63 protein-coding genes and 5 tRNA genes (1 of these 68 cut by a window edge) are annotated in these 57,232 nt (G+C 38.5%); 33 read left to right on the top strand and 35 right to left on the bottom strand.

All coding sequences use genetic code 11. From position 1 onward, the window contains the following. Positions 1–646 carry the 5' portion of a hydroxymethylglutaryl-CoA lyase gene (locus H4K35_RS05365; RefSeq protein WP_182626360.1) on the bottom strand. It extends 221 nt beyond the left edge of the window, so the window shows 646 of its 867 coding nt (coding positions 1–646); it begins with the start codon at positions 644–646; its stop codon lies off the left edge, out of view. A gap of 185 nt (positions 647–831) precedes the next feature. Between H4K35_RS05365 and H4K35_RS05360 the strand changes: the two genes are divergently transcribed. Continuing rightward, positions 832–1,590, top strand: coding sequence for an enhanced serine sensitivity protein SseB (locus H4K35_RS05360; protein WP_182626359.1), 759 nt, complete (start codon positions 832–834; stop codon positions 1,588–1,590). Further along, complete coding sequence (locus H4K35_RS05355; protein WP_182626358.1) at positions 1,591–2,268, top strand: CatA-like O-acetyltransferase; 678 nt, start codon at positions 1,591–1,593, stop codon at positions 2,266–2,268. 69 nt (positions 2,269–2,337) lie between these two features. On the opposite strand, the gene H4K35_RS05350 is transcribed toward H4K35_RS05355, so the two are convergent. The 3 genes from H4K35_RS05350 to H4K35_RS05340 are packed head-to-tail and all read right to left on the bottom strand — an operon-like array spanning position 2,338 to position 4,170. Further along, positions 2,338–2,892 (bottom strand): hypothetical protein, encoded by a 555-nt coding sequence (locus H4K35_RS05350; RefSeq protein WP_182626357.1) that lies wholly within the window; start codon positions 2,890–2,892, stop codon positions 2,338–2,340. Positions 2,893–2,904: 12 nt separating this feature from the next. Further along, positions 2,905–3,399 (bottom strand): hydrolase, encoded by a 495-nt coding sequence (locus H4K35_RS05345; RefSeq protein WP_182626356.1) that lies wholly within the window; start codon positions 3,397–3,399, stop codon positions 2,905–2,907. Between the two features lie 3 nt (positions 3,400–3,402). Beyond that, a complete protein-coding gene (locus H4K35_RS05340) occupies positions 3,403–4,170 on the bottom strand; it encodes an MBL fold metallo-hydrolase (RefSeq protein WP_182626355.1) in 768 nt (255 codons plus the stop codon). A gap of 83 nt (positions 4,171–4,253) precedes the next feature. On the opposite strand from H4K35_RS05340, the gene H4K35_RS05335 reads away from it, so the two are divergent. Continuing rightward, positions 4,254–5,699 carry a TonB-dependent receptor gene (locus H4K35_RS05335; RefSeq protein WP_182626354.1) on the top strand — a complete coding sequence of 482 codons (1,446 nt, stop codon included), beginning with the start codon at positions 4,254–4,256 and terminating at the stop codon, positions 5,697–5,699. Positions 5,700–5,751: 52 nt separating this feature from the next. Here the strand turns inward: H4K35_RS05335 and H4K35_RS05330 are convergent, their stop codons facing one another. From H4K35_RS05330 to H4K35_RS05320, 3 genes are all read right to left on the bottom strand, one after another. Beyond that, positions 5,752–6,258, bottom strand: coding sequence for an META domain-containing protein (locus H4K35_RS05330; RefSeq protein ID WP_182626353.1), 507 nt, complete (start codon positions 6,256–6,258; stop codon positions 5,752–5,754). A 98-nt stretch (positions 6,259–6,356) separates the two neighbouring features. Then, positions 6,357–6,686 carry a multidrug efflux SMR transporter gene (locus tag H4K35_RS05325; RefSeq protein ID WP_182626352.1) on the bottom strand — a complete coding sequence of 110 codons (330 nt, stop codon included), beginning with the start codon at positions 6,684–6,686 and terminating at the stop codon, positions 6,357–6,359. A gap of 79 nt (positions 6,687–6,765) precedes the next feature. Continuing rightward, on the bottom strand, positions 6,766–7,410 hold the full coding sequence (locus H4K35_RS05320; protein ID WP_182626351.1) for a response regulator: 645 nt from the start codon (positions 7,408–7,410) through the stop codon (positions 6,766–6,768). A 200-nt stretch (positions 7,411–7,610) separates the two neighbouring features. On the opposite strand from H4K35_RS05320, the gene H4K35_RS05315 reads away from it, so the two are divergent. Then, positions 7,611–7,874, top strand: a complete 264-nt coding sequence (locus tag H4K35_RS05315) for a hypothetical protein (protein ID WP_182626350.1) — start codon at positions 7,611–7,613, stop codon at positions 7,872–7,874. Between the two features lie 90 nt (positions 7,875–7,964). Further along, positions 7,965–9,959: a tetratricopeptide repeat-containing sensor histidine kinase gene (locus H4K35_RS05310; protein WP_182626349.1), complete on the top strand. Its 1,995-nt coding sequence runs from the start codon at positions 7,965–7,967 to the stop codon at positions 9,957–9,959. Positions 9,960–10,217: 258 nt separating this feature from the next. Here the strand turns inward: H4K35_RS05310 and H4K35_RS05305 are convergent, their stop codons facing one another. After that, positions 10,218–10,874: a response regulator transcription factor gene (locus H4K35_RS05305; protein ID WP_182626348.1), complete on the bottom strand. Its 657-nt coding sequence runs from the start codon at positions 10,872–10,874 to the stop codon at positions 10,218–10,220. A gap of 304 nt (positions 10,875–11,178) precedes the next feature. On the opposite strand from H4K35_RS05305, the gene H4K35_RS05300 reads away from it, so the two are divergent. The 6 genes from H4K35_RS05300 (at position 11,179) to H4K35_RS05275 (ending at position 14,225) form a co-directional block, all read left to right on the top strand. Then, complete coding sequence (locus H4K35_RS05300; protein WP_182626347.1) at positions 11,179–11,640, top strand: GyrI-like domain-containing protein; 462 nt, start codon at positions 11,179–11,181, stop codon at positions 11,638–11,640. Positions 11,641–12,042: 402 nt separating this feature from the next. Next, positions 12,043–12,834, top strand: coding sequence for a nitrilase-related carbon-nitrogen hydrolase (locus H4K35_RS05295; protein WP_182626346.1), 792 nt, complete (start codon positions 12,043–12,045; stop codon positions 12,832–12,834). 74 nt (positions 12,835–12,908) lie between these two features. Further along, entirely contained in the window at positions 12,909–13,469 is a 561-nt protein-coding gene (locus tag H4K35_RS05290; RefSeq protein WP_182626345.1) for a GNAT family N-acetyltransferase, read from the top strand. Between the two features lie 425 nt (positions 13,470–13,894). Then, positions 13,895–13,975 (top strand) — tRNA-Tyr (locus H4K35_RS05285). Positions 13,976–14,023: 48 nt separating this feature from the next. Further along, positions 14,024–14,107, top strand: a tRNA-Tyr gene (locus H4K35_RS05280). A 37-nt stretch (positions 14,108–14,144) separates the two neighbouring features. Then, positions 14,145–14,225 (top strand) — tRNA-Tyr (locus H4K35_RS05275). 97 nt (positions 14,226–14,322) lie between these two features. Here H4K35_RS05275 and H4K35_RS05270 read toward each other — a convergent pair. The 4 genes from H4K35_RS05270 to glyA (H4K35_RS05255) all read right to left on the bottom strand — a co-directional run bounded on the left by H4K35_RS05270 (position 14,323) and on the right by glyA (H4K35_RS05255) (position 18,169). Then, positions 14,323–14,392 (bottom strand) — tRNA-Cys (locus H4K35_RS05270). A 115-nt stretch (positions 14,393–14,507) separates the two neighbouring features. Then, positions 14,508–15,368 carry a pyridoxal kinase gene (pdxY, locus tag H4K35_RS05265; RefSeq protein WP_182626344.1) on the bottom strand — a complete coding sequence of 287 codons (861 nt, stop codon included), beginning with the start codon at positions 15,366–15,368 and terminating at the stop codon, positions 14,508–14,510. 41 nt (positions 15,369–15,409) lie between these two features. After that, positions 15,410–16,567, bottom strand: a complete 1,158-nt coding sequence (locus H4K35_RS05260) for a DegT/DnrJ/EryC1/StrS aminotransferase family protein (protein WP_255492370.1) — start codon at positions 16,565–16,567, stop codon at positions 15,410–15,412. Between the two features lie 300 nt (positions 16,568–16,867). After that, entirely contained in the window at positions 16,868–18,169 is a 1,302-nt protein-coding gene (gene glyA, locus H4K35_RS05255; protein ID WP_182626343.1) for a serine hydroxymethyltransferase, read from the bottom strand. Between the two features lie 248 nt (positions 18,170–18,417). Between glyA (H4K35_RS05255) and H4K35_RS05250 the strand changes: the two genes are divergently transcribed. After that, positions 18,418–18,810 carry a PH domain-containing protein gene (locus H4K35_RS05250; RefSeq protein ID WP_255492369.1) on the top strand — a complete coding sequence of 131 codons (393 nt, stop codon included), beginning with the start codon at positions 18,418–18,420 and terminating at the stop codon, positions 18,808–18,810. A gap of 174 nt (positions 18,811–18,984) precedes the next feature. Here the strand turns inward: H4K35_RS05250 and hmpA are convergent, their stop codons facing one another. From hmpA to H4K35_RS05220, 6 genes are all read right to left on the bottom strand, one after another. Further along, a complete protein-coding gene (hmpA, locus tag H4K35_RS05245; protein WP_182626341.1) occupies positions 18,985–20,184 on the bottom strand; it encodes an NO-inducible flavohemoprotein in 1,200 nt (399 codons plus the stop codon). 149 nt (positions 20,185–20,333) lie between these two features. After that, positions 20,334–20,771 carry an Rrf2 family transcriptional regulator gene (locus H4K35_RS05240; protein ID WP_182626340.1) on the bottom strand — a complete coding sequence of 146 codons (438 nt, stop codon included), beginning with the start codon at positions 20,769–20,771 and terminating at the stop codon, positions 20,334–20,336. 112 nt (positions 20,772–20,883) lie between these two features. After that, positions 20,884–21,312 (bottom strand): GNAT family N-acetyltransferase, encoded by a 429-nt coding sequence (locus tag H4K35_RS05235; protein WP_182626339.1) that lies wholly within the window; start codon positions 21,310–21,312, stop codon positions 20,884–20,886. Between the two features lie 7 nt (positions 21,313–21,319). Further along, positions 21,320–21,982 (bottom strand): hypothetical protein, encoded by a 663-nt coding sequence (locus H4K35_RS05230; protein WP_182626338.1) that lies wholly within the window; start codon positions 21,980–21,982, stop codon positions 21,320–21,322. Between the two features lie 7 nt (positions 21,983–21,989). Continuing rightward, entirely contained in the window at positions 21,990–22,967 is a 978-nt protein-coding gene (locus H4K35_RS05225) for a hypothetical protein (protein WP_182626337.1), read from the bottom strand. A gap of 260 nt (positions 22,968–23,227) precedes the next feature. Then, a complete protein-coding gene (locus H4K35_RS05220) occupies positions 23,228–24,379 on the bottom strand; it encodes an Atu1372/SO_1960 family protein (RefSeq protein ID WP_182626336.1) in 1,152 nt (383 codons plus the stop codon). 65 nt (positions 24,380–24,444) lie between these two features. On the opposite strand from H4K35_RS05220, the gene H4K35_RS05215 reads away from it, so the two are divergent. The 5 genes from H4K35_RS05215 to H4K35_RS05195 all read left to right on the top strand — a co-directional run bounded on the left by H4K35_RS05215 (position 24,445) and on the right by H4K35_RS05195 (position 28,551). After that, positions 24,445–25,242, top strand: coding sequence for an AraC family transcriptional regulator (locus H4K35_RS05215; RefSeq protein WP_182626335.1), 798 nt, complete (start codon positions 24,445–24,447; stop codon positions 25,240–25,242). A gap of 177 nt (positions 25,243–25,419) precedes the next feature. Next, the gene (locus H4K35_RS05210) at positions 25,420–25,995 is read left to right on the top strand and encodes a porin family protein (RefSeq protein WP_182626334.1); all 576 of its coding nucleotides are present in this window, start codon (positions 25,420–25,422) and stop codon (positions 25,993–25,995) included. A gap of 368 nt (positions 25,996–26,363) precedes the next feature. After that, entirely contained in the window at positions 26,364–26,816 is a 453-nt protein-coding gene (gene smpB, locus H4K35_RS05205; RefSeq protein WP_182626333.1) for an SsrA-binding protein SmpB, read from the top strand. A gap of 65 nt (positions 26,817–26,881) precedes the next feature. Then, complete coding sequence (locus H4K35_RS05200; RefSeq protein ID WP_182626332.1) at positions 26,882–28,126, top strand: PQQ-binding-like beta-propeller repeat protein; 1,245 nt, start codon at positions 26,882–26,884, stop codon at positions 28,124–28,126. Positions 28,127–28,425: 299 nt separating this feature from the next. Next, positions 28,426–28,551 carry an alpha/beta hydrolase gene (locus tag H4K35_RS05195; protein ID WP_182626331.1) on the top strand — a complete coding sequence of 42 codons (126 nt, stop codon included), beginning with the start codon at positions 28,426–28,428 and terminating at the stop codon, positions 28,549–28,551. 66 nt (positions 28,552–28,617) lie between these two features. Here H4K35_RS05195 and H4K35_RS05190 read toward each other — a convergent pair whose 3' ends face one another. Further along, entirely contained in the window at positions 28,618–28,803 is a 186-nt protein-coding gene (locus H4K35_RS05190; protein ID WP_182626330.1) for a hypothetical protein, read from the bottom strand. 123 nt (positions 28,804–28,926) lie between these two features. Between H4K35_RS05190 and H4K35_RS05185 the strand changes: the two genes are divergently transcribed. Next, positions 28,927–29,361 carry a hypothetical protein gene (locus H4K35_RS05185; RefSeq protein ID WP_182626329.1) on the top strand — a complete coding sequence of 145 codons (435 nt, stop codon included), beginning with the start codon at positions 28,927–28,929 and terminating at the stop codon, positions 29,359–29,361. A 68-nt stretch (positions 29,362–29,429) separates the two neighbouring features. Here H4K35_RS05185 and H4K35_RS05180 read toward each other — a convergent pair whose 3' ends face one another. Beyond that, positions 29,430–30,071, bottom strand: coding sequence for a protein-L-isoaspartate(D-aspartate) O-methyltransferase (locus tag H4K35_RS05180; RefSeq protein WP_182626328.1), 642 nt, complete (start codon positions 30,069–30,071; stop codon positions 29,430–29,432). 148 nt (positions 30,072–30,219) lie between these two features. Between H4K35_RS05180 and H4K35_RS05175 the strand changes: the two genes are divergently transcribed. The 8 genes from H4K35_RS05175 to H4K35_RS05140 all read left to right on the top strand — a co-directional run bounded on the left by H4K35_RS05175 (position 30,220) and on the right by H4K35_RS05140 (position 37,974). Then, positions 30,220–31,185: a Gfo/Idh/MocA family protein gene (locus tag H4K35_RS05175; RefSeq protein ID WP_182626327.1), complete on the top strand. Its 966-nt coding sequence runs from the start codon at positions 30,220–30,222 to the stop codon at positions 31,183–31,185. Between the two features lie 33 nt (positions 31,186–31,218). Then, positions 31,219–32,106, top strand: coding sequence for a 3-hydroxyacyl-CoA dehydrogenase family protein (locus H4K35_RS05170; protein WP_182626326.1), 888 nt, complete (start codon positions 31,219–31,221; stop codon positions 32,104–32,106). Positions 32,107–32,192: 86 nt separating this feature from the next. Continuing rightward, positions 32,193–33,410, top strand: a complete 1,218-nt coding sequence (locus H4K35_RS05165) for a DUF1015 domain-containing protein (protein WP_182626325.1) — start codon at positions 32,193–32,195, stop codon at positions 33,408–33,410. 11 nt (positions 33,411–33,421) lie between these two features. Then, a complete protein-coding gene (locus H4K35_RS05160; RefSeq protein ID WP_182626324.1) occupies positions 33,422–34,108 on the top strand; it encodes a YggS family pyridoxal phosphate-dependent enzyme in 687 nt (228 codons plus the stop codon). Between the two features lie 8 nt (positions 34,109–34,116). After that, the gene (locus H4K35_RS05155; RefSeq protein ID WP_182626323.1) at positions 34,117–35,466 is read left to right on the top strand and encodes an exonuclease domain-containing protein; all 1,350 of its coding nucleotides are present in this window, start codon (positions 34,117–34,119) and stop codon (positions 35,464–35,466) included. Positions 35,467–35,477: 11 nt separating this feature from the next. After that, positions 35,478–36,332 (top strand): ion transporter, encoded by an 855-nt coding sequence (locus H4K35_RS05150; protein WP_182626322.1) that lies wholly within the window; start codon positions 35,478–35,480, stop codon positions 36,330–36,332. Further along, positions 36,316–37,233, top strand: a complete 918-nt coding sequence (miaA, locus tag H4K35_RS05145; protein WP_182626321.1) for a tRNA (adenosine(37)-N6)-dimethylallyltransferase MiaA — start codon at positions 36,316–36,318, stop codon at positions 37,231–37,233. The genes H4K35_RS05150 and miaA overlap by 17 nt, the downstream gene beginning before the upstream one ends. Before the next feature lie 6 nt (positions 37,234–37,239). Then, positions 37,240–37,974, top strand: a complete 735-nt coding sequence (locus tag H4K35_RS05140; RefSeq protein WP_182626320.1) for an acyl-[acyl-carrier-protein] thioesterase — start codon at positions 37,240–37,242, stop codon at positions 37,972–37,974. Here H4K35_RS05140 and H4K35_RS05135 read toward each other — a convergent pair whose 3' ends face one another. After that, entirely contained in the window at positions 37,975–38,268 is a 294-nt protein-coding gene (locus tag H4K35_RS05135; protein WP_182626319.1) for a hypothetical protein, read from the bottom strand. A 185-nt stretch (positions 38,269–38,453) separates the two neighbouring features. Beyond that, positions 38,454–39,728, bottom strand: coding sequence for a serine hydroxymethyltransferase (gene glyA / locus H4K35_RS05130; protein WP_182626318.1), 1,275 nt, complete (start codon positions 39,726–39,728; stop codon positions 38,454–38,456). Between the two features lie 112 nt (positions 39,729–39,840). Between glyA (H4K35_RS05130) and fahA the strand changes: the two genes are divergently transcribed. The 3 genes from fahA to H4K35_RS05115 all read left to right on the top strand — a co-directional run bounded on the left by fahA (position 39,841) and on the right by H4K35_RS05115 (position 42,865). Then, the gene (gene fahA / locus H4K35_RS05125) at positions 39,841–41,127 is read left to right on the top strand and encodes a fumarylacetoacetase (RefSeq protein WP_182626317.1); all 1,287 of its coding nucleotides are present in this window, start codon (positions 39,841–39,843) and stop codon (positions 41,125–41,127) included. A gap of 183 nt (positions 41,128–41,310) precedes the next feature. Then, a complete protein-coding gene (locus tag H4K35_RS05120; protein WP_182626316.1) occupies positions 41,311–41,994 on the top strand; it encodes a cell division ATP-binding protein FtsE in 684 nt (227 codons plus the stop codon). A 7-nt stretch (positions 41,995–42,001) separates the two neighbouring features. After that, positions 42,002–42,865, top strand: a complete 864-nt coding sequence (locus H4K35_RS05115; RefSeq protein WP_182626315.1) for a glycosyltransferase family A protein — start codon at positions 42,002–42,004, stop codon at positions 42,863–42,865. On the opposite strand, the gene H4K35_RS05110 is transcribed toward H4K35_RS05115, so the two are convergent. Together H4K35_RS05110 and H4K35_RS05105 are read right to left on the bottom strand one after the other, a co-directional pair. Beyond that, positions 42,840–43,934, bottom strand: coding sequence for a glycosyltransferase (locus H4K35_RS05110; protein ID WP_182626314.1), 1,095 nt, complete (start codon positions 43,932–43,934; stop codon positions 42,840–42,842). The two genes, H4K35_RS05115 and H4K35_RS05110, sit on opposite strands and share 26 nt — an antisense overlap. Beyond that, the gene (locus H4K35_RS05105; RefSeq protein WP_182626313.1) at positions 43,916–45,067 is read right to left on the bottom strand and encodes a glycosyltransferase; all 1,152 of its coding nucleotides are present in this window, start codon (positions 45,065–45,067) and stop codon (positions 43,916–43,918) included. The genes H4K35_RS05110 and H4K35_RS05105 overlap by 19 nt, the downstream gene beginning before the upstream one ends. Before the next feature lie 71 nt (positions 45,068–45,138). Between H4K35_RS05105 and H4K35_RS05100 the strand changes: the two genes are divergently transcribed. After that, entirely contained in the window at positions 45,139–46,200 is a 1,062-nt protein-coding gene (locus H4K35_RS05100) for a glycosyltransferase (RefSeq protein ID WP_368668692.1), read from the top strand. Here the strand turns inward: H4K35_RS05100 and H4K35_RS05095 are convergent. The 8 genes from H4K35_RS05095 to H4K35_RS05060 all read right to left on the bottom strand — a co-directional run bounded on the left by H4K35_RS05095 (position 46,183) and on the right by H4K35_RS05060 (position 53,030). Continuing rightward, complete coding sequence (locus H4K35_RS05095; RefSeq protein ID WP_182626311.1) at positions 46,183–46,608, bottom strand: FdtA/QdtA family cupin domain-containing protein; 426 nt, start codon at positions 46,606–46,608, stop codon at positions 46,183–46,185. The two genes, H4K35_RS05100 and H4K35_RS05095, sit on opposite strands and share 18 nt — an antisense overlap. Then, positions 46,609–47,904 (bottom strand): O-antigen translocase, encoded by a 1,296-nt coding sequence (locus H4K35_RS05090; RefSeq protein ID WP_182626310.1) that lies wholly within the window; start codon positions 47,902–47,904, stop codon positions 46,609–46,611. Beyond that, complete coding sequence (locus H4K35_RS05085) at positions 47,904–49,001, bottom strand: DegT/DnrJ/EryC1/StrS aminotransferase family protein (RefSeq protein ID WP_182626309.1); 1,098 nt, start codon at positions 48,999–49,001, stop codon at positions 47,904–47,906. Before H4K35_RS05085 ends, H4K35_RS05090 begins: the two co-directional genes overlap by 1 nt. Before the next feature lie 256 nt (positions 49,002–49,257). Continuing rightward, a complete protein-coding gene (gene rplT, locus H4K35_RS05080; RefSeq protein ID WP_002991328.1) occupies positions 49,258–49,602 on the bottom strand; it encodes a 50S ribosomal protein L20 in 345 nt (114 codons plus the stop codon). A 116-nt stretch (positions 49,603–49,718) separates the two neighbouring features. After that, complete coding sequence (rpmI, locus tag H4K35_RS05075; RefSeq protein ID WP_002991327.1) at positions 49,719–49,916, bottom strand: 50S ribosomal protein L35; 198 nt, start codon at positions 49,914–49,916, stop codon at positions 49,719–49,721. A 57-nt stretch (positions 49,917–49,973) separates the two neighbouring features. Continuing rightward, positions 49,974–50,480: a translation initiation factor IF-3 gene (infC, locus tag H4K35_RS05070; RefSeq protein WP_002991325.1), complete on the bottom strand. Its 507-nt coding sequence runs from the start codon at positions 50,478–50,480 to the stop codon at positions 49,974–49,976. A 105-nt stretch (positions 50,481–50,585) separates the two neighbouring features. After that, positions 50,586–52,538, bottom strand: a complete 1,953-nt coding sequence (gene thrS, locus H4K35_RS05065) for a threonine--tRNA ligase (RefSeq protein ID WP_182626308.1) — start codon at positions 52,536–52,538, stop codon at positions 50,586–50,588. A gap of 117 nt (positions 52,539–52,655) precedes the next feature. Further along, positions 52,656–53,030, bottom strand: coding sequence for a helix-turn-helix domain-containing protein (locus H4K35_RS05060; RefSeq protein ID WP_255492368.1), 375 nt, complete (start codon positions 53,028–53,030; stop codon positions 52,656–52,658). Positions 53,031–53,194: 164 nt separating this feature from the next. Here H4K35_RS05060 and H4K35_RS05055 point away from each other — a divergent pair, with 164 nt between their 5' ends. Continuing rightward, positions 53,195–53,554 (top strand): DoxX family protein, encoded by a 360-nt coding sequence (locus H4K35_RS05055; RefSeq protein ID WP_182626307.1) that lies wholly within the window; start codon positions 53,195–53,197, stop codon positions 53,552–53,554. A gap of 185 nt (positions 53,555–53,739) precedes the next feature. Beyond that, positions 53,740–54,762: a quinone-dependent dihydroorotate dehydrogenase gene (locus tag H4K35_RS05050; protein WP_182626306.1), complete on the top strand. Its 1,023-nt coding sequence runs from the start codon at positions 53,740–53,742 to the stop codon at positions 54,760–54,762. Between the two features lie 40 nt (positions 54,763–54,802). On the opposite strand, the gene H4K35_RS05045 is transcribed toward H4K35_RS05050, so the two are convergent. Together H4K35_RS05045 and H4K35_RS05040 are read right to left on the bottom strand one after the other, a co-directional pair. Continuing rightward, positions 54,803–55,141, bottom strand: a complete 339-nt coding sequence (locus tag H4K35_RS05045) for a n-acetylglutamate synthase (protein ID WP_182626305.1) — start codon at positions 55,139–55,141, stop codon at positions 54,803–54,805. 24 nt (positions 55,142–55,165) lie between these two features. Then, positions 55,166–56,119, bottom strand: coding sequence for a hypothetical protein (locus H4K35_RS05040; RefSeq protein ID WP_182626304.1), 954 nt, complete (start codon positions 56,117–56,119; stop codon positions 55,166–55,168). 813 nt (positions 56,120–56,932) lie between these two features. Here H4K35_RS05040 and H4K35_RS05035 point away from each other — a divergent pair. After that, positions 56,933–57,017, top strand: a tRNA-Ser gene (locus tag H4K35_RS05035). An 84-nt stretch (positions 57,018–57,101) separates the two neighbouring features. On the opposite strand, the gene H4K35_RS05030 is transcribed toward H4K35_RS05035, so the two are convergent. Next, positions 57,102–57,232 (bottom strand): tyrosine-type recombinase/integrase (locus H4K35_RS05030; RefSeq protein WP_182626303.1); only part of this gene is annotated, 131 nt, incomplete at its 5' end.

Raw genomic sequence — 57,232 nt, 5'->3', positions numbered from 1 at the left:
CAAACCACAAATCTGGTGTGGTGTGTAAGTGCGCTCCAAATTCGATCTCAGGATAAGCAGGAATCAAATTGCTGTACAGATAATCAATTACCTCTGGTGTTGAACTTCCTACCGTATCGGATAAAGAAAGGATTTTCACCCCCATAGTTGCTAAACGCTCCGTCCACTCGCCAACGATATCCACATTCCACGGATCTCCATAGGGATTTCCAAAGCCCATAGACAAATAGGCCACTACTTCTTTATTGGTCTTTGTAGCTATATTTAGAATCTCTTGCAGCGTTACTATAGACTCCGCAATCGTTTTATGCGTATTTCGCATTTGGAAATTCTCAGAGATAGAAAATGGGAATCCCAAATACTGAATTTCTTTGTGTACGGACGCCTCTTCTGCCCCACGGGTATTAGCAATAATCGCTAACAATTTGCTTTGGGTTTTACTCAAATCGAGCTGTGCCAAAACATCAGCCGTATCAATCATTTGAGGAATCGCCTTTGCAGACACAAAACTTCCGAAATCAATGGTATCAAATCCTACACGCAATAACGCTTGTAAGTATTGTACTTTTTTTTCTGTTGGTATAAACATTTTAATGCCCTGCATAGCATCGCGCGGACATTCTATAATTTTTACTGTTGGCTTCATAGTGCTCCAAAGATAGAAGAAAGCAAGATATTCTCAAAAACAAATTATAAATTTAAAAATCACCTTCTTTTGCCTTTTTCTTTTTCTTTCTTCTTTATTAAAAACAACTGTAATCTTTAAGATTATTTTAGATAAATACAGTAGAATTAATCGTAAGTTTGAAGAGCAAAGATAAAATAGTGACCATGACTCAACCCAAACAAAAAGCGCTAAACAAAAACTTGCCCCTGGCAGACATCATAGAAAAAGCAGGAACAGACAAAGAATATCGCGCTGTTTTCTACGAAAAATTCTTAAAAAACGACATCTATGTTTTGGTAAAAAAGGAGTACAACCAAGCCAATAGTTTCAATGCCAATGCGCCTATTATCACCTTTGAGAATCAACACATCCCCGTTTTTACAGCCCCCAAACACATTTACGACCAAGGGGCTATTCAGGATGAAATGAACTATATGAAAGTCAACGGCAGAGCCTTTTTAGAACTCGCTATGGGACATCACATCATCGTCAATCCCTTTTCAAAAGTTTACAAAGAACTAGTGCCAAATGAAATAGCTGACATGTTGAATGGCTCTATCTTTAACTTTATGAAGGACGATGTGGCACACCTACACATGCAAGCCCTTATTGGAAAACCAGAAATAGAACCCACGGCCTTACTTCAAGACCTAAAGATAACCTTCGCCTCTATTCCCGCAATTGCTTCTGCTTATATTGGCTGGACCTTTAATGAACGCATTGATCAAAAACCGCATTATATCTTTGCCATTGATTGCGAAGTAAAAGATGCTGCTGGATTTAAAGAAATTGCTGATGTTATCTCAAATTTATGTAAACCTCACCTGAAAAAAGAAGACTATATCGACATTATTCGCTTAGAACCTAAGGGCAATTTTAGCGACTATTTTTACAACGAAGATCAACCGTTTTACACCAAGTAAATGAAACCAATTTTACCCGCGTTTACTCCAATTGACAGAGAAACCTGGAGTAGAACCCCCTATTACGATTACTATCGTACACAACTCAAAACAAAGTACACCATTAGTATCAAAATTGATATTACGGTCCTGCTGGCTACCTATAAGGCGAAAGGGTATAAATTCTTTCCCACTTTCCTCTATGTAATCATGCGTGCCCTGAACAATAGCGAAGCGCTTCGCACCTGCATTCACCAAGGACAATTAGGGGTTTGGAATTTTTTGTCTCCTCAATTTACACTCTTTCACGATGATGATAAAACCTTCTCCGATTTATGGAGTGACTATTACGGTGATTTTCCGTCCTTTCATCGGGCGATCACCCAAGATATCGAACAGTATAAAAACGTAAAGGGAATCAAGGTAAAATCGGGGCTACCAGCTAATTTTGTACCAATTTCTTGTGTCCCTTGGATCAGTTTCGAGAGCATCAGTCAGGATACCTCAGACGATACCGATTTCTTGAAGCCCATCATTCGCTTTGGTAAATATTATCAAGAGCAAGAACGCGTCTTGATTCCCCTGTCCGTGTATGTCAATCACGCAATCGCAGATGGGTATCACACCGCGGCGTTTTTAAATGACATCCAACACCTAGCAACTAATGTAAACAGCTGGCTAACAACAGAAAACAAATAAAAAACGGAAGTCAAACTAGTTGTTTGCTTCCGTCTTCTTATCTTGTTAAGTTCTTGCACTCCTCTCCTATTAAAAAAGGTCTCCTTCTTCCACCCCTTCAATAACCTGATCTGAATGAATCAGCTGTAAATCAATGGTTTTAGCAGCAGTAAACTTGATTTGATCTTTATATTTCAACACCATGCCGTTCTCTACGTTCAAGCTCCATCCCTCGTTCAAGTAAATGGTTTTCGTTCGGTCACTTGTCAACACAATGCTTTTCTCTTTTTGGGGTAAAAATATTTCTGCTTCTTTGCCATCCTTAGCGAAGAGCACAAAACAGCTTACTTCATTGTTTTCCAAATCATTTTCCAGATCACTCCCAGCGTTTGCATCATCATCAATTGGGTTTAATCGAAATCCAACTTCAAACACGCGAATACAATCTTCTGATAAATAGCTGTATCGATAACCCGCAGTATAAGCACAACCAAAGCCATCTTCTTCACCGACAACAGTTTTACCGCCATCTGTAACGATAGACTTATCTTGTGTTTCATTGCTTTTTCTATCTTTGAGTATAAAATCACAGGAAACTAAACTAACTGATAAGAGTATCCCTACTACTAGTCCACTTTTTCTCATCCTTAAAGCCTTTTAATGTGTTGAATACAAAACCGTTTCAATGGTTGAAAATTCAGTTGGTTTTTCAGGATTGTAAAAGTACTTAATCAACACCTCTCCGTGCAATCCTCCAGAATAAAAATCGGCTATAATCCAACGGTGATTAATAAACTGTACTTTATTAATAATACATTTCTGTCCATCCATTGCGCCATATGGCACGAGGGGATTTCCCGTATCAAGATGATTTAGCGCTAAAATTTCCTCGCGGATTTTATCCACATCTTGATCTAGTGTTTTGTAATTGAAATACTCTTGTGCATCGTCGTTATACTCCAATGAAAAATACTTCGCATCATTTAACTCTTTAGATGCCAGCTTTAAAGAATCTCGAACAATGGCTATACGCTTATGGGCTATTTCGATTTTCTTCTCTTCTGATTTCATCATGTTGCGGTTTGTATTGTACAAAAGGGCAATGACTAAAACTGAGAATACAAAAAGATAAAAAAAGACTTTATGTCTCATGATTTATGGTAGTTTTATTTGTTGTTCATCGTAAGCCAAAGATACATTTTTTGGCAATATCTTTTCCACTTCCTCGCAAAAACCTAAATCTTGTGAGATATGGATGAGATAAGCATGACAAGGATTGATTTTTTCAATAAAAGCTAGGGCTTCCTCTAAGTTAAAATGGGTAGGATGTTCTTTAATGCGCAAAGCATTAACAACCAGAACCGAACAACCTTTTATTTTCTCAATTTCTGTATCGGCTATGTATTTGGCATCGGTGATATAGACTAGATCGCCCAAGCGGAAACCAAAAATTGGCAAATCGCCATGTTGAATGGACAAGGGTACGATGGGTTTTCCTTTAATATAAAAGGTTTGATCTTCTTCGATGGTATGAGATGCAACACTAGGTGCTCCAGGATATCGATTTTCTGTGGTAAAAATATAGTCATAACGCTTTTCTAGGGCCGTAAGGACCCGGGCGGAAGCGTAAATAGGCATAGGACCATACAAAAAGGTCAACGGGCGTATTTCATCTAGTCCCGCAATGTGATCTGCGTGCTCATGGGTAAACAAAATTGCATCGAGATAGTTGCAATCTGCTTGTAGCATTTGCTGTCTAAAATCTGGACCACAATCGATCAATATGGTCAAGTCATCCCAGGTAATCAATGCGGATGTTCGCAAACGGTAATCGCGTTTATCCAAACTCTTGCCAATGGGGTGATCTATTGCTATCACTGGAACTCCTTGAGAAGTACCTGTTCCTAAAAATCGTATTTCCAAAACCTATTCCTTTTTATACAAAAGTACACTTTATCTTTTTTTTTGTTGTACATAATTTGTTACTTTGTTACAAAAGCCAATAAATGGAACATTTTGCAGAAGATCTAGTATTAGAAGGGGATCGAATCATTGAACATCAACCTGCTATTTCGGATAAGGCACTCCGTATAAACCTCAATCACGATATTTATGGAACATTTGCTGAGATCGGTGCTGGTCAAGAGACCGTGCGTCATTTCTTTCGAGCGGGTGGCTCGTCGCGAACAGTTGCCAAAGCGATGTCTGCCTACGACAAATCCTTTAGCGATGCCATTTATAGTGTAGAAGACGATGGACGATATGTTACAGAAAGCCGACTGAATAAAATGTTGGATTATGAAACCAAGAAAATCGAAGATCGAATTCCCCGTGCTGCAAATCCAACTAAAACGTTTTTCAGCTACGCCAATACAGTAGCTACGATTGACTATGCCAAAAAGAATAAAGGACATGGTTGGGTTGGAATTATATTTCAAACCGCTCCAAATGAAGCGTATAGCAAAATAATCCTTCACATTCAATTCAAAGAAACTGATTCTAAACTACAACAAGAAACCTTGGGAATTTTGGGGGTAAACCTCATCTATGGGGCGTATTACCAACACCATGATCCCAAGAAATTAATCAGCTGTTTGTACGATCACTTGGATCGCGATCAGATCGAAATTGACAGCATTAGCTTAACAGGACATTTATTTTCACATATCGACAACCGCTTGATGAGCCTGCTCTTGGTAAAAAATGGTATGACAGAAGCAGTTATGTTTGGACCTGACGGACAAAGTAGATTAGCGGCAAACGAATTGTATCGCAAAAATATTCTAGCCCTTCGCGGTAGCTTCCGACCAGTTACCCTGGTCAATATGAATATGTACCAAAAAGCCTTAGATTCTTTTGTAAAAGAAAATCAACTACAGAGACAAGATACTACCGTGATTTTTGAAATTACCCTTTCTAACCTTTTAATGGAAGGTAATTTGGATGAAAACGACTTCCTTCACCGTGCAGATTTACTCTGTTCCCTAGGACAAACCGTAATGATCTCCAACTTTCAAGAATACTACAAGCTAACAGCTTATTTCTCTAAATACACCTCGGAAAAAATCGCCCTTTCAATGGGAGTTAGTAGCCTGCTCAATATTTTTGAAGAAAAGTATTACGCCAACCTGACCGGTGGTATTTTAGAAGCCTTGGGAAAATTATTCCGCAATCAAATGAGAATATACCTCTACCCAATGAAAGATGAAACGGGCAATATTATCGACTCAACCAATCTAAAAGTGGATTTACACATCAAAGAACTATACAAATTCTTTAAGAAAAACAACCAAATTGTTGATATTACCAATTACGAATTAAAAAATCTGGACATATTCTCTCGTGATGTCTTGCGCTCGCTTCAGTGTAACGAAGCAGGATGGGAGAACAAATTGCCTCCGGGAATTGCAACGATGATCAAAGAAAATCAACTCTTTGGCTATCACAAATAAACATAAAAAAAAGCGACGTTTATAAAACGTCGCTTTTTTTTCTATTATTATCTTACTTTACTTCTTGTTCGATATCAGGATGGATTTGTTTAAACTCCATCACAACTTTATCTCCATTTTTAAAGAGCAATGCACTCTCAGTAATTTCATAGTTTGTCACTTCCGTCAAGCCTTTTGTAAATGCAGCATCTGCTACACCTTCACAGAACATACGCGTTGCGCCTAATTTATCACCAATGGAAATACCGTTGTTCTCCTTTACTTCATACGTTCCTGTCAATGCATTACATCCGTCATTGCCGTGAACCATAAGATTTCCTTCAAAACTCAACATCGGTTTTTTACCTGGAAATAGTTCCTCCAATTTTTTGTCAGCTGTTTCTTGCGTATGAATGGCAATTAACTCCCAACTACCAAATAAATTTGCTTTTGTCGTAACTGCTGTTTCAACTGCAGGTTTGTCCGTTGATTCAAGCGCTTTTTCCGTTGTTTTTTTTTCGTTACACGCCGCTAACGCCAAAACCAATACGCCTACAGTTAAAAATTTAATTTTTCTCATTTTTTCACAATTTTTAATGATATACCATTTTATTCTAATCCAAATATAAAGAGTTATTTGGAATAAATTGCAAAAGTGACTTAAAAACTAGCTTTTTACTAAGTAGCAGAGACCACTTTCAAACCGATAATTGAACCAATCAGAGTAGCAATAAAAAACAAGCGCCAAAAGGTAGAGGGATCTTTAAATACAAAAATTCCAACAAGCACAGTTCCCACTGCGCCAATTCCGGTCCATACCGCATAGGCAGTTCCCAAAGGTAACGTTTGTGTAGCCTTGATTAACAAAGCCATACTCATACATAGGGCAAAGAGAAAACCTGCATACCACCAAATTGACTCCGTTCCTTTTGTTTCATTGGCTTTTCCCAAGCAATACGTAAAACCAACTTCAAAAAAACCTCCGATAATTAATACAATCCAGTTCATTTTATTTTTTTTGCGAAAGTATAATTATAAAATCTATTTTTTTTATCCTATGATAAATATTTATCGCAAAAGATTGCTATTAGATAAAACCTTCTTCTTTAACTTTTCGGATTAATCCTCCGTTATCCAAGACGTCAAAAGTTTGTTTCAGACCCGCAATTCGCTTGTTGACGGCACTATCACTTAAACACAGCGTTTCGCTAATTTCTTTAATGCGAAACCCCTTGTCGAGCAATAGCAAGATTTGAATATTTTGCTCCTGCAACAACGCCTCTCTCTTGTAGATTTCTCTCAGTGCTTCAGTGGCGTGAACGCTGTAAAAACGCTCTCCTTCTAAAACTTTTTTAATTGCGCTTCTCAAGATTTCCTCGTTTACATCTATTTTGAGCAACAGCGCTTGTGGTACAATCTTTTTGTGTATGTCATAGAGTACCAAAACCCCTTCATGCCCGGTAATGAAAACCACACTCACTTGGGGAAATCGTTTTTTTGCTAGAGCAACAAAATCGACACCATCTTTAATTTCTTCTACCTCTTCACCTTTTCCCAAGTTATAGTCCACAATAATTAAATCTAATTGTACACAATGGTCAATTTGTGCCACACCCTCTTGGACAGAAGTAGCACTCAATAGCGTAGCCTCAGCAAATTGTTGCTGTAAAATTTGAAGATACCAGTCTACAATCATTTGGTGATCATCGATAACTAAGACAGTAAAACTCAAAATTGTTTGTTTTTTTTAACATAGTATACAGTTTTTCTGTACAAGTACAAATAAAAATATAAATATGTTTGTTAAGCAATCGAACTATTTTAGTATAAAAAACATTTTTTTATCTTTTACAAACCTTAAATATAAGTTTAAAATATTTCATTTTATTAAAAATAACGATAAATTACTATTTTTTTAAAAACAGAATCCATATGAGAAAAATTATCCTTACCTCGATTTCAGCATTTGCTTTGCTTTTGTTAGCTTCATGTTCTACAGACAACATGCCATCTGAAGGAAATGGAAGTGGCAAAGAAAGCCTTAATGTAACAATAAACAAGACAAACTCCAACAGTGAAAACGCTTCAATTGAAGTAGCAGTAGACACAGTTAAAACAGATATTAAAGTAATAAACAGTGCCTCAAAAACGTTAGAAAACGGAGATGTAGGTCAAATAAAAGACAAGAAAAAATAAATCAGATAAACAGTTTAATCCTCAATTTTCACCGATAAAATTGGGGATTAATTCTTTTTTAACTTCCTTTGTTTCTCTTAAGAAACTCGTATGAAAGTAAATTATTTACTACCGCTACTACTCATTGTTTTCTGTTTTGCCTCTTGCTCCAAAGAAGCCAACAAACAAAAACACAATGATTTATCAAATTACCTCAATCACATTGAGGAGTCTGATCGCAATCAGCGGGATAAAATAATACAACTGGATTCCATCCTACTCACCTTGGAGGATGATTTTAACTCCAAAGCGCATCGAGAACTCTTGTTTCACTTTGCTGGTGTTGCCTATAACATAAAGGCAAACGAATTGTACTTTAAAACCAGTCAAAACTTACTATCCCTTGCACAAAAAGCCAAAGACACGCATGATATAGCCAAGGCCTATTTTTATTTAGGCGACTATTATGAGGATATAGTGAAATTGGATAGTGCCTATGTATCCTATTCTTATGCTGCAAAATTCTACCAAGCAAAACAAGACACCTTACATGTAGGTATCATGCAAAAAAGCATGGCAATCATCTTATTTGAAGAAGGCTTATTTAACCAAGCGGAGGTAGAAGCTTTTGCTTCCATACAAAAGATCGCACCCTACAAGGATACTAAATTACTACTTGAAGCATATGTTACAATTGCCAGTATTCTAGACCAAAACTCACAAAGTGAAGAGGCCGTTTTATACTACAAAAAAGCGCTCGATCTTTTAAACAATTATGATTCAAAACAAAATGTGACGATTCAAAGGATTACGATCTACAACAATATAGGCTATTTGTACAACGGGCTTAAAAATTACACCGAGGCAGAACAGGCGTTATTGAATGGATTAAATCTACTGACACAAGACCTACAAAACAGTCTGTTGCACGCGATGTTATACAACAACTTGGCCCTGACTTACATCAAGACAGACAGACTTACGGAAGCGGAGCAACTAGTAAAAGACGCCTATCGCATGCGCACAAGCTTACAAACGCCCCAAGGACTCATTTCGAGTTACAGTCGTTTTGGCGAGCTTTATCTCGCCAAGAAAGATACCTTGAAAGCGGTTGAATACTGGAAAAAAGGATTCAAAACGTCGGAAAAAGTGAAAGCGCGCAATACAGCTTTGACCAATCTGCGCTATTTGAGCTTATACGATCAGCAAAATGCCAAAGAATACACCCAGCGCTACTATGAGATTAACGATAGCCTGAAAAAGTTACAAATTGAAAATCGAACAAAATTTGCCCGCATAGAATACGAAACTGCTCAATTAGAAGCGAGAAATGAACTCTTATCTCAACGCATAACCCTCTTCAGCATTCTCTCTCTATTAGCAGTGTTGTTGTCCATTCTAATCTACATTCTATTTAAACAAAAAATGATTCAAAGACGTTTGTTGTTTGAACAACAGCAACAACAAGATCGCGAATTAATTTACAAACTGATCTTACAACAAGAAGAAATTGCCAAAACTACCCTTTTGGATGAGCGAACGCGTATCAGTACTGAATTACACGACGGAATCATTAATACACTGTTCAACATCCGATTGATGCTTTCTAACGAATGTACCCCGCAAAATCGTCAACTCATTGCCTCAGAAATTGAAGGTGCACAGCAACAAATCAGACGCATCTCCCACAACCTGCAAGATCAATCACTTGCCATGGGTAACTTCACTCCTATTCTAGAAAATTTAATAGAAAAAAACACAACAACTGCACAGTCCTTTACCCTGTTAATCGCTCGTAATTTTGACTGGAATAATTTTGATTACAAAACCAAAATGAATATCTATCGCATTGTTCAAGAATCCATACAAAACATCATTAAACACGCCCAAGCCACTCGCTCGATTATCTCCATTGTAGAATCCATGTCCAGCTATCACATCAAAATTCAAGACAATGGCATAGGATTTAAAGTCAGTGAAAGCAAAAAAGGCATTGGTTTAAAAAACATTCAATTTCGCGTGAATCAAATTAATGGCGTACTAACTATTCATTCAAGTGCGAATAAAGGGACGGTATTGGAAGTTACCATTGCAAAAGCAAAATAGGGATAGGTGTCCCCACAACCAATCCCTATTTACCTAAATTAATCAATAGATATTTATTTTTACCTATTTGCGAATTACATCTTATGCTATTCAGCAAAACAATGGTACAAACACATAAACCACAAATATATTGGTATGATAATATCAAGCGCTAAAGTAGGCATAAGCCCTTATTTTTCAAAGCCTGCCCCCTTTCTTTTAACAAAAATGAAAGTTGAACATTCATTTTTCAACTGAATCAATCCTTATTTCTTAAAATTAAATGAATCCTTGGAGTTTTACTTGCTTTAAAAGCTCAGATAAGTCGTTTACATCAAACTCTTTTTTTAGGGTAGTGAGCATGCGTTGGACGGTGCTTTGACTCTTAAAGACAATTTCACAGATTTCTTGAACCTTGTATCCTTTGTCTAGCAACATCAGGATTTCTATGTATTGTTCTTGCTGCATCAATTGGCGCTTAGCCAACAAACTGAGTACATTTTTGACTCCAATACTGTAAAATACTTGCCCAATCATGCATTGACGAATCGTCTCAATCAACAACTCATCCGTCACATCGGCTTTCATCAGTAAAGCATCTGGGCGTAGTTTTTTGTGAATACTATAGATTAACAAGGCCTCTTCATGCCCTGTTATCATGATAATTTTTGCTTTTGGAAACTTTTCCTTTGCGTATAGCGCCAATTTTTGTCCATCGGAAATACGCAGTTGAACATCAAAGTTCTTCGACAAATTATAATCTATGATTAATACATCAATACTAGGTAAGTCATCGAGATACTCAATCGCTTTTGGAATCGTTTCACTAGCATAAAAAGTACTTTCTAAAAAATTTTCACGCAATAGGCGAATATAACTAGTCAAAATCATCGGGTGATCATCTATCACTAGAAATACGGGGTTATATAGATTCATAATAAGCTATGATTAGACGTACTTTTATTTTTACCAAATTTACTCTTTTTTTTCTAGAGCGCACTACTCTAGTTCCTCAAACAAATAGGTCTTCCTTACAATATAAATAATAAAAAAGATTTTTTCTGTATTTTATATAAAAAACATAACTTCAAAATTAGTAAATGATTAGTTTTTATTTTGTCATGACTATTCTTTAAGGCTACCACCTGCTCTTTTGAACGTTTTTACAGTTGTATTCCTCCTATTGACATAAGGCTGTCATATACTCCTTTTATCTTTGCAACACATTTATATTTTTAGCATGGAAATAAAACAACTAGCAGCGATTCCTATTATTGGAATTGCAGTACGAACAACCAATCAAGAAGGACAATCTGCCATAGATATTCCGCAATTGTGGGCGACCTTTCACAGCCAACAGCTCCAACATAAAATTCCGAATGCATGTACTGACACTATCTATGTAATCTACACCCACTATGAGCGTGATCATACTACGCCCTATACCGCTATTATCGGTTGTCAGGTTAGTTCATTGGACGATGTACCTGAAGGGATGGTGACACATAGTATTGCTGAAGGATCGTATATTCAACGTATTGTACGTGGTAATTTAGTGGATAATATTGTATTTAACGAATGGATCGATATTTGGAATTCCCCCAACCTCAATCGAAGCTATACATCTGATTTTGAAGTTTACAGTCCTTCCTCTCAACATCCAACACAAGCGGAAGTAGCCATTTATATTGCAACTCAGTAAAGCGAGACCAGACAGTTAAACAGCTAGCCTGTAGAATGTTTACTACACAATTACAACTGTTGCTAATTAAAAGGAGGGCGGCTAAAAAACAGGTGTTCGTCTATTTTTTAAAATTAGTGTAAACCATAAGCAAGAGGACAAACACAATACATGATCAATCGTTTTGGTGGGATTTCAGCCAGTAAATTACTAGGTAAAACAGAAAGTTACTGAGGTGAATCTCAAAACTTCATGGCTTGCTATAAAAGAGAAAAAATAAAACTGGTTTTATTCTTTTAATCCTTTGGATCTGAATCTCGCTTCTCGAAAGGCATTCTTTCAGACAAAGCTCAATTCCATACGTGAAACATGTGAAACTCTACTTATCTTTGTAACTTATAACCTTTAAAAAACGTGTATACTATGAGAGTAGGCTTTTTTCAATATGCTGTAATTTGGCGCGACATACAAGCGAATCTAGACTATATTGCAACCCGAGTAAAAGGGAAATCTTTTGACTTATTAGTACTACCTGAATTTTTTACTACGGGCTATGCCATGGACACCAAAGAAGAAATCCTTCCATTTGCAGAAGAATTAAGCAAAAGTACCACCGTTGATTTTCTTGCTACCCTCCTAGCCGAGACCGGAAATGGTTATATATCGGGAACAATCCCTGAACTACACCAAGGTGTTTTGTACAATACGTCTATTCTCGTTGGTGCAGAGGGATTGGTTGCTTCTTATCGCAAGATTCACCTACCCGATTATGAAAAACGATTCTTTGAGGCGGGTGATACGGCCATTGTATACCCTAGTAATCAAGGAAAAATAGGCCTGACGATCTGCTTCGATTGTTGGTTTCCACAGCACACTTCCATACTCAAATTACAAGCAGTGGATGTGATATGTCACTCCTCTTGTTTTGGCGGTCCTGTTACACCGACTATCATTCCTATTCGCGCATTGGAAAACCAGTGCTTTTACATTAGCTGCAATCGCATTGGAGAAGAGTACTTTGACGGAGAACTAGAATCATACCGAGGAGAGAGTCAAATTGTCAATCCCGATGGACAAATCCTAGCTAAAGCAAACAAGGAAGAAGTTTTAACCATACTCGATATTGATCTAAACCAGGTGAATCACCCTGATTTTGGGAGCTTAATCACCAAAGACTTTCAATCTGAACACGAAAAATACAACATTCAACTGTAACTAGGAGTGCGTTCAATCGAAGTCACTCCACCTTTGAATCGTCATATTATCTTTTAAATAAAAATTTGAACTTGATGTTTTTTAACGAATTTCCTACAATACAAACGGAGCGCTTACTATTGAGAGCCCTTCACTTTACGGATGCCCCAGCTTTATTCGATTACTTTTCTAGAGATGAAGTTACGGAATTCTACGACCTACCGACGTTTCAATCCGTACATGAAGCACATGAATTGTTGCTGGCTTGGCAAGAGCGCTACCAAAATAACGATTCTATCCGCTGGGCCATTACTCAAATCGAACACCCAGAACGCCTAATCGGAACTTGTGGGTTTCACAATTTTTCAACAGAAAACTTCAGAGCTGAAATTGGTTATGAATTACACCCTGACTTTTGGCAAACAGGTATGATGACTGAAGCAATTAACGCCTTGATTCCCTTTGGATTTGAGCATTTTAATCTACACCGCATTGAGGCATTTATCGATCCATCTAACCTAGCTTCACGCAAATTACTGCAAAAAGTAGGATTGAAATCTGAAGGAGTGTTGCGTGATTATTTTTATGAAAAAGAGAAATTTGTCGATGGTGAAATTTTCAGCTTGTTGAAGAGAGAATATTACCCTAATCTATAAATCGAACTAGTTCAATGGCCATGCGCGTCTGGACACTAGATAGCGCCTTTGGCCTCTTCTTTGCCGAATTTCTATGTGCATCTCTTACCTTCGACATCTGATATACCGTAGGCAAAGAACATGGATATGACTGCTTTTTTTTGGCCTTATGATACCCCTAGTAGCCAATAAACACCGACACAACGCCCTGGTTTTGGCAACGTAAGATCATCGATACATAGGCAGTTAATCCTTCATTTTACAGTATTTAATCCTTTTTAAAAAAAATAGATTGAAAAAATTTTAAAGGCTTAGATTTTTAGAACCAAAGAGTTAATGATTTTTGAAGGTACATCAAACAAAAAAAAGCGACAATTCTCTTGCAGATTAACAAAACAGCGCTATCTTTGCACCGTTCTAATACAGAACTGAGGCATACGCTGAAAGGGGAGATACTCAAGCGGCCAACGAGGACGGACTGTAAATCCGTTGGGAAACCTTCGCAGGTTCGAATCCTGCTCTCCCCACATCAAAGTTCTTATACATTATTGCTAAATTAAAATACATACCACAAAGGGGAGATACTCAAGCGGCCAACGAGGACGGACTGTAAATCCGTTGGGAAACCTTCGCAGGTTCGAATCCTGCTCTCCCCACCAAACACAAATATGCTATTTTAGTTTAACAATATAATGGGGGGAGATACTCAAGCGGCCAACGAGGACGGACTGTAAATCCGTTGGGAAACCTTCGCAGGTTCGAATCCTGCTCTCCCCACACAAAAAAAGCCTTCTAATTTATTTTAGAAGGCTTTTTTGTTTATGCCAATATTGGTTTACGGTTTACTGCACGATGCAGTAAACTATTATTTTTGAGGTTCCGACTGGATTCGAACCAATCTACTGACTATTGCGTAGTCAGGCCTCCCAATCGGCCACGGAACCGTATTAGTTTACGGTGGTTTGTTAACTGTCAACAATCAATATACAAAATATTTTATTGATTTCCAAATACATATGAGCAAACTCTCCTTCTTCCCATAATATGCTCTACTTCATTTCAATAATGCGATTGCATGGCCATAACCTCATTCATGTCCAAATGCAGCAGCAATATGTCGTTTAAATCGAATTCACTTCTTCCTTCTTTTGCGATGCGCTGCAGCGCTCTTTTAATCAAAATACTGGCTTCTTTGGCACAGTCGACATAGGAATCGTACTCTTGCAATTTATACCGCAGTAGCAAAGCAGCAAAAAGTTCACCTGTACCTGGGGGATCAACAGGCACATAGGAGGTAGTTACCCGATCATAAGATGCTGCGTGTTTGACTATAATTTGTAAGGTATCCCCCTCCTCTTCAAATCTGCATCCCGTTACTAAAATATCTTTATGTCGGAGTATATCGTGTTTTGCTATAGCTTGAATAGTTTGTTTTTCAGTGCTAATTTTTTGTTGTAAAATAGTTTCCATTTCAAACTGATTGGGCGTCAAAACATCCGCTAAAGGCAACAAATGTTGCATAATTGCTTTTGGCACTTCTTGGTTGACATATAACCCTTGCGGTTGATCTCCCATCACAGGATCACATAGATAGAGTATTGCTGGATGACTCTTCTTGATGGTTCGAATAAACGCAGCTGTTTGTTCTACTAACTCCGCTGATCCTATATAGCCCGTGATAATAGTCGCCACTTCATCGAGTATATTCAACTTTAAAATTCCATCCAATACGTCCTGAAACAAGGTTTCGGGTAATAATCCTCCTCCTACAGTTGCCAATCCATAGCGGTTGGACAGAACAACTGTTGGAACAGCAATAACATCTTGTCCAGCTAGCTGTAATACTAAAGAGGTCGTATTACTCCCCACATACCCATAAGCTACTTTACTGTGAATAATTATTGTTTTTTTCTGCATCATGACGCAAAATCACTAATGATTAAACTTCCTTTTTCTATCAATTACGCTATAGTCGTTGCTTGTTTTGCTTTGACTTCTTCGATTGCTTCTATAAATTGCGTACTAATAAACGTCAATTCCTCCTCTGTCAATTCGGTGTGAATGGGCAGCGATAAAACGCGAGACACCAAGTATTCGGTATGGGGTAGCTCGTATTCACGCTCTTGAAGTGCTTTAAACATTTCTTGTTGATGGCAAGGTACAGGATAGTAGATCATGGTTGGTATGCCACGAGCTGCCATGGCTTGATGTACAGCATCTCGATCTACTCCTTCTAAAATCAGGGTGTATTGATGATAGACGTGGTAACTATAAGCTGGTTCAAAAGGTGTTTGAATGTGCTTGTTACCCGCAAAAGCACGATTGTAGTATGCAGCTACTGCTCGTCGTTTATCGCAATACTGATCTAAATAGTTGAGTTTTACATTTAAAATTGCCGCTTGTATACTGTCTAATCGACTATTAACGCCAATAATCTCGTGATAATAACGTCGTTCTGATCCGTGGTTGCATATTTTCATCATACGCCCCGCTAAGGCATCAGAATTCGTTAGAATCACACCTGCATCGCCATAAGCACCTAAATTTTTAGAAGGAAAGAACGAAATACAACTAATTGTTCCGATGGTTCCCGTTTTTCTAATTCCTTCATCAGAAATATAATGCCCTCCAATGCTTTGAGCATTGTCTTCAATAACAGCAATTCCACGGGCATTGGCCAACTCCATAATCGGCTGCATATTCGAACATTGTCCATATAAATGCACAGGGATAATCGCTTTAGTCTTTGGGGTAATAGCCTGAGCTAAAGACGTTATATCTAGGGTAAATGTATGGGGATCCACATCTACGAATACAGGAGTTAATCCCAATAAAGCGACCACCTCCACCGTAGCAATAAACGTAAATGATGGCGTAATCACTTCGTCTCCAGGCTTTAAATCTAGTGCCATTAAGGCTATTTGTAGGGCATCGGTCCCATTTGCACAGGGAATCACGTGTTTTGCCTGGGTATAAGCCCCTAAGTTAGCAGCAAAATCCTTTACTGCCGGACCATTGATAAAAGCGGTACTGTCAATCACTTCTTTGATTGCTGCATCAATTTCGGTTTGAATGCGTTGATACTGCCTTTTTAAATCTACCATTTGAATTGTATTCATCTACTGCTGCTGTTTTATGAGTTATTCGTTCTGTCTGTTAGCAGCAAAACTGCTGTTTTAACTGTATTGACTTCTTATTTATAGGTCAAAAGTAAAAGTTATTTGGATCGTATATGTATGCCAGTTTTAAACTATTAAATAGTCCAGACTACCTCGTTCTCTTGTAGTAATTTTCATAGGTATTGATCTTTCTCCTAAAAAAATACCCCGTAGCAAAAAACTACGAGGTACCACTAGAAAAAAAATTAAATCCATACACTTCTATTTTTGGTGTATACTCACATCCATTTCCTGAGCGATTTACCTGGAAATTAATTCATGCGCAAACATGGGATAATTCTGCATCAAGTGATGGACTTCTTCTTTAATTTGGCGGTGTTTTAGGGCATTGTCTTTATTTTTCAAGACTTCATCAATGAAATTGACAATGCTATACATCTCTTTTTGTTTGAGTCCGCGGGTGGTAACAGCAGGTGTTCCAATTCGTATACCAGAAGTAACTACATTGGATTGAGTATCATAGGGGATCATATTTTTGTTGAGGGTAATTCCCGCTTGTTCCAAGACTAGCTCGGCTTCTTTTCCGGTAATTCCTTTATTACTTAAATCGACCAACATCAAATGGTTATCCGTTCCGCCTGAAACGATGGAATACCCTTTTTCTAAGAAGGCATCAGCAAGAGCGCGACTATTCTTTTGAATTTGGTGGGCATAGGAAGTAAATTCATCCGTAAGAATCTCATTGAATGCCACTGCTTTTGCTGCAATGGTATGCATAAGAGGACCTCCTTGATTACCGGGAAATACGGAAGAATCAAGAACAGAAGACATCATTCGAATTTCTCCTTTTGCCGTTTTTAATTGAAGTGGATTCTCAAAGTCCTTTCCCAAAAGGATCACGCCCCCACGAGGACCACGTAGGGTTTTATGAGTAGTTGTGGTAACGATGTGACAATGCGGTATAGGATCACTTAACAACCCCTTGGCAATAAGCCCAGCAGGATGCGCTATATCTGCCAATAAAATAGCATTGACACTATCAGCAATACCCCTAAAACGCTCGTAATCAATCGCTCTTGAATAAGCACTCGCTCCAGCAATAATCATCTTTGGTCGTTCCTTTAGGGCAATCGCTTGTATAGCATCGTAATCTAACAGATGAGTGGTAGGATCTACACCATAAAAAACAGGTTGGTATAGCTTGCCCGAAAAATTAACCGAAGAACCGTGAGTCAAATGCCCACCATGAGTTAAATCAAAACCGAGAATCTTATCCCCCGGTTGCAAACAGGATGAAAATACAGCGAAATTTGCTTGAGAACCTGAATGCGGTTGTACATTTGCATAAACCGCACCAAAGACTGATTTAATACTCTCAATCGCCATATTCTCCACTAAATCTACGTACTCACACCCCCCATAATACCGTCTTCCAGGATAACCTTCTGCATATTTATTAGTCAGAATAGATCCGTTAGCACGTAAAACCGCTTCGCTGACGAAATTCTCCGAAGCAATGAGCTCAAGTGAATCGCGTTGACGGCTTTCTTCTCGTTTGATGAGTTCAAATAAAAGTTTGTTGTTGTAGTTGTTGTTACTCATAATCATTGAATTAAGTTGTAGTTAAACAAAACAAGCGATTATACTAGATTCGCCTGTATCAATTTGAGCACAAAAGTAAAGGTAGTCTGGAGTGTTTAAATAACTCAGTTTAAGAATAGATAGTAGTCCAGTCGTATTTTTATGACCAAATCAAGACTATGGTAAACATTTTACTTCAAAATAGAATATCTTTAGCTCAATTTAGATACGACATGTAGATGAAAACAAGGTACAAAAGTAAAATTTCTATGGGTATAAAAATACTTTTCACAACTGTTGGAGTGGCTTCTTTAGTAAGTGCTTTTTTTGCTGGAACTTGGTACATTTGGTTGATCGCCATAATCGCAGTAATGATGCTTACTGATATTTACTATCAGACCTATTATGAAATTGACCCGACGCAAAACAACTTACACATAAAAGGAGGAATATGTGTCACTAAAAACATTCCCATACAAAGCATTCGCAAGATAGAAGAATCAAAAAGTACAGTCAGTGGACCGGCTTTATCTAACCAACGTTTAGAAATTTGGTATAATACTTTTGATAGCATTCTAATTTCCCCAGAACACCCTATCGCTTTCGTAGAGCAATTGCTAGCTATTAACGCTGATATTGAGTACACGCAGAAGAAAAAATAGCAAAGTTACAGCCACACTCCCTCAATTTTGTTTAGCCTCTTTTGGAAGTTTATCACCGAAACTCAACCATTCGAACTAGTCGATATTAGCCATAAGGGATCAGCAATAAAAAATGAGGCCTACTCAACTAGAAGTGCCTCATTTCTCGCTTTCAAATTATACTAATGAAAAAAATTATAGTGTCAATGATGTAGGACCAAACTCCTCAAAGAAAATGGCTGTTTTGTCTACTTTTTGTTCCACTAAATACTGATAGTGTTTTTCGATAAATCCACGCGGTCCACAAATGTAGTATTCAGCTTCTTGCGATAGAATATCATCCTCTATCTGGGCTAATTCCACCCAACCTTTGTAAGTCGCAGTGGCAGATTCTGCTGGATTATCGTAAAAGATATGTTGTTTTAGCTGTGGCGAAACTGTTGCTAATTCCTCGACGCGTTGTTTAAAGGCGTGAACTTCCACTCCTCTGCAACCGTGAATCCATTTCACTGCCGTTTCCTTTTCTTGCTCTATAATCGACTCTAACATCGACAATAAAGGGGTTTGTCCCACTCCTCCACTGATAAATACCTTGGTTTTTACTTGATTTTCTTGTAATACAAACACTCCAGAAGGAGAAGATACATCCACAAGATCACCCACTTGTACTACTTGATGCAAGCGATTGCTTATCAAACCATCAGGATGCTGACTCCCTACCTCTTTTTTAACAGAAATTCGGTAATACGTTCCATTAGGCGCACATGAAATACTGTATTGACGTGGTTGCAAAAGATTCAATTCAGGTAAGAAAAGGCGCAAACTCAGGTATTGTCCTGGTTTAAAATCTGCAATAGGACCTTGATCTGCGGGGTATAAATAAAAAGAAGTAATCTCGCTAGATTCAACTACTTTTTCCTTAACTACGAAAGGCCTCCAACCAGTCCAGCCTCCTTTTTCAGCTACTTTTTGATTGTATATATTTTGCTCGTGACCACTCATCAAATCAGCAAGTTCTTGATAAGCAACAGCCCAGGCACCTAACAAATCATCTGTTGCCAACTCTCCTAAAACTTCTTTGATTGAAGCTATTAAATGTTTACCTACAATGGCATAATGTTCTGTGCGAATATCCAAACTGGTGTGTTTATGCCCAATGGAATTAACAACTGGTAACAATACACTGGGATTTTCAATGTGCTCAGCATAAGCCAATACAGCCATTGCTAAAGCCGTTTGCTGCTTTTCATTTTGTTGATTCCCCATGTTAAACACGTGTTTTAACTCTGGATTGTGCGCAAACATACGTTGATAAAAATGCTTGGTTAGCACCACTCCATGGGCTCTTAAAATAGGAACAGTTGATTTTACGAGTTCTTTTTGTTCTGTTGTCATTTGATTTTAGTTTTAAATTATAAATTAAAAGAGGTTTTTATCCTCTATTTAGATACAACACTTGTACAAGTGCGTCTCATTAATGCAAATAAAAGATATTTCTATCCTTTATTCAAGTAAAAAGAACTAAAATTTTCTCAACTGTAATTTTATTTGTTCAGTGTAAAGTGTCCGTCGATGAGTCCTTGGTTAAATTGACCTATAGAAGTTGTTTTCAACACACAAGCGAGATTATCTCTAATCTGCTTAAAATCGTGATGTAAAGGACAAGGATTTGTTTCAGAGCAGTAACTCAAGCCCATGGCGCAGCCAACGAAAAGTTCTTTCCCTTCAACTGCTTCCACGATTTCAGCCAACGGACGATTAAAGTCTTCTTTCTCCAGATAGAATCCACCGTTGGGTCCTTTTGTCGATTGAATAAGCCCTTCTCTGCTTAGTTTTTGTAAGATTTTGGCCAAGAAGTGTTCTGGAGAATTGATTTCTTGTGCGATTTCCTTTATGCCCGACTTATGCCCTTGCTCACTTCTTTTGGCAATGTATAAAACCGCTCTTAATGCATATTCACAAGTTTTTGAAAAGATTCCCATAACTTCTTATTCTAATATTGTATTTTTTGTTCAACAAAGGTATACTATTTCTTTCGCATTCTATCACAGGTGCAACAATTGGTCGAACTGTATTAGGAATAGCGGTGTTTCATTATTTGGCTAGGTGTTTAACGAAGTATTTTGGCACTTCTTCGTACCCTTGTTTCACATAGAAGGCGTGCGCATTTTCTCTTCGGCTGTGGCAGTGTAATTCGATTCGATCACATCCCATTTGCCTAGCCAAAGCGGCAATATAGTCCTCTACCATTTTCCCGACTCCCTCGTTTCTTCGCTCTTCCTCTACGGCAAAGTAACTTATTCGCATAAAATCGCCTCGCATAGCTAGTTGTGGAATCAGGTGAAGCGCAATAAAAGCCACTACAACATCGTCCACTTCGACCACGAGTAACTTTTCTTGTGTATGTCGGCTCATTTTTGCGATTTTAGCACCGATAAAGTCCACCGTTTCTGGGTATCCCAACTGCGTCAAGAGTTCCGTGACAACCACGGCATCATCGACATTCATTTTTCTAATGTGCATCCTTTATTTATTCTTGTTCGAATGATAGTAATGTTCCATCCTTGTTAAACTCAATTGCATAGCGTGAGCGGTCGTTAGAAACCGTGCGCGGATACCAGCGAACCTTATTCTTTCTCGTAATAACATATACGGTTAAATCAGAAGAATCGCCTCCAATCTCTTCAACTTTTTGCTTGAGAGCTTCGTATACATTATTAGCGTTGACAAAGGGAATTTCATCTAAAGATACTAAGTCTTGCTCAATTTTTGCGTTTTTAGATAAAACAATTGGCTTTGGCTCCTGCCACTGCCCATTAGCGTAATAGTACTCATCAACATAGTCTGGATTATCTGGGTTTTGCACTTGGAGCAAGACGCGATAATTATCGTAAAAATGAATCGATTGATAAACGTAAATCGGTTTATTTTCAAACTGGGGCAACTGGCGAAGTGCAACTTCAACCTCGTGTAAATGCTGTTTATCTGCCGCGAATCCCCTCTCTTTTTTAGAGAAAATAGGTGGGTCAATAGCAGCCGTATTTTCTTGTTTTTCCGGCAAGTGTTGGGGTAAGTCTTCCGTTTCAATATCCTTTCCCTTTTTAGTATCTTCTATTGATTTTATAAATTCTGTACACGAACTCATCAACAAAAAAACAACCGCTAAACCAAGACTATATATACTTTTACTCATACTGTGTTTATTTTGTATTCACATCAGACTCAAACATCACCTGATTAGGAGTTTTGGGGTTGTAAAAAACAACACAATTCCGCTGTGTTTGAATGTTGCCTAGGTCGAGCAGAGAGACGACTTTCTTAACAGTTGCACGTTGGATTACACCCGTTGCGTCTGTATATTCAACCTCAAATCGAACTTCTGGTTGTTCATTGATATACGTTCCAGTTTGCTTCACCTCTTGAATAACTGCCGCTGCCCTCAGACCACTAAACTTTAACGCCAAACTTGAGCTACCTAAATTCAATTTCTTCAAAATGATAAACTTAAAAATCAAGTAGAAGATACCCGCAAAGAAAATCAAAAATCCCCCACTACTGATTAAAGGATGACTTAGGGATAAAAATCGCCAACCATAATTCGCATTTTCCAGCTGGTAGGAAAAGACGTAGTAATAGATCACCCCACTGAGCAAAAGCAACCATCCCGCAAAAAACAGCCCGTTGATTTTTCCTTGTGTTCCCTCTAGGATAACGTAGGGTTTAAGTTTAAACGTAGGATCAACCCTTAGCTGTATGTGCTTGCCTTCCTCAAATCGCCTTTCCATAGGCTTTGAATCGAAAATATCCATTTGGTGTTGTATGGGCTCTTGTTGGAGGTTCTTCAACTGCAAAACCACCGATTTAATTGCGTGATCCCGAACAGAACTAGCGCTTTTACTTGTTTGTACAATGATAGCGTCCAATCGCTTTCCTGTTTGATTAATGCGGTTGATGTTCCACTTTCTTTTAAATGTATAGCCATAGATTATACGCAGTAAAACTAGGAATATCCCACTCCATAAGACAATACTAATCCCTAGGTAAACAAGAGATTCCGTTGGATTAACCTGTTCTAAATACTGCTTGGGGTATTCACTGCTATAATAAATAACGGCAGGATGTCCAAAGATGAAATACAGGAAAAAAAACAGCCAAAAAAGGCCAAATAAATTACGCATAATGGTAGTATTTATTGATATTTTTCGCGTAAGGTGGAGGTGAATAAGTGGAGAGCGAAACTGCTGTTCCCTATCGTTGCGTTCTCCTTTCAAAAATACAATTTATTGAAAAACGAACAGCTATTTTTTTGATTTTTATCATTTCTCACTGCCATTGGGTCTAGTTCATGAAGTTTCCCTTGGGTTGTATTAACTTGTAGACTCGTTCGGTCAAGCGTTTTATATGGGTGTACTTTTTCCTAGGTAGCGAAGGCAAACAATTACTCCACCTCAAACACGGCTTGAATCGAAACACTAGATCCCAAGGGCAGTGAACTTGCACCTCCTGTGTTGCGCGTGTGCTTTCCTTTTTCGCCAAATACGGCAACGACAAGATCAGAAGCAGGATTCATTAAGGCAGCGTGTTGAGTATACGTATCAACCGTATTAAAAGAGCCGATTAATTGTACACAGCGTTTTACCTTGTTTAGGTCTCCACCAACAGCTTCTTTTAAAATGGACAAAACATTGAGCATAGTCGCCTCTGTAGCAGCTTTTACCTGAGCTTCATTTACCTCAACACCAAGTTTCCCAGGGTTGACTATTTTTCCGTTTTGCAAGGCTACTTGATTGATGAAAACCAAATTCCCACTACGCACAAATAGTTCATAATTTCCCACAGCTTTAGGTAAGCTGGGAAGTATGATCTTTTTCTCTTGCAAAATGCGATTGACATCCACGTGTTCCACTGAATTTATTACTGTATCTCCTTGGTGTTGGGGTCTATTCCCTTGAAGCGCTAGGGCTAAACGAGCCAGTTTTTCACCTTGTATTTGCGCCAATCGACGTTCATCTTGGGTCGGTCGTGCTATAGGTGCAACAGAGGCGGGACTTGTTATTCCCAAGACAGAATGACCTTGTACTACTGTTTTGTCAACCGTATCAAATCCAGCTATACCATTGGGAATTAACAACATGCCATGAACAGCTAGTGTATTCCAAAACGCTTGTAAAGCCAATTCGTTAGCTGCACCACTTCCACCGGACATAAAGACGGTTGCAGGTAGTTCTTCCAATGCGCGTTGGGTCCAAAGATCCACCGTTTGGGCTAAAAAGGCACTCATCCCTGTACTGATATTTCCAAAGTAAACCGGTGATCCAAAAGCAATGCCGTCATAGGTTGGTAATTCGCTTACCGTTGCCGTAGGTATATCCTTTAGAAGAGCCGTATCGCTCGATTTTACTTTTTTTATAATTGCTTTCGCTCCTTGCTGCTGGTTAATCCCTGCAACAATTTCCTCTGCTAACTTATAGGTGTTTCCTTGATCGGAGTCAATCAAAACCAAAATAGTAGCTTGTTTATTTTGTGCTTTGCTGATCGGTGTAACTAAAGTGAAAAATGTTCCCAAAAGGAACAACGCAACTTGTTTCATGTATATTTCATTTTTGTACGGACAAAGCTAAACTTGCTTTTTTTATTAACTTTGCCAAAAAGTATATGCAAAACGACACTCCAAAATGTGGATTGACCGAACAAAACCAAGGAAATTATACCGATAATCACGCCACTGATGCTTATTTTTGGTATGAACAAGATTGGAAACACGATGCTTATACTCATGTGCATCAACGCTATCAATTAACCTATGTAGAACAAGGTTATCAATACTTCCACTTGGGAAGCAAAACCTATTTAGTGCCCAAAAATCACGTGATTTGGATTCCGTCTAACCAAGAGCATCGCATTAGTTCAGAGGCAAAAACGGTTCATTTGAGGGTAGCTTTATTTAAGACGGTTCCACAAATGGATTTTTTTCAAGAAGTACACGTTTTTTCGGCTCCTCCTGTGCTAAAAGAAATGCTTCTATATGCGAGTAAATGGAATCAAATCATGGAGGAGCATCCAGAACAATTGTATTTTATTCAAGCGATTTTGCGAAATTTGCCTGAATTTTGTCAAGAACAGCAATCCCTACAGATTCCTGTACCCACACATCCGCGATTATTGAGTGTCTGCAATCACATCAATTCACATTATATGCTCCAGCCTAAAGTCGATGACCTTGCTGTTCTTGCACAGCTGTCCACCCGTAGTTTACAACGTCTATTTAAACAAGAAACTGGCATTACCATCCAAAAATACACCCAATTAATTCGTATTTTAAAAAGCATAGAATTACTTGACAAACAAGAATTTACCCTAAGTGAGATCGCCCTTCAGGTTGGATATAAAAGCCTCTCTGCCTTTACAGCATCTTACCAAACGATAATGAAAAATGCCCCAAGTCGGAGATAAAACAACAGATTCGCCATGCGACCTTCCCACCTATAATACCTCAAATATTATTTTCTAGCTACTCTATTTTTATAATATTTTCCTCTTGTCTCTGCCCCATCATTATCATTTTTTTACACTCTTTGTTTGTAAGCGATTCGTTTTTACTTAATTTAGCACTTATATAAAAAAAAGATTATGAAAAAACTAAGTTTACTATTTAGCATTATGCTTGTGGCATTATCTTTTAATTCTTATGCGCAATCTCCGATAAACATAGGGATTAAAACGGGATTAAACTTCACAGATTTCTCAAGCAATCCAAAAGATTACAGCACAAAAAACTCTACAGGCTTCGGTGTTGGGGCTATGGCGCGAATCAATATCAGTCGTTCATATATCCAAGCAGATCTAATGTATTCAGAGAAAAGCGTTAAGTTTGAATCGGCTTTTGGCAGTGACAAAGCGACAATGAAAAACATCGAAATTCCTGTTGTATACGGATATAAATTACTTAAGAGTCCACTATATAACCTAAGAGTTTTTGGCGGTGGAGTCTATACTGCTGTTTTAAATAATTTATCAAAAGGCGCTGTTGACAATGCGTTCAACGAATTTGACAAATCAAACATTGGATACCGCGTAGGTGCTGGGGTTGATATCTTAAAATTCACAGTTGACGTATCGTATGACGGTGGTTTGAGCAACATTAGCAAAGATTTTTCATCAAAACCAAACACTTGGTTTATTGCCGTAGGATATAAATTCCTTTAATTCCTACTTTTACAATATAAAAAAGGCTATTGCTCGATATTGCAATAGCCTTTTTTTGTGTTTACATTTAGGTGAGTCCATGGTGAGTCCATAGTGAGTCCATAGTGCCTCTATTAAAAAGTGTGTTTTTTATAGAGACACTATGGACGCATACTAGAGGGATACTAAAGGCAACACAATAAGCATACCTACTAAACGGGTACAACCTAAAACAATCTATTTGATATAGCTAAAAAGTATCCTACGACTGTAGGTTGTATTTGTCTTTGGGTATTGGTTTATAAATCGAATTCGATGCCTTTGATGCTCTACTCAAGTGTTTCTACTTAAACTATAGTTTTACTTTAAATTTTTATTATTTTTGTGCTATGCAAAAGAACATCAACATTCTAAATAAAAGAGCTAAGTTCGAATACGAAATCTTAGATAAATATACAGCTGGAATCGTACTGACAGGTACAGAAATTAAATCCCTACGACTAGGTAAGGCTAGTATTGCGGAGAGTTTCTGTGAGTTTCAAAATTTAGAACTCTTCGTTATCAATTCACATATTGAAGAATATGCAAACAGCAGTCACTTCAATCACAAGGCTAAAACGGAGCGCAAACTATTACTGAATAAAAAAGAGCTAAAAAGCTTACATAAGAGTGTACAAAACAAAGGGTTAACCATCATTCCTTTGCGCTTATTTATCAATGAGAAAGGATTGGCTAAGATGGATATTGCATTGTGTAAAGGAAAGAAAAACTACGACAAACGCGAAACAATCAAAGACCGAGATAATAAAATAGCCTTAGATCGCTTGAAAAAAGCGTATTAGTACAAGGCCCACAACAAGCAAGCATCCTAACAGGGATGCTTTTTTTATACTACAACCAAAAAAAAATGAAAAAGAATCTATTACTAATCCTAGGCTGGCTAGTTTCTACAGCTGTACTTGGACAATCCACTTCAGAAGACTTAAAAGCTGTGCCACCTACTATGGGACCGGAAAGCAAAACCAATCAGTATTCCAACAATAAAATTGGTACAGAATACGATTTTGTACTCAACGAACAGCATGCACCAATTCAAACTGTTCCTTTAGATCATGATGCAATCCTGATCTATGATTATGATGGTACACTGAAATCCTTCAACCTAAAAACACAAAAAATCAACTGGAACTTCCAGGCAAAGGATTCTATTGTTACCTATTCTCGCAATAAGTTGACTCTAGAAAATGGCGTGGTGTATATTCCCTTCCTCAACGGCGAACTCTATGCGTTAAACCACAAAACCGGGGAAGTGTTTTGGGAAGTTAAAATAGGGATAAAAAACATTGAAAACCACAAAATGATGATTAACCAAATCCCGGTTATCCACAACGATTTACTCTACTTGGTTACCCAATATGAAAACAGCAATATTTATGCTTTTGACAAAAATACGGGCCATCATATTTGGAACTACAAACTTGAATTCCCCTACAATCACATGCCTGTCATGTACACCAACAACAAAGTTATTGTTCCCAATGCGGGCTATGTGTACAACTTTGACGCTGAAACAGGAAAGGCACTTTATGCAAGAGGGTTTAAAAGAGGGATGTATTCTAAACCCGTGAGCGATGGAACTAGTGTTTTTATTGCGGATCTAGGATCCGAAATCTTTGCTTTACACCCTGATAACTTAGATATCATATGGCAAATTGATTTAGTAGAAGGAAGTATTGGACATAAAATGGCCTATGTGAACAATCAACTGTTAGTGGGAACAAGCCGTTCGTTCTACTCGATTAACCCTAAAGATGGCGCTATCCTTTGGCAAACCGAAGTGACTTTTAAAGAACAAGCAGACAGACGCTTTGAACTTAAACAAATGGAGGTCTTTAACAACAAAATATACGCCTATAACAACAAGAGTACTTTCTTTATCGTCAACCCTAAAGACGGTAAAATTGAAAAGGAAATAGACCTGCAAAACACCCCTATTTCCAATATCGAAATGCAAGATGAGACCTACGCTTTCTTCTATTGCGAAGTAGGTTTGATTCGACTAAACGTAAAAACAAATAAAGAAGAATTACTGTATGTCCGCGCTTCTATTCAAGATAATCCAAAAGAGAACTATATTAAGTTAGTTCGCTAGTGGGTGATGGGAGAGGAATGATTTCTCTAAAATACAAAAGGATTTCTATTGTTGGAATCCTTTTTTTTTGCACTTTGTGGTTGTGATACTTATTCTCATTTAGGAGATTTTATCTTAACGCATACCTCAGCCCCTACTCCAATTTTGATCGATCGCTTTAGGCTACTTCCTATCAAACAAAAGATGCCATTCGAGCTTCAAATGCTCGGTATCAAGCCTTTACACAAGACATCGAAGACAGCAAGTCATACACCTCTCTTGCCCTTCCTGTACTAGGTATTGGAGGAAGTGGATACGAAATGCTCAAAGGATCTTTAGTGGCTATTGCATCTGATCTTACCCTAGTAAAACTAGAGGGGTGTGGGCATTTTATTCTGGCAGAGAAAGCAGAAGAAGTAGCGAAAGAAATAGCACTGTTTTTATAAGACGGTAGAAAATACACTGTTTTAGTAGAATAGCGCAAACTACAATGCCCAACTATAGGCTAGAAATCATATACGGCAGGAATCATTTTTACAGCCAAAATTGAAAACAGCCTGAATAAGTAAATAAGCCGCTGGGATTAACAATACCCAAAGGCGAGCATCCAATGCTTGAACAGTTAACAAAATAGCCAATGCTAAGCGGATATAGCGCATAGGGGTCCATTTTTTAAAGTAATTGACTACGGTATTCATCTTATTTCTATTTTAAGTAACCTCAAAAATACCTTTATTTATTTTGTTATACTGTAACAATTGTTACCATTTATTTAGATGGGAACTGCTAGTTTTGCTTGAAACAAACATAAATAGATTAGTATGAAGAAAATGCTATGGGCGATTGCCGTACTTGTAGGAACAACTACACTGGTAAATGCGACAAACCTTGTGCATACAAGAAGCGAATCAGTTGCACAAGTAACAACAGGAGATAAATATGCTATTTTAGTTCAATCGACTAAAAATTTACGCGCTTCGATTATGACTGCTTCGGAGATGAAAAAGGCCAATCCTGCGATTGCTTTCGAAATTGTCATTATGGGGCAAATGGTTCAAGAGTTAAACGACAGCGAATTGCGTTCCACTTTAGATGCTGCAAATAAAGCTGGGATTGCATTAGTGGTATGTGAATTTGCACTAAAAGTATACGGAGTGCAACTCAGCGACTTACCCTCGTATTTTATTGGAACACCAAATGCACACAAGTATATGTTTCAGTTGAATGAAAAACAGTACAATACACTTTCCATTTAAAATAAACAACAAACAAGAATACCATTTTTCTAAAAAAGCATCCTCTAGGGGATGCTTTTTGTATTTATTTAGTTTTTATTCTCTAACATAGGGACGAATTTAAAATCGCCATGTTCGTGTTTTTCGAATTGAGTTTCATTTAGGCGGATGAGTTCGATCATCGTTTGTTGTTCCTCACCAACGGGAATAATCATGCGTCCACCTACTTTGAGTTGTCCCATCAAAGCTTGTGGAATGAATGGTGCTCCTGCAGTAACAATAATTGAATCAAAAGGCGCGTAGTTGGGCAAGCCTTTATAACCGTCTCCAAAAGTAAGTAATTTGGGGCGAATGCCTAGTTTAGGCAGTAGTAAAGAGGTTTTCTTATACAGTTCTAGCTGTCGTTCAACGCTGTACACTCGTGCGCCCATTGCCACTAGCACTGCGGTTTGATATCCACTCCCCGTTCCAATCTCCAACACTTTATCCTCTGGTTTTACACCCAATAACTGCGATTGAAAGGCAACCGTATACGGATGCGAGATCGTCTGACCTGCACCGATGGGAAAAGCGGTGTTTTGATAAGCAAAATTTTCAAAACTCGAATCTATAAATAAATGTCTAGGAATGCGTCTAATCGCCTGAAGTACAGCTTGATCTACAATGCCTTTTTCCTTCAACGCTTCGACCAACTGATTGCGCAATCCTTGGTGCTTCGTAGAATCTTTCACGGTAATTAAATAATTTACACAAAAGTAACTATTATTTTGATAAAACACACCCTTTAAAACCATCCAAACAAAGTATTGCGAAAGATTTAAAGCTTAAATTTTACCCAATCCATAAATAAGTTTTATTTTTGTTCAAAATTATTTTTTTATGCTTAAAATTGGCGTATTGGGAGCTGGACATTTAGGTAAAATACACCTGCGTTTGCTCAACCAATCAGAAAAATACGAACTAGTAGGTTTTTATGACCCTTTTACAGACAATGCAAACAAAGTAGCACAAGAGTTTGGTTATACCAAATTTGACAGCCTTGACGAATTAATTCAAGCCGTTGACGTTGTGGATATTGTAACGCCTACACTCTCCCATTTTGACTGTGCGAAAAAAGCCATTGAAGCGGGCAAACACGTTTTTTTAGAAAAACCCATCACTACAACAGTAGCCGAAGCGGAAGCCATCATTGCATTAGCGAAAAAACACCAGGTACTCGGACAAGTAGGACATGTAGAACGCTTTAACCCTGCTTTCGTTGCGATTAGCTCTAAAATTGAAAATCCAATGTTTATCGAAACACACCGCTTGGCTGAATTCAACCCAAGAGGTACAGATGTTCCTGTTGTATTGGATCTAATGATTCACGATTTAGACGCCATCTTAAGTGTGGTTCACTCACCTGTAAAACACGTGAGCGCTAGCGGTGTTTCAGTACTTAGCGAATCACCCGATATTGCCAATGCGCGTATCGAATTCGAAAATGGTTGTGTGGCCAACGTAACAGCAAGTAGAATATCCATGAAAAACATGCGTAAATCGCGTTTCTTTCAACGCGATGCCTATATTTCTGTCGACTATTTAGAAAAAACGTGTGAGGTGGTAAAAATGAAAGATGCCCCAGAAACACCTGGTGATTTTGACTTAATCTTGCAAAATGCAGAAGGTGTAAAAAAACAAATTTACTACGATAACCCTACGGTTCTACCAAATAATGCTATCTTAGATGAGCTGGAAACCTTCCACGATGCTATTGTAAATAAAACAACGCCTATTGTGACGTTGGAAGATGGTACAAAAGCATTGCGCTTGGCTTACCAAATCATTGAAGCATTCAAAAACTAATGTATAATTAACTCGTTAACACACATATAACTTATGAAAAATATTGCTGTAATTGGTGCAGGTACTATGGGAAATGGAATTGCTCATACTTTCGCTCAAAAAGGCTTTAAAGTACTTTTAATCGATATCTCTGAGCAAGCTATTGAAAGAGGAATGAACACGATTAGCAAAAACCTAGATCGAATGATTGCCAAAGGTTCTATCACAGAAGCCGACAAAAAAGCAACAATCGAGAATATTATTACCTACACAGAAATTAAAGACGGCGTTGTTAATGCTGATTTAGTTATTGAAGCAGCGACGGAAAATGTAAACTTAAAACTAAACATTTTCAAAGAATTAAGTGCTGTATGTAGAGAAGATGTGATCTTAGCCTCAAATACATCTTCAATTTCCATTACGCAGATCGCATCTGTTGTAAAAAATCCAGCGCGTGTCATTGGTATGCACTTCATGAACCCTGTGCCAATCATGAAATTGGTAGAGATCATCCGCGGTTACAACACAACGGACGAAGTGACAAAAGCAATCATGGAATTGTCAACCAAGTTAGATAAAGTTCCTACAGAAGTAAATGACTATCCTGGTTTTGTTGCAAACCGCATCTTAATGCCGATGATTAACGAAGCAATCGAAACCTTGTACAATGGCGTAGCTGGCGTAGAAGAAATTGATACGGTTATGAAGTTGGGAATGGCACATCCTATGGGACCTTTACAATTGGCCGATTTTATTGGTTTAGATGTTTGTTTATCCATCTTAAACGTAATGTATGACGGCTTTAAAAACCCAAAATACGCACCATGTCCGCTATTGGTCAATATGGTAATGGCTGGTAAATTAGGGGTAAAATCTGGCGAAGGGTTTTATGATTATGCTGCAAGTAAAAAAGCAGAAAAAGTGGCGAAAATGTTTTCTTAATTGAAAAACAAATAAAATAAACCATCATATCAAGACAATCGATACCATTGTCGATTGTCTTACTTTTTGATACCATATAGTAAAGAATGGCAAAAATAATTCCTTTCCAGGGGATACGCCCCACACGAGATAAAGCTAATTTGGTAACTTGCAGGTCTTTCGAAGACTACAATGCAGTTGAATTAGCCTATCTTTTAGACTACAACCCCTTTTCTTTCATTCACGTTTTACATCCCGCTTACGTCAATCCTCAAAAGGTGACTAGTGATAAGCGCTTTAAAATGGTGGCTGCAAAATTCAATGATTTTAAAAAGGAAGGTATTCTAACAAAGGAAGAACATCCTGTTTTGTATCTCTATCAAATTGAAACAAAAAATTGGAAATTCACAGGTATTGTCGCAGGTACTTGTATCGAAGATTACGAAAATAACGTTATCAAACGGCACGAAGATACCCTTGAATATCGCGTAAGACTATTCAAAGAGTATTTATACCACAGTCGATTCAACACTGAACCTGTTTTGATGATGTACCCCGACAAGGAAAACATCAACAGTTGGATCGCAACCTATAAAGAAAATAGACCTATTTACGATTTTACAACGGTGACCAAAGAACGACATACGATCTGGAAAATCGACGATCAAGCCTGTATTGATTGGCTTTGTAGTGAATTCGACAATATTCCGGAAATGTACATCGCTGATGGCCATCACCGCTTTGCCTCTGCCGCTTTGCTCAAAAGAGAAAATGGCTTTGAACCCCATTCGCACAGCAATACGGTTATGACCTTTCTCATCGCAGAAAACAATATAAAAATATACGAATTCAATCGTATTATACACGATTTAAACAACCATACGAAAGAAGAGTTTTTAGCTCTACTAAGCGAAAAATTCACCGTAAAAAACAAGCAGCAACAGCTGTGGAAACCCTCCAAAAAAATGGAGTTTGGCATGTACTTAGACGGCGATTTTTACTCGTTAAAGCTCAAAGATAAAATCAAAACAGACAACATTTTGATGCAATTGGATGCCCAAATCTTGTATGATGCTGTTTTAAACCCTATCTTGGGGTTAGACGATTTAAGAAATGACGCTAGAATTGATTATATTCCTGGTAATGAATCAATTGTAGCTATTAAAGAATTAGTTGATGATGGAGAATACGAAGTTGGATTTATGCTCTATCCAACCAATGTGCAAGAGATAAAACTGGTGGCGGATAACGATTTAATCATGCCGCCAAAAAGTACCTATATTGAACCTAAGTTCATGAATGGGTTATTAACCTATGAAATTTAAAATAGAAGATTATGTCAAGTATTGCTGAGAATCTAAAACGAATTAAAGCTGACCTACCCACACAGGTGAGCTTAGTAGCTGTTTCTAAAACAAAGCCCAATGCGGCAATTTTAGAAGCATATGAAGCAGGACAAAGAATTTTCGGTGAAAATAAGATACAAGAAATGACGGATAAATATGACGCTCTACCCAAAGATATTGAGTGGCATATGATTGGTCATGTACAGCGCAACAAAGTGAAGTATATGGCGCCGTTTGTAGCTTTAATTCACGCGGTGGACAGCCTGCGTTTACTTGTAGAAATCAACAAACAAGCGGAGCGAAATAATCGCGTAATCCCTTGTTTACTCCAACTCTTTATCGCAGATGAAGAAACAAAGTTCGGCCTCGATGAAAGCGAACTAATGGAATTGCTAAATAGCGAGGAATTTAAAACCCTCAACCATATAAAGATCCAAGGACTAATGGGAATGGCAACATTTACCGATAATCAGGATCAAATTAGACAAGAATTTTCTACGCTACACGCGATTTTTGAAAAGGTAAAAACATCCTATAATCACTTGCCTAATGTAGCATGCGATACGCTATCTATGGGTATGAGTAACGACTACCCTATCGCTATTGATTGTGGAAGTACACTGATTAGAGTAGGAAGTACCATTTTTGGAGAACGCAATTACGAACTAAACAAATAAGTATACTATTGTACGCAGTTTTAGATATAGAGACCACAGGTGGTCAGTTCAATGAGGAGGGAATAACCGAAATCGCCATCTATAAATTTGATGGCCATCAAATCGTAGACCAACTCATTAGCTTAGTCAATCCCGAAAAAGATATTCAACCCTTTGTTGTAAAACTAACAGGGATAAACAGTGCTATGCTGCGCTTAGCACCAAAGTTTTATGAATTAGCCAAACGCATTATAGAAATTACGGAAGACTGTGTTCTCGTTGCACACAACGCCTCGTTTGACTATCGCGTCTTGCGCAATGAATTTAGTCGTTTGGGATATGATTTTCAAAAAGATACGCTTTGTACCGTTGAACTAGCACAAAAATTATTACCCGAAATGCCTTCCTATAGCTTAGGGAAATTAGTGCGAAACTTAGGTATTCCCCTAGCGGATCGACACCGTGCCTATGGAGATGCCTTAGCTACTCTAAAGCTCTTTCAGCTACTCTTGTCCAAAGACACCGAAAAAACAATCTTAACTAGCATGATTAAATCCGATATTAAAACTGGATTTAATCCCAAGTTTTTCGATATTACAGACAATCTTCCTACTTCCGTTGGAATATACTATATCCACAATGAAGATGGCCAAATTATTTACATCGGTAAAAGCCGCAACATCAAGAAAAAAATTATGCAGCATTTTACCAATAACTCCGTACTGTTCAAAAAGGTGCAAAAAGAAACCTATACGGTAACCTTTGAAAAAACGGGAAATGAATTGATTGCCATCTTGAAAGAAGCGGAAGAAGTGCTCTTAAATAAACCCAAATACAACAAAATAACGAAAAAGGGCGTTTTCCCTTATTCCTTGTATATCAAAACCAACTTGAAAGGCTACTGCTATTTTAGCTTGGAAAAAACTGATGGACGCAAGAAAAACTATATGGCGTTTACTTCCCTAACGGAAGGTAGAAAATTCATTGATAAAATTACAGCTGATTTTGAACAGCCTTATTACTTGGAAGTACTCCATGAAAAAAAATCAAATAAAGTGACAGAAGAAACTTTTTGTGCTACATTTGAACTACATTACAATGAATACAATAAGCTATTGCTTAGCTTATTACAAAAATACAACCTAGATGATGGTTATGCATTAATCCTCGATAAAGGACGTAGCATCAATGAGAGAAGTGCGGTTGTTTTGGAACAAGGAAAACTATTGGGGTATTGTTTTTACGATTTGAATTATCAAATCAACGATCCTGCACGAATTGCAGCAAACCTTACGCCAATTACATTTCATCGAAACAACAGAAACATTATCCTCAATTATTTGAATAAAAAAACAGGTTATAAATTAATCCATTATTAAAAGTATATACGTTGAGACGCAGACTAAAAAATAAGTGGGATATTCTGAAACAGAAGATTTATATCATCATCTATGGATCCAATACCTTCGCGGGTAAACTATTCGATCTAGTTTTACTCGCCGTGATTCTCATGAGTGTGATTTTAGTTATGTTGGAGTCGATTGAGAGCTACGACATGAAGCATCACACCCTATTGAAGGTCTTGGAATGGGTGATTACGATTTTCTTTACCATCGAATATATCTTGCGGATTATTTGTAATAAACAACCGCTCAAATACATCTTTAGTTTTTATGGTATTGTGGATTTGATTTCCATCATGCCGATGTATTTGTCGTTCTTTGTTTCTGATTTAGGAGTACTATCCGTAGTAAGAGCCTTGCGACTCCTTCGTTTATTCGGTATTCTCAATCTCGTTCCATACATTGGTCAGGAGTCTAACCTAAAACTAGCCATTAAAGCCAGTAGAACAAAAATTATTGTTTTCATCTACTTTATCGTAGTTGTTTCCATCTTATTAGGTGCGTTAATGTATGTTATCGAAGGAAAAGACAATGGATTCACCAGTATACCGCGCAGTATCTACTGGTGTATTGTAACCCTGACTACGGTTGGTTATGGAGATATCGCGCCTCAAACTACCATTGGTCAAATGATTGCTTCCTTTATTATGATTATGGGATATGGAATTATTGCCGTACCAACTGGAATTGTGACCGCGGAATTTACTAGCTTAAAACGCAATAAAAGCGTAGATGCTAGACGCAGAAGATCTTGTTCTTCTTGTACAACAACAATTTATGATGATGACGCCAATTATTGCTATAATTGCGGACAAAAATTAGGAGATGTCTTTACCCGTTAATAATTATTTACTTGTCGTTATTGGCCCAACAGCAATTGGAAAAACGGCCTTAGCCATTCGACTTGCTCAACATTTTCAATGTGAAATTCTATCGTGTGATAGCCGTCAATTTTTTAAAGAAATGACAGTAGGCACAGCTGTTCCCTCTCCGGAGGAGCTCAGCGCTGTACCCCATCACTTTATTCAACATATCAGCATTCAAGACGCCTATTCAGTAGGCGATTTTGAACGGGACGCTATTGCCCTCTTAGATCGCTTATTTGAACGCAATAACGTACAAGTAATGGTCGGTGGATCGGGCTTATACGTCAATGCTATTTTAGAGGGATTAGACGAATTCCCTGATATAGACCCTCGCATTAGAGAAGAGCTCAACCAAGCCCTAGAAGAAAAGGGATTACCCTATCTACAAGCCCAATTAAAAGAGCTCGATCCTGTTCACTATGAAAAGGTAGCCCTAGACAACCCTCAACGCGTTACCCGAGCTTTAGAGGTTTCCATCGGTACGGGACAGCCCTACTCTAGTTTTCTAGCGAAAAAGAAAGTAAAACGCAATTTTATTCCCATCGTAATCGGTTTGGAAGCTCCACGTGAAATAATGTATGAACGCATTAATAAACGCGTGGATCTCATGCTCCAAGGCGGACTTCTAGAGGAAGTAAAAGCGCTAATTCCCAAGCAAGACCTCAATGCACTCCAAACGGTAGGCTATCGCGAACTATTCCAGTATTTTAAAGGGAGTGCCACGCTAGATGAAGCCGTAGAAGAAATTAAAAAGAATACACGTCGTTTTGCCAAAAGACAAATTACTTGGTTTAAACGCACACCAAACACCACTTGGTATTCCTTTCAACAAGATAGTTCATCAATTATAGAGGATATTACCAAGCAAATAAACTAAATTAGCATGCCCATTTCCGACCAATTTACCTCCATTCACCAACAGTCTTACGAAATAGACTTCTTTGCTTGTTCTCCTTCTGGACGCTTGAAGTGGGTGGATTTGTGTAAATTCATTCAAAGCGCTTCAGCAGATCACTCGGTCTTAGGCGGAATTAGTTTTTGGGATTTAAAAACACACAATCAAGCGTGGGTATTGAGCAAATTCAGAATAGAGAAAAAAGCTGAATTACCGCAATGGCAAGATAAAATTACCATTCATACTTGGATCGAGCGCCTTGATGGGGTGAGATCCATACGAAATTTCGAGGTCTACCTCGGAGACCTACTTATCGCTGTAGCTTCTTCCCTCTGGGTAATCATCAACACCGAAAGACGTAGACCTGAACTCATCGCTTTACCTCATGAACACTTTATCAAGTACACCGATAAAAAAGTGACGGATACTCCTTTCGCCAAACTACACAAAGGCAATTATCAACCTATTGACCAAGTGCGCGTCAAACTATCGGATTTGGACATGGTGAAACACGTCACCAATATCAAGTATTTGGAGTGGTGTATTGACGCCGCTTTTACTTGTCAAGAAGCTGTAGATCAAATTCAAGTTATTGATATGCACTTCTTAAAAGAAACCCGAATCAACGATCGCTGTGATGTTCTTTTCTTAGAAGAAAACAATATGCGACACTACCAAATTTGCGTGGAAGATGTAGTACATTTTTATTGCTTCATGAACTAGTTAACGGTTGACAACCTGAACAACGTAATCTGTACGGTTTGCGCGGTTTGTACGGTGCGCGGTTTGTACGGTTTGTTTAGTCTCTTCGCTTGTAAGATAATTGCGCTTTACAATGAACAAATAAATCTGTACGGTTTGCACGGTATGCGCGGTTTGTTTAATCTCTTCGCTTGTAAGATAATTTCGCTTTACAATGAACAAATAAATCTGTACGATTTGCACAAAGAGCAAAGAACAAACCGTGCAAATCGTAACGAAGTGAAAATCGTAACGAAGTGAAGATTCATCGAACACCAAAACAAAATATAAACTAGGTGAGATAAAGAGCAACGAACAAACCGTGCAACGAACAAATCGAAGATTCATCGAACACCAAAACCAATATAAACTAGGTGAGATAAAGAGCAACAAACAAAAAAAAGGGATTCCTATTACTAGAAATCCCTCTGTTTATCTTAGATTTTACTTTCATCTAAAAACTACCAAACGAACATTGGACGTTCTTCCATCATGTCGTTTACTAGGTCAGCAACCTCTTCGATTACTGCTTCATCAGTATGATTAGTGATTACTCTATCAATTAAAGCAACGATAGTATCCATATCTTCTTCTTTCAATCCTCTTGTTGTGATTGCTGGTGTTCCGATGCGGATTCCCGAAGTTACAAAAGGCGATTTATCGTCAAATGGAACCATATTTTTATTTACCGTAATTTCAGCTTTTACCAACGCTTGTTCAGCGTCTTTACCTGAAATATTTTTGTTTCTCAGGTCGATCAACATCATGTGGTTATCTGTTCCGCCAGAGATAATATTGTATCCTCTTTTGACAAATGCATCAGCCATTGCTTTTGCATTTTTCTGTACTTGTAGCATATAAGTAAAGAACTCATCAGATAAAGCTTCACCAAAAGCAACTGCTTTAGCTGCGATAATGTGCATCAAAGGTCCACCTTGGTTCCCTGGGAATACAGCGCTATCCAATAGAGCAGACATCATGCGTACTTCACCTTTAGGTGTTTTTAATCCAAATGGATTAGGGAAGTCTTTACCGATTAAGATCATTCCTCCACGTGGTCCACGAAGTGTTTTGTGAGTTGTTGTTGTGATAATGTGACAGTGTGGAACTGGGTCGTTCATCAATCCTTTAGCGATTAATCCTGCAGGGTGTGAAATATCTGCCATTAAAAGTGCTCCAACGCTATCTGCGATTTCTCTAAAGCGTTTGAAATCCATATCACGAGAATAAGCAGAAGCCCCAGCAATGATTAATTTCGGTTGCTCTTTCTTCGCTATTTCTGCGATTTTATCGTAATTTAATAAACCTGTTTCTTGCTCTACACCATAAAACACTGGATTATACAATTTTCCAGAAAAATTCACGGGTGAACCGTGTGTTAAGTGCCCTCCGTGAGACAAATCAAATCCTAAGATTTTGTCTCCTGGTTTTAAACAAGCAGAAAAAACAGCGGTATTCGCTTGTGATCCAGAGTGAGGTTGAACATTCACGTATTCAGCACCAAAAAGAGCTTTTGCACGATCAATCGCAATTTGCTCTACAACGTCTACTACTTCACATCCGCCGTAGTAACGTTTGTTCGGATATCCTTCTGCGTATTTATTAGTTAAACAAGAACCAGCTGCTTCCATGGTTTGCTCACTCACAAAGTTTTCAGAGGCAATTAGCTCAATACCGTGTACTTGTCTATCCCCTTCCTCTACGATTAAGTCGAAAATTTCTGTATCTCTTCTCATCTGAATTGTATATTTCGTTAAATTGACTTCAAATGTACAAAATTCGTTTGTTAATTTGCCCTATAATTATATATTTGATAAAACTATTCACTCAACTAATTAAGCAATAAATATGATGATTACGGCAAATGATCCGAAAAGAAAATCTTGGTTAGACGTTCAGGCAGGATCTGACTTCCCCATCCAAAATATTCCTTTTGGGGTTTTTATTACGAAAGATGATATTGTAACAATTGGAACTCGTATTGGCGACCATGCCATCGATTTAAGTGCGCTACAAATGTTAGGCTACCTCAAGGGAATTGATCTCACAGACGATGTGTTTTTACAAGACAATCTCAATGATTTTATTTCTAGTGGAAAAAAAACATGGCGTGCAGTTCGAAACAGAATCGCTGATATCTTTGACAAAACAAATTCCACCTTACAAAACAACGCAAAACATAGAGAAGCAGTCATCTTTAAAATGGACGAGGTAGAAATGCAACTACCCGTGTATATTGGAGATTATACCGACTTCTATTCAAGTAAAGAACACGCAACCAATGTGGGGAAAATGTTCAGAGATCCTGCGAATGCATTGTTGCCCAATTGGCTACACATTCCAGTGGGATACCACGGAAGAAGTTCTACTGTTATACCTTCGGGAATCAACGTAAAACGCCCTTTGGGACAAACGCTGCCCAAAGGAGAATCACAACCTGTTTTTGGTCCTTCTAAACGCATTGACTTCGAGTTAGAAACTGCATTTATCACTACGGATGCCAACCTATTTGGCGAAAGTATTCCAGTAGATGAAGCGGAAGATCACATCTTTGGCATGGTGTTACTAAACGATTGGAGTGCACGCGATATTCAAACTTGGGAATACGTTCCACTAGGGCCTTTCTTAGCCAAGAACTTCGCTACTTCTATTTCGCCTTGGGTGATTACTTTAGACGCCTTAGAGCCCTTTAGAACGGCAAGCCCCAAGCAAGAACCTACACCACTTCCCTATTTACAGCAAACAGGAAACAAAACATTTGATATTAACTTAGAGGTCTATCTGCAACCTGAAAATGGAACAGATACGCTTATTTGTCAATCTAATTTCAAATACTTGTATTGGACCATGAGTCAACAGCTGGCTCACCACACCATCAATGGCTGTAAGATCAACGCAGGAGATCTTATGGGATCGGGAACGATTTCTGGTTCTACTCCTAACAGCTTTGGTTCCTTGTTAGAACTGACTTGGGCTGGTGCTAATCCCCTTACTTTAGCTGATGGTACTACAAGAACTTTTATTGAGGATTACGATACCATCACCATGAAGGGGTTCTGTCAAAATGACGATATTCGCATTGGATTCGGAGAAGTAAAGAGTATGTTACTCCCATCATCCGCTACAATGAAATAATATAAAATGAAAGAATACAAAAGGGGTTCCATAAAAGAACTCCTTTTTTTGTGGCATTATGAGAACTTTAAACCTACAAACACAACAGAATTGATTTTTTATAAAACGCCGTTTAAATCATGCACAACTCCTTCCATAAATCGCAACTTTTTCGTATTTTTACCTTTTAATTCATTCGTTGCTATGTCAGAAGTAATCTTATCCTTACAAAATGTAAATGTTTACCAAAATAAACATCAGGTGTTATCTAATGTTAACCTCGAAGTAAACAAAGGAGAATTCCTTTATATCATAGGTAAAACAGGAGCTGGAAAAAGTAGTTTTATGAAAACACTATATGCTGACTTAGACTTAACGGAAGGCGAAGGAATCATTGTGGACTATAACCTTCGCCAGTTAAAAGAGCGCGACATTCCTTTTTTGAGACGCTCCTTAGGTATTGTATTCCAGGATTTTAAGTTATTACCAGACCGCACAGTATACGGAAATCTACAATTTGCCTTAAAAGCAACAGGATGGACGGAACAAGAAGCTATTAAAAGACGCATCGAAGAAGTATTGGAGCGCGTAGGAATGCGCACACATATTCAAAAAATGCCCCATCAACTTTCTGGTGGAGAACAACAACGCGTTGCAATTGCACGCGCCTTATTGAACGATCCTGATCTAATCCTTGCGGATGAACCAACGGGGAACTTGGATCCACAGACAAGTGCTGAAGTGATGGAACTACTTTTAGAAATCAACAAAAACGGCCGTACCATCATAATGGTGACACACGACTATGCGCTATTGTTGAAATACCCTGCCAAAACACTTAAATGCGATGACGGTTCTCTCTTCGAAGTGATACATCGCACCTCTTAGTTTTCTTATGCTATCTATTGCTATACCCGTCTATAATTACAATATTCTACCCTTGGTAGAGCGATTACATCAGGAGGCATCTTCCTTAAACATTCCCTTTGAAATCTTAGTGTGTGATGATGCTTCAACAATGCAATTTCAAAATCAAACTATTTCGCGTTTATCCCATACGCGTTTCTTGCAAAATTCAATCAACCAACACGTCGCCTCAACGCGAAATCGACTGCTAAAAGAAGCGCAATATCCTTGGGTCTTATTGTTGGATGCCGATGTCTTTCCCCTTTCGGAAACGTTTGTACAAACCTATATCGATCAAGTCAATACCGGCTCTTTTATTCAAGGGGGCTTTACCTACCAACCGACCGCTAAAGGTGTACCACAATCGCTTAGGGAAACTTATGGGCTAAAAATAGAACAATACAAACACTTACACAGCTGTTGCAATCTATTTTTTAATCAACGCGAACTACAACTTGAATTCGATGCTACTATTCAAACCTATGGATATGAGGATACGCAGTTTTTTCTTCAATTACAGCAACGCAACATCGAGGTTAGGCGAATAAAAAATCCTGTTTTACACCGGAGTACAGAGTCAAATGCAGCCTATTTAGCGCGGACAAAAGAGGCTTGTACCGTACTCGCTAAGTTGATTGAAGATCAAAAAATACAAGCGGAAGACGTACAGCTTAGCAAGCTTTATAAAAAATTAAAAAACAATAACTTAACTCCATTAATTACGGGTGTACAAACTGTTTTTGGCGGTCTAATTTCACGTAATCTTTTGGGAAAAAAGCCCTCCATGTTGGCGTATAAGCTTTTCAAACTAATCGCTTTTCACCAAGCTAGTCTTGAGATTCAAAAAAAGTAATCCACTGAGGAAGCACAACAGATTTATCGTACTGCTGAACTGTTTGCACGGCATGTGCTCCGAATTGTTCTGCTTTGTTGCTATCCTTTATCAGCGCTAAACAGCAGTCGATCATTTGCTCTTGATCCCCTTGTGGCACCAAATAGCCATTGTACGCATGCTCAATCAAATCAGCAGGTCCAAAATCAACATCAAAAGACACAACGGCTACTCCTAACGCCATAGCCTCTAAAAAAGCCATCGGCATTCCCTCCATATTTGAGGTATGCAACATAAAAGCACTCTGCTGTATCTCATGATCAACGTTTTTGATTTCCCCTTTCCAAATCACACCTGCTCCTGCTTTTTCTTTTAGTTCAGCAACGTATGCTGCTGGTCCACCACCACAAATGACTAATGTCCAATCGGGTTGTTCTAGCTGCACTTTTGCCCAAATAGCCAACATCGCTTCGTAATTTTTTTCAGGTACAATTCGACCGATAGCAATGACTTGTCGTTGTTTTTTTACTGCTAATCCTAGGCGATTACCTTGATTTTCTATCCAATTGGGAATAACCGTCAGCTTGTTGTGTGTCCAATCTTTAGCCGATTGCTTGTTTAAAAGAATAAGCCCATGAAAGCGCTTGCTCAACGCAAGAGTTAAGCGATCGACAATCCAACGCTTGAGGGGCGATTGAATGGGAGACAGTAAAAAATTACGCGAGCCATGTACTTCGAAATACACGGGTATACGATTACCCAAAAAATACGGGATAAAATACCCTTTAACCCCATTGTCAATGACAAAAATGAAGGTGGGACGGTTGACGTCTATCACCTTTTGTTGTATAAAAGTACAGTATTGCTTCAGCTGAACGATCGTGCGAATAGGTTGTGAATACAAGATAAAGCGAACCCTGGGGTCAAAGTTATAAAATGGCTGATCACTTAGATCATTGGTACTCACCACTTGCACCTCATAACCTGCTTGCACAAATGCCGCCGTTTTTTGACTGAGTATGCGAGCCACTCCACCTCCACCGGTAATAGAAGTTGCAATATAGAGCAGATTTATTTTTCTGATTCCCATAGTCTTACATATTGATTAGCAATCGTTTCACAATCGTGAATTTCGCGAACGAACTGTTGAGCTCGTTTTCCTATGGCTGAAATAAGCGCTTTATTTTCAATCAAATAACTCAATTGTTCCACTAAGTAGGCAACATTGGGCTTGGCCTCTATACACACCTCTCCCTCTTGTAGATTATAATGAGCTAAAAACGCGTCATTTGCCCCTGTAAAAACCACTTTTCCTTTAGCCATAGCCTCTAGTGCATTATATCCTTGATCTTTCGAAAATACCTGATCCAATACAATCGTTGCCTTTTCTTGCGCTTGTTGATACGCCGCATAAGGCAATTGTTCCACTATACAAATTTCTATTTGATTGGGGTATTTCTTTTGCAATTGTGCTAGGGCTGCTTCAAAGAAAGCGATTCCCTTTTGATGGTAATTCCCGCGGTTAATCCCCAAAAAGATACAGACTTTCCCATCATGGGCTTGTTCCACAGCACGATATTCGCGAATTACCACTGGATGTGGAATCAATCCCAAATATTTCGGATGCGCCTTATTGGGATTAACATAATCCATATCACTAGCAATAATACCTTGGCAATGAGACAAAATCATCTTTTGTGTTTGGATCACTCCCTTTTGACGGTAAACATCAACATAAGCATAGTGATGTTGTAGGTTGGGATTCGCAAATACAGGTTGAAAAAGCGATACTTCCTCTGGGTACTTGGTCAAGTACTGTAAACCGTGTACATCAATTCCACAAGAGAGTAAAAACACTTTATTATTTTGGGCGAATAGCTGTTGTAAAAGGTGTTTTTCCCATCGGGCGATGGTTTGAATAGGGCGGTCATTGATCAGCTGAACCACGTCAAAATCTTTCAATTGCTTGAAGTGCTGTTGGGCGCGCCATCCTTTTTCTAGTTCGGCAATATCCCAGCGAAAAACTTTGTGAATTGCCTTGCGAAAAAAAGTGCCCCATCGACTGTTGGTCCATTGTGGGCGAATAGAACGGTCTACTTCCAGGTCCTTGAATTTATCACCATCACCTAGCAAGACCACTTCCCTCACCTTGGGGTGCTGTATTAGTCCCTTTTTCAAGGCAGAATGTAATCCGCTATAATCCCCAATTAAAAGTATTCTCATTATCTTAGCCGTGATTTATTCAAATGTACGTTTATCTTTTTATGCCACAAAGGAAAATAAAAATAGCGTTAGTGGGTGACACCCTTGCTTATGGTGGTGCGGAACGCATTCACAGCTCCCTTTCCATCCATTTAGAACAGGAAGGCTATGAGGTGCACAACCTCCTTAATTTAAACGTTATTACCTATCCTTATGGCGGTGTATTATACAATTTAGGCGTACACAAATCCACGGGCTTTTCCTTGCGCAATAAATGGAAGCGCTATCGCCTTTTTCGAAACTACATCAAAACACAGGGTTTTGATTACGTCATAGACTTTCGAACGCGAAGTAAACCCCTCACCGAAGTATTGTTACAGTGTTTTGTTTTTGACGCTACCTATATTCCAACGATTCACAGCTCGGAACTTTCGTGGTATTTTACATCCAATCTTTTTTTGGGGAAACGCCTGTATAGAAAATCAAAGCAAATCATTTGTGTAAGTCAGGCAATTGCAGAAAAAGTAAAAGCAACTTATCGCTATAAACAGGTGCAAACCATCTACAATCCCATTCCAATTGACAGTATACGCGAACAAGCGAATCAGCCTCATTCTTTCCAAGGGAAAAGGTATATTGTTGCCTGTGGACGTATGGATTCTGACCTCAAACAATTTGACCGTTTAATTGAACTATATAGTCGAAGTAAACTTCCCAAGGAAGAAATTCACTTGGTTATATTAGGCGAAGGAAGGTATAAACAACAGTTGGTCGATCAAATTGCTCAACATCAACTCGCTGCTTGGGTTCATCTCCCTGGATTTTGCGAAAATCCCTTTCCTATCTTCAAAGGAGCCTTGTACTTTGTGCACAGCAGTCGATTGGAAGGTTTTCCCACAGTCCTACTCGAGGCCTTAGCTTGTGAGATTCCTATAATTAGCTTTGATTGCCCGACAGGACCAAGTGAAATTATACAAGATCAATACAACGGATTTTTAATTGAGGATCAAGACTTTGAGGCCTTAAAAACAGCTATGGACGTATTGGCTCTGGATACAGAAATGCGCAATAGAATCAAACAAAATACCTTGAAAACTGCCTATGCTTTTGATATGGATGTGATAAAGAAGGAATGGTTAAACCTCTTGCAATAGTGCACGAGAGGCTAAAAACAAATCATATGAGCGAATGTAATCGCTTTCGTCATATGCCCCAGAATTGACGGCTAAGCAAACCGTTCCTGCTTCAAAATTGTCCAATACACTCCAAATACCAGGTTGAAGTATCAAGCCCTTTGTAGGATCTTCTAAATACACTTTTCTCTTTTGATTGCCGTCGTCGAGCATTACTTCGAAACTTCCGTTGATAGCGAAGAGTACAGTCGTTTGCTCTTTGTGTGCATGTCCTCCTCTGTGCTTATCTCGAGGCACTCCATAAATAAAAAACAAGCGTTTTATTTCAAAGGGAAGAATATTCTCCTCAATAACGGCGAGCGTTCCTCTCTCGTCCATAAGTTGAGGGACGACAATTTCACGACAATCAAAAATGCTGTATTTCTTCATTTACTTCAAGTGTTTTTTAAACTCCGAACGGCTAAAATACCAAGAAAAATAGACAACTAAAACACAACTGTAAATTATATACGCTAAAGTGTACCCCAAAGTAGCGGCTTCCATACTAAAATGAGGGAGTAACAGATACGTAAATCCGTAGAAACAACTAAAAAATAGGGTTTCACAGATTAGATAGGGCAAAACCAAGCGCTCGGTATAAAAGAGTAATCCAAAGATCAATCCCGCACCTTTGACGAAATCGCCTACTAGTTGCCACTTCAACAAATCTATCATAGGACTAAAACTGTGATCCAAGATGAGGGGAATGATCCAACTGCGAGAGAGATAGACCACCAATAAGCCTAAGGCAAACAAGGGCAATACCCCTTTAAAATACAGGCTAATGATTGCTTTCTTATCTTTATATCGCTGTAATTGAGCAAGTTTAGGCAAGAAATAGGTAGAAGCTAAGGTGGTGGTAAACAGCATATAAATACCTGAAATCCGTTGGATTCCCTCCCATATACCCGCTAGTTCAACACTTGTATTTATCATGAGCAATTTGCGCACCCACAGCATACACAGCGGACTAATAACGGCCGAGAACAAGGCCATTACGGCATAAGAGAACAAGGGTTTTATCAGAGAAAAATCAAAGGGTTGCCACTGCAGTTTCAGTTCTTTTTTAACCCAGTAAAGCGAGATAAAAAAAAGGATAGCAGGACTAAGAACCATAGCCAGTAATGCACCGTTTAACCCTTGCGTATACACCAAATAAAAGGTTAAGAACAAGCCGGATACATTGCCGATAATATTGAGGTAAATAACTTTTTTAAACTGGGATAAACCAGTTAAAAAAGCGATCCAAATTCCGTTTAACACTTGCAAGGGGAAGGCAAATCCCAAGCAAATAAACAAACTAGGCATAGAAAAGGCATCTTCGAATAAGTAGCGATCTAATTCGCGTCGAAAAAGGAATATCACCAGCGACACCAGGAGGAGAATTCCCAGCATAAAGCGCAACAAAACATTGACAAAGCGCTCAATTGCAGTTTTATTTTCGCGATGTGTCGCCACATATTGAACAATACCATTGGCAAATCCAAAAGAAGAAAAGGCTTCCATAGACGCCAACATATTGCGCAGATTTCCCATATAGGCCATGCCAGAAGTACCAACAAACAGAGCCAAAAGCTTAGCAGAACACAAGGCGGTAAGCAAACGCACCCCTATGCCTATGGTATTTAGAAGGGTCACTGTGGTGAATTCACTTTGCTTATATTTATGCCAAATATCTCTTATCATTAATAGGCGTTTATTGCTTGGATGACTTGCGTTACTTCTTCGTCTGTAAGTATGGGTGACAGGGGTAAACTAACCACTTCTTGATGGATTAATTCTGTAATGGGGAGTTGTAAAAAGCTAAACTCACTCAAGGCGGGTTGTTGATGAGGGGCAATCGGATAGTGAATCAACGTTTGTATGCCCTTGGCTAACAAATACCGTTGAAACTGCTCGCGTTCTGCTACACGAACCACAAATAAATGAAAATTATGTGCGCCTTCTGAGGAGAGATGAGGCAAGATCACTTTTACATTCTTAATCTCTCTGATATAGCGATAAGCGATATGCAAACGCTTTTGATTGTCCTCGTCTAAATGCGGAAGCTTGAGGTTTAACAGTGCCGCTTGTACTTCATCTAAACGCGAATTAAAGCCTTTGTATTTATTTTGGTACTTGATATGAGAGCCATAGTTACGCGTTGCACGAATAACCTCTACGAGATCCAGGTGATTCGTCGTAACGGCTCCTCCATCACCTATACACCCCAAATTCTTACTCGGGTAAAAGCTAAACGCTGCTGCATCGCCAAAAGCACCCGCTTTGATGCCGTTGAAAGTTGTTCCATGGGCCTGTGCGGCATCTTCAATCAACAACAATCCTCGGTCATGACAATAGTGTTGGATCTTATCCATCTCATACACTTGTCCGTATAAATGCACCACTAAAATAGCTTTTGTCGAAGCAGTTATCGAATAGGTGATTCCACTTAAATCGAGGGTATAGCTATCTAAATTAGGTTCAACTAGTACAGGATTCAACCCACATTCCAACAAAGCCAAAATCGAAGCAATATAGGTATTTGCAGGCACTAAAACATCGTCTCCTACACTGAGTTTCCCCAATTTGATATAACCGTCAAAAATCAATTTTAAAGCATCTAAACCATTGCCAACCCCCACGCAAAAAGAAGTTCCACAATAAGCGGCAAAATGTTCTTCAAAAGAAACTACTTCATTGGCAAGCATATACATTCCATCGTGGAATATTTGTTTTATTTTTTGCAGATACTCCGCTTCATAGGCCTGGTTGATCTGCTGTAAATCTAAGAATGATATCATGGAGGGTGGCTGAATTAGAAACGTAAATATAGTTTTTTTTTATGAGGTATGAATGCTTTCTTGGTTGTGCTTTGTTGGTTGCGCGGTTTGTTCGTTGCACGGTGTATCTCACCTAGTTTATATTTTGTTTTGGTATTCGATGAACCTTCGATTTGTTTGTTGTGTGCTTAGGGCGAACGGTAAACAAAAAAAGCCCTACTCGTGAGTAGGGCTTTAACTATATTAAGTAAGACTAATCTGATTTGACAAACGTTTCTTATTTTACTTTATTAACGATAGCTGCGAAAGCTTCAGGGTGATTTGTAGCTAAATCTGCAAGAACTTTACGGTTCAATTCGATGTTGTTAGCTTTCAATTTACCGATGAATACAGAATAGCTTAATCCGTGTAATCTTGCACCAGCGTTGATACGCATAATCCAAAGAGAGCGGAAATTTCTTTTCTTTTGTTTTCTATCACGGTAAGCATAAAGCATTGCTTTTTCTACCGCGTTTTTAGCTACTGTCCAAACGTTTTTACGTCTTCCAAAGTAACCTTTGGCTTGCTTCAAAATTCTTTTTCTTCTTGCTCTTGAAGCTACTGAGTTTACTGATCTTGCCATTTCTTTACAAGTGTTTTTTGTAGTGGGCGACTTTTACAAGTTCTTCTAAATTACTAAGCGCCACTCCAGGGTTATTAAAAAATTTTAACCGAATCTACAGTTCTAGTTACCTAGAATTAGATTAATCTTAATTGATCTTTGATGCTGTGCTCATCTGCTTTAGATACTAAAGTAGAGTGAGTTAAAGCTAATTTACGCTTTTTAGATTTTTTAGTCAAAATGTGACTTTTGAAAGCGTGTTTTCTTTTGATTCTTCCAGTACCAGTTAGCTTGAAACGCTTTTTAGCACTAGATTTAGTTTTCATTTTAGGCATTTTGTTCCTAGGTATTATGATTATCTTACTTAATTCTATTTTCTTTAGCGGGAAGAATTACTTTGTTTTCTTTTTAGGAGCGATGAACATGGTCATACGTTTTCCTTCCAATACTGGCATTGATTCAACCTTTCCGAATTCTTCCAAATCCTGTGCTAATCTCAATAACAAAATTTGTCCTTGATCCTTGTAGATGATAGAACGACCTTTAAAGAATACGAATGCTTTTAATTTAGCTCCTTCTTTTAAGAACTTTTCTGCATTCTTCTTCTTAAACTCATAGTCATGCTCATCAGTTTGAGGGCCAAAACGAATTTCCTTAACGGTAATTTGCGTTGATTTAGCTTTCAACATTTTCTCGCGCTTCTTTTGCTCGTAAAGGAATTTTTTATAGTCAATTACTTTACAAACGGGCGGTTCTGCATTGGGAGAGATCTCCACTAAATCTAATTCTTGCTCTTCAGCTAAACGCAAAGCGTCTGCTAGTTTATATACACCCGTTTCGACATTGTCTCCAACAAGTCGAACTTCAGGAACACGGATTGCGTTGTTTACTCTATGCAAATCCTTCTTCTCTTCGCGAGGTCTAAATCCTCCTCTTTGTCTTACTGCTATGGCTTTAAAAATTTTAATGCTTGGTTCTACAAGCGTTATACATCATTTGTTTTTTTATTCTCCGAACTGTTTCATTGATGAACTCACTTCTTTTTGAACAAAAGCAACAAACTCTTCTATTTTCATCGTTTGATTTGATTTGCCTGAATCCCCGTGTTTACGCACAGAAATCGTTCCATTCTTCTCCTCTTCTTCACCTACAATCAGCATATAAGGGAATTTTTGTACTTCTGCTTCACGGATTTTCTTACCGATCGTTTCATTTCTGTTATCTACGACCGCGCGAATTTCGTCATTTTCTAGCAAATCTAAAACTTTTTTCGCATATTTTTCATACTTCTCACTCAAAGACAGTATAATAGCCTGCTCTGGCATCAACCAAAGTGGGAAATTTCCACCTGTATGTTCTAATAAAATCGCGATAAAACGCTCCATTGATCCAAAAGGTGCTCTGTGAATCATTACAGGTCTATGTAATTCGTTATCAGAACCTTTATACGTCAATTCAAAACGCTCTGGCAAATTGTAATCTACTTGAATTGTTCCCAACTGCCAGCTTCTTCCTAAGGCATCTTTCACCATAAAGTCTAACTTCGGACCGTAGAAAGCAGCTTCACCACTTTCAATCACGTAGTTTAACCCTTTGTCTTTGGCTGCGTTGATAATTGCTTGTTCTGCTTTTTCCCAGTTCTCCACAGATCCGATATACTTATCTGGATTGCTTAAATCGCGAACAGATACTTGAGCGGTAAAGTTCTCAAACCCTAGAGATCCGAAAACGTAAAGCACAAGGTCAATTACTTTTTTGAATTCTTCGTCCAATTGATCTGGCGTACAGAAGATATGCGCGTCATCTTGTGTAAATCCGCGTACACGAGTTAACCCGTGTAATTCTCCTGATTGCTCGTAGCGATAAACGGTTCCGAACTCAGCAAAACGCTTTGGTAAATCTTTGTATGACCAAGGTCTTGCGTTGTATATTTCACAGTGATGCGGACAGTTCATTGGTTTTAACAAGAACTCTTCCCCTTCTACTGGTGTGTGAATGGGCTGAAAACTATCTGCCCCATATTTTGCGTAGTGCCCAGAAGTAACGTACAGTTCTTTTTGTCCGATATGTGGGGTTACTACTTGTTCATATCCTGCTTTTTTCTGTGCTTTACGCAAGAAGTACTCCAAGCGATCTCTTAAAGCAGCACCTTTTGGCAACCACAACGGTAACCCTTGCCCTACTTTTTGAGAGAATGTAAACAACTCTAGCTCTTTTCCTAATTTGCGGTGATCGCGTTTTTTTGCTTCTTCTAATAAAGCCAAATAATCCGTTAGATCTTTTTGTTTCGGGAACGAAATACCATATACACGTGTTAACTGTTTATTTTTTTCGTCTCCTCTCCAATAAGCACCTGCAATTGATAAAATTTTAAATGCCTTGATGATTCCTGTATTGGGAATATGTCCACCGCGGCATAGGTCAGTAAAGGTATCGTGATCACAAAACGTAATTGTTCCGTCTTCTAGGTTCTCGATTAGTTCTACTTTATATGGGTTTTCTTCTTTTTTATACATGGCTAACGCCTCTGCTTTGGAAGCAGAACGCATCGAAAACTCGTGTTTTCCTCTAGCTATTTCTAAAAACTTATCTTCAATTCGCTTAAAATCAGCATCCGTAACTTTGTGATCCATGAAATCTACGTCATAGTAGAATCCATTTTCAATAGCAGGACCGATCGTTAACTTAATACCTGGGAATAGCTCCAATAAAGCTTGTGCCATTACGTGAGAAGAAGAATGCCAAAATGCTTTTTTCCCTTCTGTATCATTCCATGAATACAAAACTAAACTACCGTCCGTGGTCAAAGCAGTGGTGGTTTCGATGGTGGTACCATTGAAGCTGGCAGAAATAATATTTCTAGCTAATCCTTCACTTATACTTTTAGCAACATCGAAAGGAGTTACCCCTGAGGCAAACTCTTTCACTGATCCGTCTGGTAATGTAATTTTTATCATGATTAATTTTAAAAAATGAGTGGCAAAGATACAGATTTTGGCGAAGAATAACAAGACCTTTTATTCGCTTTCCCCGCTTTTCTACTGAAATAATTTCGTTTGTCCTTTCTTGTTTTTCTAACCTTTGGTTTTTTCCATCTGCTTGGTGATTTCTTGTCTATAGGTATTTCCCCAATTGGCGAGGGCTTGAATCACGGGAGTCAGGGTAATTCCAAAGGGAGAAATCTCATATTCAACAGCGACGATTGAGCCGTCAATTTCTCTTCGGTTAATCAGTTGATTGAGTTCAAGATCTCTTAATTCTTTGCTGAGCACTTTGGCAGAGATATCGCCTAAAGCGCGTTGGAGTTCCATAAAACGCAATTTATCGTGCAACAATAAAGTACCCAATATATGCAGCTTCCACTTGCCACTTAAAATGGACATGCTGTCTTTGACCCCCATTATATTCGTTTTACACTGTGCCTGTTGTTCTTTCATCGCTTCTTTCATCGCTCTTCAAATTTCGCCTAAAGTAAAGATACGAAAAATCGACTACACCGTCAAAGATACGCTTCCTGCACTTACCAATTGGTAACCAGTTTCCATTTAGTTAGCCCCCTCCTTTTCATCTTTTAAAGGTGGTACCTTTGCTATACAAATCAAAAACAAAACACATGAAAAAGAAATTAATCTATTGGACATCAACAGCTTTATTTAGCGCTTTTATGTTATTTAGCGCCTATGGTTATTTCACAGACCCAACATTTAAAGAGGCCTTTGCCTATTTGGGATACCCTGATTATTTTCGCATTGAATTAGGAGTTGCCAAAATACTTGGTGTACTTGCGCTACTACTACCCTTTATGCCACGTATAATCAAAGGATTTGCCTATGCGGGTTTTACCATTAACCTCATTGGTGCGGGAATTGCGCATTTAGCTATAGGCGAAGGTATTAGTTCACTTAGCTTGATATTTGTTGCCGCTCTTTTACTTGGAGCTTCCTTCTTTACACAACCCGCTAAAGGCGTTTAATTTACAGCTAGTTTCAAGATTACACCCAGCATTTGCTCACTTGGAGGATAGATGCCACTCCATTTGTTTGGTTGTACACCAAAGAAAGCGCAGAAAAACAAAGTATTCTTTGCCGAAGGTTTTAAAAATTATAACAAAAGATGTACTTTCGCACTGTATTTTTACAACACAACAACACCCATCTTATGTACAAAAGTATTTTTAAACCGTTTGCTTTTTCTATGGATCCAGAAAAAGCGCATCACTTTACCTTTAACTCGTTGAAATTCATCAACAAAATTCCAGGTGTATCGGCCCTTATTCGCTCTACGTTTCAAGTGAACGACAAGCGATTAGAGCGCGAGGTCTTTGGCTTGAAATTCAAAAATCCAGTTGGACTAGCAGCAGGTTTAGACAAAGATGCAAAATTGTACAGAGAGTTAGAAAACTTCGGCTTTGGTTTTATTGAAATTGGAACTATTACCCCAAAACCACAAGACGGGAATCCCAAAAAACGCATGTTTCGCTTAGTGGAAGACAATGCCTTGATTAACCGCATGGGGTTCAACAACGGGGGAATTGAACAAGCGATTGAACGTTTAAAGAAAAACAAAGGAACACTCATTGGCGGAAATATCGGAAAAAATAAGGTGACTCCAAACGAGCAAGCCACTGACGATTACGAAATCTGCTTCGAGGCACTTTTTCCGTATGTCGATTACTTTGTAGTCAATGTGAGTTCACCCAATACCCCTAACCTGCGTGCGTTACAAGACAAAGAGCCTTTAACCGCTTTATTGCATGCCTTGCAAACAAAAAATAGCGCTAAGCCGAAAAGCAAGCCAATTCTCTTAAAAATCGCACCCGATTTGACAGACAGTCAACTACTCGATATCATTGATATTGTGGCAGAGACAAAGATTGCAGGTGTTATTGCAACCAATACCACCATTAGTCGAGAAGGACTACAATCGGAGAAGAAAGTAGAAACTGGTGGATTAAGTGGAAAACCATTAACGAAGCGCAGTACAGAAGTTATTCGCTTCTTGGCGGATAAGAGCAATCGCGCCTTCCCTATCATCGGTGTAGGAGGAATCCACACTCCCGAAGACGCCATAGAAAAATTAGAAGCAGGAGCCTCGTTAATTCAGTTGTATACCGGATTCATTTATGAAGGACCCGCTTTGATTAAAGCCATTAACAAGAAAATACTAGAACAGTATACATAATAAAAAAAACCGCTGAGTAGCGGTTTTTTTGTTTCTATTGCTATACTTCTTCGAGCATAGAAGTCCCTTTAGATTGATCGCCAGAGGTCCATTCCCACACTTCATGTAAGCGGATTTTTCCATTTTCCATTACTTCAGGGGTAGATTGACATTCCCCTGTCATCAATTCACCTTTGTCATTGACTTGGTGGTATCTCATGTCGATCGTTCCACGCTCATCAACCAATCCGATCAAATGTCCAGAGACAATCTTCCCTCCTTTGTAGGTTGCCGTTAAGATTCTCCCCTCCTGTTGGTAGTGAAAAACCGTTTCGCTAGACGTTTCCCCATTGGGTGTATTGCTAACTGCTCGAAAGGTTTTGTCGTTGTAATTTATCATCGTAATCACTTTATAATCTTTCTCTTATACAAAAATAGCAGAAGCTAATTTTGATAGTTCTCTTGTATCCAAATCAATACACAACCCAAAATTATTCACGACTTGATTGCCTAAAAAAGGGAGAAAAAAACCAGCGTAATCAGGATCAGGGATCTGCATCGTTTCTATTTTACCTGTTGTTAAATCAAGGGTATAAAAACAAGGAATTCTCATTTCTGTCAGTTCCGTTGCAGGACTATCATACAAATAGGAAAAATACACGCGATTATCACGGATAAAAAAATCAGGGGCATAGTGGAGGGAATCGTCAAAACCCAGGGGTGTCTGCCACACCACTGCTCCATCCTTAAACAAAGTAGCGATATAATCCCCATCGATATAGAAGTAGGTATTTTGAGCCACTAGTGCTACCCGATGAATCAATCGCTTGGAGGGCAAAGCAATTACATTGGCTTCTCCCGTTTGAAAATCATAGGTAAAAACTTCGGCTTTCTTCCTTGGATTCGGCAAAACAAAAGTTTTCAATTCCTCATTTAGCTGTCCGTAGCTCAAGGGATTTGCCCCTGGAAACGCATATCGTATTTCTTCCGTTTTGATATCGAGTACAACGACCTTTTCCCTTTTTTTGATATCACCCCGAACGAGAATTACGCCCTCTATGGGAGTAAACAAGGCTTCGTAACCAAAAGCGACCTTGGTCATAGCCACTTCCTTTTGGGTTTCCACTTCGACCAGGCGAATAAATCGCTTACGCGTATCAAATGTTGTATCGATCGCAAGCACATACTTTCCATCTGCAGTTATGGCTTTGATTTCACTGTCTTTGGGTTTAGCGGCAATCCAATATTTCTGATTCGTTTCAAAATCATAAACAAAACTACCGTAACTCAGGCTATCGTGAAAAAAGGCTCGTGAACGCCTTTCACTCACTCCAAAATCACTGTAATAAATCTCTCTTTCTTTGACACTTTTTTTCATCACTACTTCTTTTTAAGCGAAAGATACTTCTAATTTTGGGATACTTCCGTCCTTTCTTTCGAGTTTTAGTCGCTTTCCCTTCGACTTTCGTTTGACATACCACTATCTTTCCTCCCTTATGAGTCCATAGTGTCTCTATTAAAACCCAAACTTTTAATAGAGACACTATGGACTCACTATGGACTCATTATGGACTCACCACCCACCATTCACTACTCACCACTTACCACTCACCACTCACCACTTACCACTCACCACTTACCACTCACCACTTACCACTCACCACTCACCACTTACCACTCACCACTTACCACTCACCACTTACCACTCACCACTTACCACTTACCACTCACCACTCACCACTTACCACTCACCACTTACCACTTACCACTTACCACTTACCACTTACCACTTACCACTTACCACTCACCACTTACCACTTACCACTCACCACTTACCACTTACCACTTACCACTTACCACTTACCACTTACCACTTACCACTTACCACTTACCACTCACCACTTACCACTCACCACTTACCACTCACCACTTACCACTCACCACTCACCACTTACCACTTACCACTTACCACTTACCACTCACCACTTACCACTCACCACTTACCACTTACCACTCACCACTCACCACTCACCACTCACCACTCACCACTCACCATTCACTATTAACCACTCACTATTAACCACTTACCTATTTTACAAAAAAAAAGTAGCAAATATCCCTAGCAAAGCCTTGTGTTGAAAGCAAATTATGCTATATTTGCACTCGCAATACAGAAGTAAAGCAGACTACTGGAGAAATGGCAGAGTGGTCGATTGCGGCAGTCTTGAAAACTGTTGACTGTAACAGGTCCGGGGGTTCGAATCCCTCTTTCTCCGCAATAAACACTGGTAATTAATCAGTTAAAAGATAAACACCCAATTTTACACCCAAAAATGTAAAGTTGGGTTTTTTATTTTAGGTTATAAAAAATCTAATGGACTTGGTGTCGATTTCTTATCTACATCTGTAATATGAGTGTAAATCATGGTTGTTCTAATATCACTATGCCCTAATAATTCTTGTACAACCCGAATGTCAATTCCGCTTTTTA

It is taken from the genome of Myroides sp. NP-2 (assembly GCF_014145665.1).
Lineage (GTDB): Bacteria > Bacteroidota > Bacteroidia > Flavobacteriales > Flavobacteriaceae > Flavobacterium.
Note: the sequence above shows the minus strand (reverse complement) of the source record. Positions and strands in the feature narration are given on the sequence as shown.

Bases quoted from the DNA above. Each gene is read 5' to 3' on its own strand.
- H4K35_RS05360 (WP_182626359.1), top strand. From the start codon at position 832: ATGACTCAACCCAAACAAAAAGCGCTAAACAAAAACTTGCCCCTGGCA.
- H4K35_RS05355 (WP_182626358.1), top strand. From the start codon at position 1,591: ATGAAACCAATTTTACCCGCGTTTACTCCAATTGACAGAGAAACCTGG.
- H4K35_RS05350 (WP_182626357.1), bottom strand. From the start codon at position 2,892: ATGAGAAAAAGTGGACTAGTAGTAGGGATACTCTTATCAGTTAGTTTA.
- H4K35_RS05345 (WP_182626356.1), bottom strand. From the start codon at position 3,399: ATGAGACATAAAGTCTTTTTTTATCTTTTTGTATTCTCAGTTTTAGTC.
- H4K35_RS05335 (WP_182626354.1), top strand. From the start codon at position 4,254: ATGGAACATTTTGCAGAAGATCTAGTATTAGAAGGGGATCGAATCATT.
- H4K35_RS05330 (WP_182626353.1), bottom strand. From the start codon at position 6,258: ATGAGAAAAATTAAATTTTTAACTGTAGGCGTATTGGTTTTGGCGTTA.
- H4K35_RS05325 (WP_182626352.1), bottom strand. From the start codon at position 6,686: ATGAACTGGATTGTATTAATTATCGGAGGTTTTTTTGAAGTTGGTTTT.
- H4K35_RS05315 (WP_182626350.1), top strand. From the start codon at position 7,611: ATGAGAAAAATTATCCTTACCTCGATTTCAGCATTTGCTTTGCTTTTG.
- H4K35_RS05310 (WP_182626349.1), top strand. From the start codon at position 7,965: ATGAAAGTAAATTATTTACTACCGCTACTACTCATTGTTTTCTGTTTT.
- H4K35_RS05305 (WP_182626348.1), bottom strand. From the start codon at position 10,874: ATGAATCTATATAACCCCGTATTTCTAGTGATAGATGATCACCCGATG.
- H4K35_RS05300 (WP_182626347.1), top strand. From the start codon at position 11,179: ATGGAAATAAAACAACTAGCAGCGATTCCTATTATTGGAATTGCAGTA.
- H4K35_RS05295 (WP_182626346.1), top strand. From the start codon at position 12,043: ATGAGAGTAGGCTTTTTTCAATATGCTGTAATTTGGCGCGACATACAA.
- H4K35_RS05290 (WP_182626345.1), top strand. From the start codon at position 12,909: ATGTTTTTTAACGAATTTCCTACAATACAAACGGAGCGCTTACTATTG.
- pdxY (WP_182626344.1), bottom strand. From the start codon at position 15,368: ATGATGCAGAAAAAAACAATAATTATTCACAGTAAAGTAGCTTATGGG.
- H4K35_RS05260 (WP_255492370.1), bottom strand. From the start codon at position 16,567: ATGAATACAATTCAAATGGTAGATTTAAAAAGGCAGTATCAACGCATT.
- glyA (WP_182626343.1), bottom strand. From the start codon at position 18,169: ATGAGTAACAACAACTACAACAACAAACTTTTATTTGAACTCATCAAA.
- H4K35_RS05250 (WP_255492369.1), top strand. From the start codon at position 18,418: ATGGGTATAAAAATACTTTTCACAACTGTTGGAGTGGCTTCTTTAGTA.
- hmpA (WP_182626341.1), bottom strand. From the start codon at position 20,184: ATGACAACAGAACAAAAAGAACTCGTAAAATCAACTGTTCCTATTTTA.
- H4K35_RS05240 (WP_182626340.1), bottom strand. From the start codon at position 20,771: ATGGGAATCTTTTCAAAAACTTGTGAATATGCATTAAGAGCGGTTTTA.
- H4K35_RS05235 (WP_182626339.1), bottom strand. From the start codon at position 21,312: ATGCACATTAGAAAAATGAATGTCGATGATGCCGTGGTTGTCACGGAA.
- H4K35_RS05230 (WP_182626338.1), bottom strand. From the start codon at position 21,982: ATGAGTAAAAGTATATATAGTCTTGGTTTAGCGGTTGTTTTTTTGTTG.
- H4K35_RS05225 (WP_182626337.1), bottom strand. From the start codon at position 22,967: ATGCGTAATTTATTTGGCCTTTTTTGGCTGTTTTTTTTCCTGTATTTC.
- H4K35_RS05220 (WP_182626336.1), bottom strand. From the start codon at position 24,379: ATGAAACAAGTTGCGTTGTTCCTTTTGGGAACATTTTTCACTTTAGTT.
- H4K35_RS05215 (WP_182626335.1), top strand. From the start codon at position 24,445: ATGCAAAACGACACTCCAAAATGTGGATTGACCGAACAAAACCAAGGA.
- H4K35_RS05210 (WP_182626334.1), top strand. From the start codon at position 25,420: ATGAAAAAACTAAGTTTACTATTTAGCATTATGCTTGTGGCATTATCT.
- smpB (WP_182626333.1), top strand. From the start codon at position 26,364: ATGCAAAAGAACATCAACATTCTAAATAAAAGAGCTAAGTTCGAATAC.
- H4K35_RS05200 (WP_182626332.1), top strand. From the start codon at position 26,882: ATGAAAAAGAATCTATTACTAATCCTAGGCTGGCTAGTTTCTACAGCT.
- H4K35_RS05195 (WP_182626331.1), top strand. From the start codon at position 28,426: ATGCTCAAAGGATCTTTAGTGGCTATTGCATCTGATCTTACCCTAGTA.
- H4K35_RS05190 (WP_182626330.1), bottom strand. From the start codon at position 28,803: ATGAATACCGTAGTCAATTACTTTAAAAAATGGACCCCTATGCGCTAT.
- H4K35_RS05185 (WP_182626329.1), top strand. From the start codon at position 28,927: ATGAAGAAAATGCTATGGGCGATTGCCGTACTTGTAGGAACAACTACA.
- H4K35_RS05175 (WP_182626327.1), top strand. From the start codon at position 30,220: ATGCTTAAAATTGGCGTATTGGGAGCTGGACATTTAGGTAAAATACAC.
- H4K35_RS05170 (WP_182626326.1), top strand. From the start codon at position 31,219: ATGAAAAATATTGCTGTAATTGGTGCAGGTACTATGGGAAATGGAATT.
- H4K35_RS05165 (WP_182626325.1), top strand. From the start codon at position 32,193: ATGGCAAAAATAATTCCTTTCCAGGGGATACGCCCCACACGAGATAAA.
- H4K35_RS05160 (WP_182626324.1), top strand. From the start codon at position 33,422: ATGTCAAGTATTGCTGAGAATCTAAAACGAATTAAAGCTGACCTACCC.
- miaA (WP_182626321.1), top strand. From the start codon at position 36,316: ATGTCTTTACCCGTTAATAATTATTTACTTGTCGTTATTGGCCCAACA.
- H4K35_RS05140 (WP_182626320.1), top strand. From the start codon at position 37,240: ATGCCCATTTCCGACCAATTTACCTCCATTCACCAACAGTCTTACGAA.
- glyA (WP_182626318.1), bottom strand. From the start codon at position 39,728: ATGAGAAGAGATACAGAAATTTTCGACTTAATCGTAGAGGAAGGGGAT.
- fahA (WP_182626317.1), top strand. From the start codon at position 39,841: ATGATGATTACGGCAAATGATCCGAAAAGAAAATCTTGGTTAGACGTT.
- H4K35_RS05120 (WP_182626316.1), top strand. From the start codon at position 41,311: ATGTCAGAAGTAATCTTATCCTTACAAAATGTAAATGTTTACCAAAAT.
- H4K35_RS05115 (WP_182626315.1), top strand. From the start codon at position 42,002: ATGCTATCTATTGCTATACCCGTCTATAATTACAATATTCTACCCTTG.
- H4K35_RS05110 (WP_182626314.1), bottom strand. From the start codon at position 43,934: ATGGGAATCAGAAAAATAAATCTGCTCTATATTGCAACTTCTATTACC.
- H4K35_RS05105 (WP_182626313.1), bottom strand. From the start codon at position 45,067: ATGAGAATACTTTTAATTGGGGATTATAGCGGATTACATTCTGCCTTG.
- H4K35_RS05095 (WP_182626311.1), bottom strand. From the start codon at position 46,608: ATGAAGAAATACAGCATTTTTGATTGTCGTGAAATTGTCGTCCCTCAA.
- H4K35_RS05090 (WP_182626310.1), bottom strand. From the start codon at position 47,904: ATGATAAGAGATATTTGGCATAAATATAAGCAAAGTGAATTCACCACA.
- H4K35_RS05085 (WP_182626309.1), bottom strand. From the start codon at position 49,001: ATGATATCATTCTTAGATTTACAGCAGATCAACCAGGCCTATGAAGCG.
- rplT (WP_002991328.1), bottom strand. From the start codon at position 49,602: ATGGCAAGATCAGTAAACTCAGTAGCTTCAAGAGCAAGAAGAAAAAGA.
- rpmI (WP_002991327.1), bottom strand. From the start codon at position 49,916: ATGCCTAAAATGAAAACTAAATCTAGTGCTAAAAAGCGTTTCAAGCTA.
- thrS (WP_182626308.1), bottom strand. From the start codon at position 52,538: ATGATAAAAATTACATTACCAGACGGATCAGTGAAAGAGTTTGCCTCA.
- H4K35_RS05060 (WP_255492368.1), bottom strand. From the start codon at position 53,030: ATGAAAGAAGCGATGAAAGAACAACAGGCACAGTGTAAAACGAATATA.
- H4K35_RS05055 (WP_182626307.1), top strand. From the start codon at position 53,195: ATGAAAAAGAAATTAATCTATTGGACATCAACAGCTTTATTTAGCGCT.
- H4K35_RS05050 (WP_182626306.1), top strand. From the start codon at position 53,740: ATGTACAAAAGTATTTTTAAACCGTTTGCTTTTTCTATGGATCCAGAA.
- H4K35_RS05045 (WP_182626305.1), bottom strand. From the start codon at position 55,141: ATGATAAATTACAACGACAAAACCTTTCGAGCAGTTAGCAATACACCC.
- H4K35_RS05040 (WP_182626304.1), bottom strand. From the start codon at position 56,119: ATGAAAAAAAGTGTCAAAGAAAGAGAGATTTATTACAGTGATTTTGGA.